Below are 54,536 nucleotides of genomic sequence, written 5' to 3'. Positions count from 1 at the left end.
CCTGACGCGCGAGGAGTGTTGCGATTGGGGCGCCAAGTCAGAAATTCGTCATTTCGGAAGGTGTTGAACGTCGCATCATGTGATGACACAGGGACATGTTCTTTGTAGCGTCGCGCCGAATAGATGCTGGGCGGGAGCATGGAACCGAAGAATCAGACGTATTCGATCGTTGTTGAAATGGAAAATGCCAAGTCCATGAACGAGGACGAAATTGGCATTTCGTTGACTGCCTTGGCGCGGGAAATAGAACGCACGACGACGAACGGCCATTATCCCAAGCCGCAGCTTATTGTCGTTCACAGCGGACAGAGCACCGACACGCCGCTTCTCCAGCACCGTATCCTCGAACTAGTTCCGCAACTTGCCACGGCCGCGACTATGCTTTTCAGCGCCTGTCCCGGCGGCCGGTATTATGAGGTCAAGAATGCCGGTGCTGCGTTGGCAAATGGCGACGTCGTCATCTTCTGCGATTCCGACACGGTGGTCGAAGATGGTTGGCTGTCCGCGCTTGTCAAGCCGATGGAAGACCCGAAGACGATTGCCGTAAATGGCTACACCTATCTCGGCCATGACGATTTCGCCTCTCGGACCTTTGCCCTCCTATGGTTCTTCCCGCTGCGCGACGGTGATCAGCGTTTCGCTTCCAGGCGAGCGATGAACGCCAACAATTGTGCCTTTCGCAGAAGCTGGTTGGCTAGCCACCCCTATCCCGCCAGCAATGGCTTCAAGGTTTCCTGCACGCTGCTGACCAGCCAGTTGCGGGAAAGTGGACATGATTTCGTCAGGGTCAATGCACGGGCGAGCCACTATCCCCCGCGTGGCTGGCGGTTTTTCTTCTGGCGCGCTCTGGTCACCGGCCGCGATGCGGACCGGAAATATGTGGCGCTGGAATCGCCGTCACGTCCCGGTCGCGTGCTGAAAGCGACGAGGCGCTGGTTTTCGATGTCCCGGCGCGTAAGCGGGCGCATCCTTGCGCATGCGTCGCAACTCGGAATGCCGGCCTGGCAAATTCCGTTCGCCCTGGTCGTCGGATTGGCCTTTTGCACGCTGGTTTTTTTCGGCCAGGCGGCCATGGCGCTTGGCCTGGTCCGGGACGAGCCGGAACTCGTGCCTGTTCATGTGGGTCATAGCTGACATGGCCAGGACTGTGGACATGGCGCCGCTCATCACGGTCATCACGCCGACCCACAACCGGCGCGAAACGGTGCTCCGCGCCGTCGAAAGCGTGCTTGCCCAGAGCATGCCGCGTTTCGAGCATATCGTCGTCGACGATGGTTCGACCGATGGAACCGCGGCCGCGCTGGCCCGCATCAGCGATCCACGGCTGGTCTATGTCGGCGCGAAATGGCGCGGCGCCAACGCCGCCAGGAATGCCGGCATCGAGCGTGCGCGGGCTCCGGTGGTGACATTTCTCGATTCCGACGACGTCTACCTGCCGCACCGGCTCGAGCGGACCCTGGCCTGGTTCGACGACAATGCCGCGCTTCAGGTGCTGCTCAGCTCCTTTGTCTCCCGGAAGGGCAGCCGCAGCACCAACTGCGTCAATCCCGAGACCTTCGTCAGCCCAATGCTGTTGGAGCGGACGCTCGTCGCCCAGACGATCTTCATCGCCGGCTCCGCGATATCGGCCCGCCGCGAGGCCTTGCTGGAGATTGGCGGCTATGACAGCGACATCAACCGGATGCAGGACCGCGAATTGCTCCTGCGCCTGGCGCGACGGTTCGGCGCGCAACTGTCGGGAGATATGGACTGGACGAAATACAATTCGCAGAATTCGATTTCGGGCCGCCGGGCGGGCTACGTCGAGGCCTATGCGAACCTGATGGGCAAACACCCGCATATCGCCCACTCCTACCCGCACATCCCGCCTTACATGATCGCACGGCAGATCATCGCCGACATTCTCAGGGGCCGGATACCGGAGGCGTTCGAGGGTTACATGGCCAATCGCTCTTCGAAGGCGCTCGGCTACTCCTTGCCGGAACTGGTCAGCGGATATGTCCAGGGCCGGCGCTGGCGGCGCGATCTCTCCAACAAGTTCCGCGACGAACGCGGCGCCCGGCCTGCCTGAACCACGGCCAGGCCTAGAGCAATTCCAGGAAAAGCGTGTAACGGTTTTCCCGGGAGAAGCGCGTAGCTCTTCCCCTTGGGAATTGCGTGGAAACAAAGAGTTAGAGCGGTTCGGCGTTTCTATTAAACGCTGAACCGCTCTATCGATCCAGTTCCGGGAAATAGGGATCCGACAGGAACCGCCGGTCCCGCTCACCCAGAAGACAGTCGACCGGCGCTTCCATGTTGACGGGCGTGATTTTGGGCGTGTCCTGGATGCCGCTGACCTCGAGGATCAGCTTGCGCCGGATCGCCGTCGAGAATTCGGCGGCCGCGTGGATCGGCAGCACGAAGGAACCGGGTCCACCGGTCACGCACTGGGCATAATACTGGTCGAGATGGCTGAATGTCGGCGATGGCTTAATCAGGATCGGCAGGCCGTTGATGACGATGCCCTTGGCAATGGCCGCATCGCGCGTCGCGGTGACCGGTGGCCCGATATTGTTCGGGCCGTCGCCGGATATGTCGATGACGCTGCGTTCGCCCACGAAACTGGTGCCGTCGAAAAGCCCGGTCCCGAAGGCAAGCGCAGTTGAAATCGAGGTGCCGCGGAAGCTCCGGAAAGGGCGGGCCGCGAGCTTGTCGGCAAAATCGTTGGCACTCTTGGCGCTGTCGATGATCTGCCAGCCGATGACCGCGTCGTCGCGCACCGTGCCGGCCCACTCGAAATAGGCGAGCGCGATGCGCCCGGTATGTCCGGAACGGACGGCCTGGATGAAATCGGCGTGCCGCAGCGCCTCGACATAGCCGGCGCGTTGCAGGGCGAACTCGGTCTCGTCCATTGACAGCGAGATATCGACCGCCAGCACCAGTTCGACGTCGACGGCCAGCCTGTCCGGCGCCGAAGGAACCGGAGCGGCCTCGGCGCAAGTCAGGCAGGCAAGCAGGCTCATTGTCTCAAGCATGGCCAGCACGAGCGATGTTTCGATCGCGACCGTCGCTCGCGATCACGGCGAAATAAAGCTTACGGCTGCGCGCCCGGTCGGTCCGAGTGCCGGCCGTGTTATTTCTTGCGCCGGGCAGCGACCGGCGGCGGTTCGATGGCCCCTGCCCTGACGCGGGCGGGTCTCAGCGCCGGCGCCCCGGTATCCTTTACGATCGTCAGCGAGCGCGGAAAGAACTGATTGTTGTGCAGGCCGCGCCCGATATTGATGATCGCCGCACCCTTCAGATGTTTGTCCATGAGCGACAGCACGCGCCTGAGGGACGGGCCGTCGAACGCATCCATCGCTTCATCGATGATCACCCATTTCGGCTTTCGCAGCGCAAGCCTGGCAAAGGCGAGCGATCGCTGTTCGTCATCGCCCAACTCACGCTCCCAGCGGGCCGACCGGTCGAGCGAGGACGACAGCCGCTCGAGGCCGACTTCGGCAAGCACCGCCGAAAGTTCGGCATCGCTTGCGGGAGCGACACCATAGGGATGGTCGAGCACTTCGCGCAGCGTGCCGGCCGGGAAATACGGGACACGAGGCACGAAGATGGGGGCTTCTCCCCCCGGCATGCCGATCTTCCCGCTTCCCCATGGCCACAGTCCGGCAATGGCGCGGAAGAACAGCGTCTTTCCCGCGCCCGGCTCGCCGGTGATCATTACGCGCTCGCCGACGTGGATTTCGACGTGCTGGTCGGAGAGCGTTGTGCAGCCCTCCGGCGAGGCCACCTGGAGTTTCTCGAAGGTCAGGCTGCCATTGGCGTTTTCATCGAAGGCGATACGCTTCTCCTTGTCGTGCAGCACATCGGTTTCATCGAGTGCGATGCGGAAGTCGGCGACCCGCATCAGCGTGGCACGCCAGTCGGCGATGCTGCCGATGTTGTTGATGAACCAGCGCAACGACGAATGCACCTGATTGAAGGCGCCGACCGCCATCATCAGCCCGCCAAAGCTGATATCGCCCGAGAAATAGACCGGCGAGGCAACCAGGATCGGCGCCACGACGGTGATCCAGCCATAGGTGTCGGTTACCCAGGACAGGTTGATCTGGGCGGTGTAGATGCGCCGCATGGCACCCAGCACCGTGCCAAGGTCGAGTTCGAGCCGTCGCCTGGCGTCATTCTCACCCCGGTACAGCGCGATGGCATCGACGTTCTCGTTGACGCGCACCATCGAGGAGCGCAGCTCCGCCTCGCGCGTATAGCGGTCGCTGTTGAGGCGGATGAGCGGCCGACCGACCAGCCAGCTCAGCCAGGAGGCGGTGCCGGCATAGATGAACGCCGCCCAGACCATGTAGCCCGGTATCGCCAGCGCCCAGCCGCCGACATGGAACACGAAGCCCGAAGACAGCTCCCACAGCACGCCGACGAAAGACACGAGCAGGATGAATGACTGCAGCAGGCCGACACCAAGATCGGTCGACAGGTCCGACAGATGCGCGGCATCCTGCTGCATGCGCTGGTCGGGATTGACGCCGATGGCGCCGGCATTGGCCAGCCGGAAAGCACGCGCTGGCCGCATCCACTGGTCGATCAGGTCCAGCGTCAGCGCTTCGCGCAACTTCAGCCGGATCATCTGGTTGAGCCAGGTCTGGCCGATATTGAGCACCAGCAGTCCGCCGGCGATCATGGCAAAGACCATGAGCTGGTGCAGGAAGGCCGCCATGTCGCGGCGCGCGAGCGCGTCGTAGAAGGGCTGGTTCCAGCGGTTGAGCAAGACCTGGCCGATCGACGTCGCGATGATGACGGCCATGATGCCGAGCGACGTCCACAGCAACCACTTGCGAACCGGCGAGCCGATCAGCGCGCGCCGGATCGTCGCCACCTGATCGCGCAGGCTGCTGGCCACGGCCGGCTGAACGGCGGCCTGATTGTCCAATTGATCAGCCATGGCCGAGGTCCTTGCGTTCAGGAGCGAAGCTGAAACCGGGTGAAGAGAGCCGACGGCGGCAGCTCCTCAGCCACTTTGCCAGCCCAGCACCACAGATAGGTCGGAAAGACGCCGGGCGATGCAAGTTTCCATGGCGATCACGAAGGTGTCACTTGCCGAGCCGGCAATCCCTCGGTCCGACGGCCGAGCCGCGTCGCGCCATGTGGCGACAGCACCGGCACGAAGACGCGACGGGACGCACGCTGGACCACCGGCACGCCCTGATAAAGCCGCTTCTGCGCCTCCACGACGATGACACCGGAAAAGATCGGCCACAGCCGTCGGCCGGCGCGCTCCAGCACATTGTGGAAGCGCATCATGAAGCGCCGCCGCGATGGCGGGAAGAACAGGGCATCTGACCAGGCGGCCGGCGTGAAATTCGCCTCGCGCAGCAATTCGGTGAGTTGCCCGCGTGAGAAAGGCCGGCCGTTGCCGAACGGCGTGTGTTCGAAGCGCGCCCAGACACCGCGCCGGTTGGGCACGACGATGACAACGCGCCCGGCCGGCGACAACACCCGCCAGATTTCGTTCAGCGTCTCGCGCGGATTCTCGACATGCTCGAGCGAATGGACAAGCAGCATGCGGTCGATGCAGGAATCGACCAGCGGCAGTTCCTCGTCGAAGACCAGCGCCGTCGCCGCCGGCCCGGTCGCCGGCCAGACCACGGCGCCCTGGGTCGCCGGCATGAAGGCGAAGACGCGTTCGGCGTCGGTGCCGAAGCGCTCCAGCCAGGGCAAGGTATAGCCAAGGCCGACCAGCCGCTCATTGGGCACCGTGGCCCATATCGACGACAGCGCCATGGTGATCGAGCGCTCGGCGAACCGGCCGAGCGTTGTCGAATAAAAGGAGCGGAGGTCGACGATGTCGGAATGCATGTCAGGGATGTAGCGGTGATATCGGCCGGATTCAACAAAGGCGGGCCGGTGTGCTCGTCATCTCAAATGACATTCTTCATCCCGTGGTGACATCCGCGCGGCGGCGCCCTATGTCTGCGGCGACAAGCTGGAGAGACGCAATGCCGGTCGAGATCGAACAATTCATGTGCCGCACCGACAATTTCGGCGTGCTGGTGCATGATCCAAAAAGCGGGCAGACCGCGATCATCGACGCGCCCGAGGAAGCGCCGATCCTGGCCGCCGTCAAGCGCACCGGCTGGACGCCGACCGTCGTCCTGACCACGCACCATCATATGGATCACGTCGAGGCCAACCTGGCGCTGAAGGAACGCTTCAAGCTGCGGATCGTCGGCCCGGAAGCGGAAAAGGCCAGGATTCCCGGCATCGACGAAACGGTCGAGGAAGGCTCCGTCCTTCATCTCGGCGATGAGCGCATCGAGGTGATCGCCACGCCCGGGCATACCGCCGGCCATATCTCCTATTATCTGCCGGCATCGAAAGTGGCGTTCACCGCCGACACGCTGTTTGCGCTGGGTTGCGGGCGGCTGTTCGAATGCAAGCCGCCGGTGATGTATGAATCCCTGAAGAAACTCGCGGCCCTTCCCGCCGAGACCACCATCTATTGCGGCCACGAATACACGCTCGCCAACGCCCGTTTCGCGCTGACCGTCGACCCCACCAATTCGGCCTTGAAGGAGCGCGCCGCCCGGATCGAGGCGCTGCGGGTCGACAACAAGCCGACGCTGCCGACGACGATTGGCGAGGAACTGTCGACCAACCCCTTCCTGCGCTGGCACGATCCGGCAATCCGCAAGCATCTGGGCATGGAAAAGGCCGGGGATGCCGAGGTGTTCGCCGAGATCCGCAAGCGCAAGGACAATTTCTGAACCCCATGCTAGCCTTCGCCCGATGAACAGCTCGGCGGAAATCATCGCGACACTGGGACTGCAACCGCATCCGGAAGGCGGCTGGTATACGCAGACCTTTCGCGATGAAGCCGGCGGTGCGCGCGGACATTCGACCGCCATCTATTTCCTGCTGGAACAGCACCAGGTTTCGGCCTGGCATCGGGTCAGGGATGCCGCCGAGGTCTGGCATTTCCACGCCGGCGCGCCGCTGGCGCTGTCGATTTGGGAGGAAGGCGGCGCCATCATCGAGCAGGTTCTCGGCATCGAACTCGCGGCGGGCGAACGGCCGCAGATCGTCGTGCCGGCGGGCTGGTGGCAATCGGCGCGCACCTTGGGCGAATGGACGCTGGTCGGCTGCACCGTCGCGCCGGGTTTCGATTTCGCCGCCTTCGAACTGGCCGAGCCGGGTTGGCAGCCCTAACCCAGCAGGAAACCCAGGGTAATCGCAAGCTGGGCGGCGTAATAAAGCACCCAGACGGCAAGACGCATCCAGGCGCGGTGCGGCGAGATTGCGGCTATCAGGAATTTCTCCGCGGCAAGCACCCCGTCGGATGCCATGAACAGGATGGCGCCGCCGATAAGCCAGACATTGCCTGTCGTTAGCACCGACATGCCCATCGACAGGATCGCCACGACGTAGAAGGCGATCGGTATACGCAAGCCGGGACCAACGCGGCGCCAGAGCGCGGCCAGCATGACAATCGCAAACACGGCCATCGCCAGCGCGATTGCCCCACGCCAGGGCTCGGAGCCGAGTACCGACATCCCCGCGCCGCTGCGCAGGAACAGCGCGATATAGACGATATGGGCGAGGAGAAAGCTGCCCAGCCCGCCCAGAAACGCCTTTTCACCGTCCCGCGACAGGAAGGCGTCACCGATGGCGCTGAGCGCAAGCGCGGCGATCAGCAGCAGCGGACCGCCTTGCATTGCCGAGAGCACGGCGAGCATCGTCACCGAGAGCGTCTTTGCCGCCGAGCGGGCAAGCGTTGGCGGCATGCCCGAAGTGAAGGCGTAGATCACCGCCGCCACCAGCGAAAAGATCAGCGTCGCGTTGGCATTGGCATCGATGCCACCCGGGAACGGCATCATCACGCCTTGACCCCACTCTCGGCGACGTCCGGCTTGCGCTGGAACAGCGACTTTGCCGCGAGGACCGCGCCCCCGGTGATGAGCAGGCAGGCGGCGAGGATGCGCGGCGACGGTTCGGCGACGCCGGCCGCGATCAGCACCAGCGTCGACAGAAGCGGCGCCGCGTAGCTTGCCGCGCCCAGCACCTGGATGTTGCCGCGCTTGACGCCGATGTCCCAGGCATAGAAGGCGGCCCCTACCGGCATCAGGCCGAGCCCGAGCACGGCCAGCCACTGGCCGGCGCCTTCAGGCAGCACCGTTTGTTCCAGGGCCAGATGGCAGGCGAGCGACAGCACGGCGGTCGCCGCGCAGAACCAGGTGACGATGCTTGTCGGCACCGAAGGAAAGCGCCGCGACAACAGCGAATAGGACGACCACAGCACGGCGCAGACCGCGGCCATGGCATAGCCGAAGACATAGCGGGCATCGAAAGCGATGCCGCCACCCTTGGTGACGATCAGCACGGTGCCGGCAAGGCCGAGCAACGCCCCGACGACATGGTTCCAGGCCAGTTTTTCGCCCGGCATCAGGGCCGACCCAAGCACGATCAGCAGCGGCCAGAGATAGGCGATCAGGCTTGCCTCCACCGCCGGCGCGTTGCGCAACGCGGTGAAATAGAAGAAATGGTAGCCGAACAGGCCGGCAATGCCGATCAGCCACACTTGCGGTGGGATCCTCTGGCTCTTGCCGGCAGCCGGCATGACCAGCCGCGCGATCAGCCCGACCCCGGTGCCGATCGAGAAGGTGATCGCCGACAACAGGAAAGGCGGTACCTTTCCGGACGCGTCGGTAAGCAATGCCAGCAGCGCCCACATGGCGACCGCCGAAAAGCCGATCAGTGTTGCGCGCCCCATCTTGTCTCCAGTGGCGCGCCCATTTTGTCCCTGTGGCGTGCCTTATTGTACCGCTTCGAACCGTCCGGCGCTGATGGTCAAGGTGCCGATCTGCGTTCCGACCGTGGCGTGGATCGGCGCATATACGCCGGTTTGGCCGAGCGGTGCAAACGTCACCATCATGCGGCTTTTGTTCTTGAGATAGTTGAGCGCCTTGCGGCCCTTGCGATAGCCCGCCACCGGCTCGAAACCCATCTGGCAGGTGACGGTGTCGCCCTTGTAGCCCGGCACCGAGATCGTGCCCTTCGAGACGTAGGTCAGCGTCAGGTCGGCGCGCATCTCGCCATCATAGAACTTGACCTTGCGGCCGCAGACCTGGTCGAGACTGTCGGCATGGATGACGGTGGCGGCCATCGGATCGAGTACCGATGCCAGATCGCCGGCACCGAGCGGCACCCAGGACTTGGGGTCGCGCTTGCCCGGCGCGGGGATGACCTGCGTCGACGTCACGTTGCCATTGGCAAAGCGAATGTCGATCGAGGATGCCTTCTTGCCGGACGTGTAATCGGCTCGGAACGCCTGCGGCACCATCCTCTGCCCCGAGATCGTCCCCTTGGACGAGATCGTGCCACGCGTATCGTCGAACAGCTTGGCCAGACCCGCCGCGGAGACGGTGCCGTTGATCGCATAAACGCCATTCTGATAGCTGCTGGAGAACGTCGATCTGGCGATCGAGAGGCCCAGGAACGACACCGTGTATTCGCCCTTGAAGGATTGCGGCGAGGCCGCCGACGCGGCGGACGGCAAGGCTATGGCGAGCGCGGCGACAAGCGCGTGAGACGAACGAGGCATGGCGGGATCGGATCCTTGATTTTTGGCCGGAGGCGGGCGACTCCGGTCTGGCGTGTCCCTGTCAGACTGCTTATAGGATGAAATCCGGCCTTAATATGAAACGCCGGGCGCTTCCGTGGGGAAGCCGGAGCTTGACGCCCCGGTGAAATGCAACTATGGAACGCCAACTTTTTCCATAAGGCCGCCTGACCAGAACCGCGCGCCACCAGGCGTGGGCACAAAGGTTTGGCAGTCCCGAGAGAACTGAAGGTTAGAACCATGTCCCGCACCTGCGAACTCACTGCCAAGGCAGTCATGACCGGCAACAATGTGAGCCACGCCAACAACAAGACCAAGCGTCGCTTCCTGCCGAACCTCGTCAATGTGACGCTGATTTCGGAAGCGCTGAACCAGAACGTGCGTCTGCGCATCTCGGCCAACGCGCTGCGTTCGGTCGAACATCGTGGCGGTCTCGACGCTTTCCTGGCCAAGGCCGACGTCAAGGAACTGTCGCAGCGCGCGCGCCTCTTGAAGAAGCAGATCGCCAAGAAGCTGGCCGAACAGGTCGCCGCGTAACATCGGATAAAGGCGGGGGACGACCGCCCTGGCCAACCCTGTTGTTGGCCTGTGGCCAACCTCTTGTTGGCCACAGCATCGGATCGAAATCGCAAAGCGGTTCACAGATTCGATGCTCTAAATAAGGCGAGCGTGATCCGGTTTCGGCAAAACGCTCCGCTGGTTCCATTACCCAGGATAAAAAAATGTCTTCCTTTTCGCGATACCTGCCTTTCGTGGCCGCCATGGCGCTTGTCGTCGTGGCGTCTAACATCCTCGTGCAGTTCCCCATGCAGGGCCAGATCGGCGGCCTGTCGCTGGCCGACCTGCTCACTTGGGGCGCTTTCACCTATCCCTTCTCCTTCCTCGTCACCGACCTCGCCAACCGCCGCTACGGGCCCGCCGTGGCGCGCCGGATCGTCTTTGTCGGCTTCATGACGGCGGTGGTCTGCTCCATCCTCATTCCGCCCTTCCTGTTCCGTCATGGCTTCATCGAATTCGAAACATCGGCCGACCGGCTGGTGCGCATCGCGGTCGCTTCCGGCGCCGCCTTCCTGACCGCGCAGCTGCTCGACGTCACCGTGTTCAACCGTTTGCGTCGGCAGAGCTGGTGGCGGGCGCCGATCATCGGCACGCTGGTCGGATCGGTGTTCGATACCGTCGTGTTCTTCAGTGTCGCCTTCTCGGCCGCCTTTGCCTTCGCCGGCCCGAGCGACAGTTTTGCGCTGGAGAGCGCCCCATTGATGGGCATCTTCCATCTCGACGCCATGCGTTGGGTGTCCTGGGCGCTCGGCGACCTCTCGGTGAAGTTGATCATCGCCGTTGTCGCGCTGATCCCCTATCGGCTGCTGGCCGCCCGCTGGAGCCAGCCGGCCGTTGCCGCGGCCTAGGCCATGATCCCAAAAAGTGGATTCCGGTTTTTGGGAAAGATCATGGTCAGACAAAGCACATGATTCCCTGGATCCAGCTGGACTCCGCAAAAACGCCTGATGGGCAACAGGAACTGCGGCTGAAACGGCGCGGTGCCGAATTCTCGATCATGCTCGGCACCAACGAGTTGATGAACAGTCGCCTCAGCGGCTCCGAGGAGGCGCTGGCGAAACTGTCTTGCCAGAGGATTGCGGGCCATCTCCAGCCGAGGATCCTGATCGGCGGGCTTGGCATGGGTTTTACGCTGCGCGCCGCTCTCGCCGAACTGGGCGGCAATGCGGAAATCGTCGTCGCGGAACTGGTGCCGGCCGTCGTCGCCTGGGCACGCGGCGCGATGGCCGAGATTTTCGCCGGCTCGCTCGATGATTCCCGCGTTACTATCCGCGAGGCCGATGTCGGGAGTTTGATCCGGTCCGAGCACGCAGCCTGGGACGCGATCCTGCTCGACGTCGACAATGGCCCCGAGGGGATCGTCCACAAGAGCAATGACGCGCTCTACAGCGTGGCTGGCCTTTCCGCCGCGCGCAGCGCCCTGAAGCCGGGCGGCGTTCTGGCGGTATGGTCGCAGGGGCCGGATGCCGGCTTCGCGCGGCGGCTGAAACAGGCAGGCTTCGCCGTCGAGGAAGTCAACACGCGCGCCAACGGCAAGCGCGGCGCGCGCCATGTCATCTGGATCGCCACGAAATCGTAGAGCCGTGAAAGGGTTTTCCGTCCGGAATTGCGTAAAGCAAAGAGTTGGGTTGCGATTGCCACTCAATCCTGGTGCAGGATAAATTCCAGGTAGAGATTGCGCTGCAGGATCGAGTGGTTGTCGTCGGAGACCAGCGACACCATCAGCGCGCCGTCATCGCGGGTCCAGACGTCGAGCCCTTCCATATTGTCGATCTGGTAGCCCATGTCGGCTTGCAGCAGCACCGGCCCGTCGGCGACGGCGCCCTTCTCGACGCTCTCCCCATAAATGCGCCGCAGCCGCATCTTGAGCCCGCCCGCCATGGTGAAACTGCGCTCCAGCAGCAAAAGGTCGCCATCCGGCAGGAAGGCGCCGTCGGTGATGTCGAAATCGTCGTTGCGCTTGACGGTGAAGACGCCCTTGCGCGGGCCACCGATGATGGCGGCGTAGATGTTGCCTGATTTGTCGAGGCTCTTTTCCGAGACCACGACCAAGCCGCCCTGATGCTGGCCGTTGGCATTGGCATGGGTGACGGTCTCGAAGCCGCGATTCTGCCGCAGCTCCCGTGCCGGCACCAGGAAATCCAGCTGCCGGAACGGCGCCTTCATATCCTGAGGATCGATCCTGAACTGGGAGACGCGGTGGTTGCGCTCGAAACCCACGGTGGCGATGCCGTCCTTGACCGCGAGGCCCTCGGCGTCGACTTCCCATTTTTCGTCGATGGGCTGGACGCTCTGGTCGACCATCTGCTGCATGCGGAAATTCTGGATGCCGACGGGCCGCCTGTCGGCGTTGCGCGCCACCGTGCCGAAGAACCAGTAACCGGTGTCGGCCACACCGATGAATTCGCTGCCGGCTTTCAGAAACCGGAAGGCCGACAGCGCCCCGAAATCACGCGATGGCGAGGTCATTTCCAGCCCGCCGACGAATTCGAGTGGGCCAAACCGCTTGTCGGCATGGCCGATATGGAATTCGGTGATCGGGCGGGCCGAAACTGCGACAGGTTCAACAGGAGCCGAGCCGGCTGGCGCGGAAGCCATGCCGGCGAGCAGGGCGATGGCGGCGAAAAGCGTCCGCCGAAACCCGCCGCCCGAAAAGATCATCCGGCGCGCCGCATGCCGCCGCGCCGGGTATCCTTCGCGCTTTCCTCGGCAAACAGCGAAGCCAGCTGCTCGGTCATCGCGCCGGCCAGTTCCTCGGCATCGACGATGGTCACGGCGCGCCGGTAGTAGCGCGTGACGTCATGGCCGATGCCAATGGCCAGCAGCTCGACCGGCGAACGCGTCTCGATCAGTTCGATGACGGCGCGCAGATGGCGTTCGAGATAATTGCCCGGATTGACCGACAGCGTGGAATCGTCGACCGGCGCGCCGTCCGAGATCATCATCAGGATCTTGCGCTGCTCGGGCCGGGCGATCAGCCGGTTGTGCGCCCACAAGAGCGCCTCGCCGTCGATGTTTTCCTTGAGCAGGCCTTCGCGCATCATCAGGCCGAGATTGCGCCGGGCACGCCGCCATGGATGGTCTGCGGACTTGTAGATGATGTGGCGCAGGTCGTTGAGCCGGCCGGGATTCGGCGGCTTGCCGTCCTTCAACCACTTCTCCCGCGCCTGCCCGCCCTTCCACGCCCGCGTGGTGAAGCCGAGGATCTCGACCGAGACGCCGCAGCGTTCCAGCGTGCGCGCCAGAATGTCGGCGCAGGTGGCGGCGACCGTGATCGGCCGGCCGCGCATCGAGCCGGAATTGTCGAGCACCAGCGTCACCACCGTGTCGCGGAATTTGGTATCGCGTTCCTGCTTGAACGACAGCGGCTGCATCGGATCGATGACCACGCGCACCAGCCGCGCCGGGTCGAGATAACCCTCTTCCAGATCGAAATCCCAAGACCGGTTCTGCTGCGCCATCAGGCGGCGCTGCAGCCGGTTGGCCAGCCGACCGACGACGCCCGACAGATTGGCGAGTTGCTTGTCGAGGAAGGCGCGCAGCCGGTCGAGTTCTTCCTCTTCGCAGAGTTCCTCGGCGCCCACCGTCTCATCGAAAGCCGTGGTGTAGACCTTGTAGTCGATTTCCTTCGGCAGATTGGTGAAGGGATTGTCGTTACGGCGCGCCTCGCCCGGCGTCTCGGCATCGGCATCGTCGTCATCGGACAGATCGTCGGCGGTGGCGTCGGAGGCTTCCGTCTCCGCCGATTGCTCGTCGTCGGCTGACGCTTCCGCATCCTCGGACTGCGACTGCTCGGAGCCGGAATCGTCTTCGCCGCCCTCCTCGCTCTGTTCCTCGCCTTGCGGCTGGTTGTCGTCATTGTCCTCGGAGTCTTCGGTCTCCTGGTCGTCGCCGAGTTCCTCGGCCATCTCCATGGAGGCGAGCATCTCGCGCACGACGCGGGCGAAGGCCTGCTGGTCCTCGAGCTTTTCCGACAGGCCGTCGAGGTCGGCCTTGGCCTTCTCCTCGACCCAGGGCCGCCAGAGTTCGACCAGACGCTCGCCGCTCTTCGGCACCGGCCGGCCGGTCAGCTTTTCGCGCACCATCAGCGCCAGCGCTTCCTCGATGGGCGCGTCGGCCTTGTCCTTGACGTCGACGAGATTGGCCTTGGCGTATTTGTCCTCCAGCATCGAGCCGATATTGTCGGCGACGCCCTGCATGGCGCGGCTGCCGATCGCCTCGACGCGGGCCTGTTCGACCGCATCGTAGATGGCGCGGGCAGCCTTGCCTTCGGGCGCCAGCTTGCTGTGGATGCGCACGTCGTGGCAGGCGCGCTTCAGCGCCATGGAATCGCCGAGCCCGCGGGTAATGGCGATGTCGGTTTTCGATGCCTTCTTGGGCAGTTCTGGTAGCCGCGCGCGGCTGCCGGCCAGCGCCGGCCTGTCCTTGGCGAAGCCGACTTCCATTTCCTTGTCGCCGGCAATGGCGCGCATGCAGACGGTGACGGCACGCTTGAAGCTGTCGGCTTCAGACCCCGTCTTCGACTTGTTGCGCGTGTTGTCGCCCGGACCCGCCATCGAGGCTCTGCTTAGCCCAGCACCACATTGGCAGCACTCTCCGGCAGATCCTGGCCGAAGGCGCGCTGGTAGAACTCGGCAACCACCGAACGCTCCAGTTCGTCGCACTTGTTGAGGAAGGTCAGCCGGAACGCCATGCCGACATCACCGAAGATCTCGGCATTTTCGGCCCAGGTGATGACGGTACGCGGGCTCATCACTGTCGACAGATCGCCATTGATGAAGGCCGAGCGCGTCATGTCGGCGACACGCACCATCTTGTTGACGATGTCCTTGCCCTTGGCGTCGCGATAGTGCTTGGCCTTGGCCAGCACGATGTTCACTTCATTGTCGTGCGGCAGATAGTTCAGCGTGGTGACGATCGACCAGCGGTCCATCTGCGCCTGGTTGATCTGCTGGGTACCGTGATAGAGGCCGGTCGTGTCGCCCAGCCCGACCGTGTTGGCGGTCGAGAACAGGCGGAACGCCGGATGCGGGCGAATGACCCGGCTCTGGTCGAGCAGCGTCAGGCGGCCAGACGATTCCAGCACGCGCTGGATGACGAACATCACGTCCGGACGGCCGGCGTCATACTCATCGAAGCACAGCGCGACATTGTGCTGATATGCCCAGGGCAGGATGCCGTCGCGGAATTCGGTGATCTGCAAGCCGTCCTTGACCACGATCGCGTCCTTGCCGACGAGGTCGATGCGGCTGACATGGCTGTCGAGGTTGACGCGCACGCAGGGCCAGTTGAGGCGGGCGGCGACCTGTTCGATATGGGTCGACTTGCCGGTGCCGTGATAGCCCGACACCATGACGCGGCGGTTGTAGGCGAAGCCGGCGAGGATCGCCAGGGTCGTCGCCTTGTCGAACAGATAGTCGGGATCGATGTCGGGCACATGCTCCGATGTCACCGAATAGGCCGGCACCACCATCTTGGACTCGAAACCGAATTTCTCCTTCACCGACACCGTCGTGTCGGGCAGGTTGGCGATGTCGCGATCGACCTTGTTCATATCTCTCAACGTCTCCACGGGCGAAACGTCGCGTTTCGCCGGCAACCCATTTTGTTCGGGGGCGGTCTTAAAGCCTTTTCCAACCTTATGAAAGTTGGAAAACGACACAAACCGTAGGGTCGCTCAGCACAGGCCTGCCTGTTTGAGCACGCGATAGGCCTGAAGCACATCGCGGAACCGGTCTTCCGAACCTCTGTCGCCGCCATTCGCATCCGGATGGTGACGTTTCACCAGTTCCTTATAGCGCGCCTTGATATCCTTGCCAGTCGCCTTTGTATCAAGGCCAAGCGTTTCCAGCGCCTTGGCCTCAAGCGGCTTGGCCTTGCGCTCGCGCGCCTCGCGCGGATCCTTCGGCCCCTTGAACAGGTCGAACGGGTCGCGCATGCGGTTGTAATAGCCGGCGCGGCCGGAGCGCATCTGCGCCATATCGGGCGAGGAACGTGTCGAGGCGCCGTTGACGCCCATCTTCCAGGTCGGCCGGTGGCCGGTCATGGCTTCCTTCTGGAAGCGCGCGACCTCGGTGTCCGGCACGCCGGAGAAGTAGTTGAAGCCCTTGTTGTACTCGCGCACATGGTCGAAGCAGAAGCGGAAATACTCGCCCTCCTTCATGCGCCCGACCGGCGCGCGATGGGTGCCAGCCTCCTTGCAGCCATCCCACTGGCAGATCGGCGCGTGCGCCTCCACCTCCACATCCTTCTTCGGGCGGATGCGAATCTTCTCGAAATATTTGGGATACGGCTTCATCTCACCCATTTATGGGGCGTTCGCAGATGCGAAACAAGAATTGACATTTTCGCGATCATCGCCCTAACCGCTGAATCGCGGCATAAAGCGGGCGACTGGCGGATTTTGTTGCGCGGCGGCGTCCCCTGGTGAAACCGATTTCCGGTTTTCACGCTGGCGCGCCCGCCATATGTGGTGAAGGGAGACGGCGATGTCCATACAGGCGACCATGGAAGACAAGTTGAACAAGGCGTTTGCGCCGCAGCGGCTGGTCATCATCAACGAAAGTCATCTCCACGCCGGCCATCACCATCATGGTTCGGACCATCACGGCAGCTATGACGGCACCGGCGAGACGCATTTTCGCGTCTGCATCGTGTCGCCGAATTTCGCCGGCATGAGCCGCATCGACCGTCATCGCGCCGTCAACGAACTGCTTGCCGAGGAGTTGAAGGCCGGCGTGCATGCGCTGGCGATCGAGCCGGCGGCGCCGGGCGAACAGACGCGCTGGTAAGAACCGGTCAGATCACCGCTTCGATCAGGAACGGGCCCGGCCGCGACAGAGCGCTTTCAACAAGGGCGTCAAACCGCTCGCAAGTGTCGGCGCGGGCGGCTTCCACGCCCATTCCCTTGGCCAGCGAAACCCAGTCGAGTGCCGGATTGTCGAGGTCGAGCATGCGCCTCGCATTCTCGCCGATCGCGTTCACACCGACATTACGCATCTCGCCATGCAGGATCGCGTAGGTGCGGTTGGAAAAGACGATCGTCACCACGTCGAGATTTTCCCGCGCCTGCGTCCACAAGCCCTGCACCGTATACATGCCGCTGCCGTCGGCCTCGAGATTGACCACCTTGCGGCCGGGACAGGCGATTGCCGCACCCGTCGCCAGCGGAATGCCGCCGCCGATCGATCCACCCGTGCCCATCATGTAATCGTGCGGCGCGGCAAAGGCCGACAGTGCGAAGAAGCGTCGCGCCGAAGTGACGGCCTCGTCGCAGACGATCGCGTCGGCCGGCAGCCTTCTCGCGACCGACAGTGCGATGGCGTCTTCCGTCAGCCGGCCGTTCGGCGTTGTCTCGTCGGGAAAGGCGCTGGCAGCCACCGTCGGTTGCGACGGTTTGACGCCAAGTTCACCGCGAAGCGCGTCCAGCGCCGCATGCAGGTCCTGGCCATGGGCGGCAAGCGTCAGCACCTGGCAGTCGTCACGGACAAGCCGTCCCGGCTTTCCCGGATAGGCGAAGAAGGCGACCGGCTCCTTGCCGCCGACCAGCACCAGAACATCGATATCCCTAAGCACTGCCGTCGCCGCGTCGACCGGATAGGGAATGCGCGTCGGCGCGACATGCCCTCGCCCGCGCTGCATCCGCGCGATCAGGACCTCGCTGAACAGCCTGACATCGCAGGCCGTCGAAATCTGGCCGGCGATCTCGAGCGCATCGGCCCGTGCCGCCCGCCCGCGAACGATCATGCCGACGCGGCCAGGCGTGGAGCGGATCGCGGCGGCCACCGCGCGCACGGCATCCAAGTCGATGGCGGGTGCCGGTGAAAGGACGACCTTGCCGGGCGAGGCTGGGCTGGCATCACCCCAGGCCGCGTCCGCCGGCAGGATCAGCGTGGTGACGCCGGGCGGCGTCAGCGAGGCGCGAAAGGCTGCCTCGGTGGCCGGCCGCACGTCGGCCGGGCCTTCGATCCTGCGCACGAAGCTCGACATCGGCGTCGCCAAGCCTTCAATATCGCTGGTCAGCGGCGCGTCGAGCGGCAAATGATAGGAGGCATGGTCCCCGACGATGTTGATCATCGGGCTCCTGGCGCGCCTTGCATTGTGCATGTTGGCGAGCCCATTGGCGAGGCCCGGCCCGGTATGCAGCAACGTAGCGGCGGGACGGTCTGTCATGCGCGCATAGCCGTCGGCCGCACCCGTCACCACGCCCTCGAACAGGCCGAGCACGCATCGCATCTCAGGCTTGCGGTCGAGCGCGGCGACGAAATGCATTTCGGACGTGCCGGGATTGGCGAAGCAGACCGTCACATCGTTGGCCAGCAGCACGTCGCACAGGACATCGGCACCGTTCATGCAATTTGTCTCCCACTCACGAAGAGCAATTGCACCCACGGATGTCCACACGACAATATCCCGCAACCGCTTTTGGCATGATCCAGTTACAGAATGGGCGAGCGTAAGCCGGTCAGCCGACCGTCGATTTCAGGAACGCCAGCGCCGCGGTGGTCAGCGCATCGCCATCCCTGCCGAAATCGCGGTTGATCGACATATGCGTATAGGCGCTGCCGTCGAACAGCGTCACCTCGGTGCCTGTGGCTCGCAGGCGCTCGGCAAAGGCCGTGGACTGCTCGCCGCGACCGTCGGCGCGCGAATAGGCGATGAAGGTCGGCGGATGCTTGCGGTCGTCCACATGGGTCGCCGGCGACAGCGCCGCCCATTCCGAAGGATCGGAAAAGACCCGCGCATAGGCCCGCACCATGCCGCCATTCCTGGCGAGCGCGGCGAGATCATAGGCCCGGGTATCGTCGAGGAGCAGGCCGGCGACGCCCGGCAATCCGCCGCGCATGCCGGTCAGGGCAATCAAATGGCAGCCGGCCGAATGGCCCATGCCGACGATGCGGTTGGGGTCGCCGCCATGTTGGGCGATGTTGGCCCTGACATAGGCATAAGCCTTCTCGACGTCGCCGGCCTGTGTGGCGACATCGGCCTGCGGCAGCATGCGGTAGTCGATGGAGACGAAGCAGAAGCCGTTGGCGAGCAGGAAGGCCGGCTTGGCGCCCACCTGGCTGCGTTTGCCGAACTCCCAGGCGCCGCCATGGACGAAAAAGACGACAGGCAGGTTTCTCGTGCCATCGGGCGCGTAGATGTCGAGCTTGGCGGGACCATAGTCGAGAGTTTCGGGGGATGGCTTATCCCGCGCCTCCGCCGTGCCGGCAGGCAACAGAGCGGCCATCGAAGCCAGGAGCAAAGTTCGCCGATCGATCGTCATTGGCGAAGAATGCATTCCGGCGGACGAGAGTTCCCGTGAAGGATCGGGAAGGTGACCGCTTTAACCGCCGCCGGCCGGCCGGATCCTGACCCTGGCAATCCGGTTCTTGTCGCGTTTCATGACGACGAAGCGCTTGCCATGGAACGTAAAAGCCTGCTTCTCCTCGGGGATCGATTGGGCTTCGTGGATGACGAGGCCGGCGATCGTGGTCGCCTCCTCGTCGGGCAGGTTCCAGTCGAGCGCCCGGTTGAGATCGCGGATCGGCACCGTGCCGTCGACGACGACGGAGCCGTCGGCCTCCTGCTTGACGCCCTGAATGTCGACATCGTGCTCGTCGGCGATTTCGCCGACGATCTCCTCGATAATGTCCTCCAGCGTCACCAGCCCCTCGACCTCACCATATTCGTCGACGACGATGGCAAAATGCGCCTTGCGGCGCAGGAAGGCGTTGAGCTGTTCCTGCAAGGTGGTGGTGTCGGGCACGAACCAGGGTTTTGACGCGATCTTCATCACGTCGATTTGCGAAAAATCGTTGCCGACTTCGTTCAGCGCGCGCAGCAGGTCCTTGGCGTGCAATACGCCGACAATGTTGTCGAGCGAACCCTTCCATAAGGGCATGCGGGTGTGCGGGCTCTGCAGGATCTCGCGCACCACCGCTTCCGGCGCATTGTCGGCATTGACCGAGCGCATATTGGTGCGGTGGACCATGACGTCGGAAACTTCGAGCTCTTCGAGGTCGAACAGGCCGCCGATGCGGGCGCGGTCCTCGCGCACCACCAGGCCGTCGCGGCGGAAATCGTCGACCGCGCCACGCAATTCGTCCTGGCTGGAGCGCTGCGGTTCGATGCGCGACAGTTCATAGCCGAACATGGCGAGGAGGCGGGTGCGCACGGCAACGACCAGCACGACGAGTATGGCAAGAACGGCGACGACGACCCAGCCGGTGTCCATCTCAGCCGGCTTTCCCGTTGGCTGGATGGTTTTCCCTGAGGAACGACAGCACTTCCGAGGCCGGCACGTCCTTGGCGATGAAGGCCTGGCCAATGCCGCGCGTCAGGATGAAGGTCAGCGCCCCGCGCGACACCTTCTTGTCCTGGGTGATGAAGGCGAGCAGCGCCTCCGCGTCGGGCAAATCGCCCGGAATGTCGGCCATCCGCCATGGCAGCCCGACGGCACGCAAATGCGCCTCGACGCGGGCCGCGTCGTCGGGGCTGGCTAGGTTGAGCCGTGACGAGAACCGGTGCGCCAGCGCCATGCCGATGGCGACCCCCTCGCCGTGGACGAGACGGGTTCCGTCATACTGCGTGGCGGCTTCGAGCGCGTGGCCGAATGTGTGGCCAAGATTGAGCAAGGCGCGGTCACCGGTCTCGAACTCGTCGCGGGCAACGACATCGGCCTTGGCGCGGCAGGCCTCGGCAATGGCCTGCGCCCTTTCCGGTCCGCCGGCGAACACCTTTTCCCAGTTCGCTTCCAGCCAGGCGAAGAATTCCGGCCGGTCGATCAGCCCGTATTTGGCAAGCTCGGCATAGCCGGCGCGGAATTCGCGAATCGGCAGCGTGTTGAGCACTTCGGTGTCGGCCAGCACCAGCCTGGGCTGCAGGAAGACGCCGACAAGGTTCTTGCCGCGCGGGCTGTTGATGCCGGTCTTGCCGCCAACCGAGGAATCGACCTGCGCCAGCAGCGAGGTCGGAACCTGCACGAAATTCATGCCGCGCCGCACGATGCCGGCGGCAAAACCTGTGAGATCGCCGATGACGCCGCCGCCAAGCGCGATGACGACGTCGCCGCGCTCCAGCCTGGCTGCCAGAACGCCATCGACGACCTCTTCGAGATGGGCAAAGCTCTTGGTCTTCTCGCCGGGCGGCATGGTGATGACGGTGGGCTGGATACCACCCTTCTCGAGCCCTGCCTTCAGCGTATCGAGATGCGCGGCGGCGACATTCTCGTCGGTGACGACGGCGGCGCGCGTGCCGGGCAGCCGTCGTGAAATCTCGGCGCCGGCGCCCGACAACAGGCCCGAGCCGATCAATATGTCGTAGGCCCGGTCGCCCAGCCCGACCTCGACGATGACGGGTTGTTCAGCGCTCACGATTCGACCTCGCCTGCCGCCGCAATCTCGTCAATGCCGAAATGCCGGCACAGCGCTGACACCACTTCGGCCGCGATGATCTCCTTGCGGTCGTCACGGGTCGGCACGGTGACGTCAGCGGTCGCATAGACCGGATAACGTTCGCTCATCAGCCGCTCCAGAACGGCACGGGGATCGGCGCTTTTGAGCAGCGGCCTGTTCTGCTTCTTCGAAACGCGGTCCATCAGAAGGTCGAGTTCCGCTTTCAGCCAGACCGAGACGCCATGGGCGGCAACGGCTTCGCGCGTCTGCGCGTTCATGAAGGCGCCGCCGCCGGTCGACAGCACCTGCGGCCCGTTTTCAAGCACGCGCAGGATGACGCGCTGTTCCAGGGCCCTGAACTCGGTCTCGCCATAGCGCTCGAATAGTTCGGGGACGGTCATCCGCGACACGCTCTCGATCTCCTGGTCGCTGTCGATGAAGGGCAGCGAAAGCATGGTCGCCACCTTGCGGCCGATCGCCGTCTTGCCGGCGCCCATCAGGCCGACGAAGACAATGGACCGGCCGCCCAGCCGGCCAAGCAGCGCGGCCTGGGTCTCGCCTGGAGGATTTGCCTGTAGAGCGTTCATCAGCTGTTTCTTGGGCCCTCTTTGCCGGCGTATCGACATGAAAAGCCGGTTTGCGTCAAGCTTGCAGAGTGCCTTGGGCTGATATGGACAGAGCGACGCTTGCATCAGAAGTTGCTAACAGCGGTCCGCTTCTTCCTTGAATTGGCCGGATTGGCGTCCCATAAGGGCACAGGGTTTGGAAACGCAGAATAAGAAGACGGGCGAGAATTGATGCCGACACTGTTTCGCTTTGTCGTGATAGCAGCGATTCTGGCCGGCATTGCCTATGGTACGATGTTCGCCCTGGTGATGTTCGTGGAGCCGAAAAAAGCCGAGATGAGCGTGCGCATCCCCCAGGAAAAGCTGAACCCCAAGAAAAACTGATCTCGAAACCAAAAACTGACCTCGGAACCTGATCCTTGAAGGCAATGAACAGCGCCGCCCGCATCGAGGCCTTCCTGGAAATGATGAGCGCCGAGCGGGGCGCGGCTGAGAACACGCTGTCGTCGTATCGCCGCGACCTGGAGGATGCTTCGCAAGAAATCGGTGGCGGGCTCGCCGGTGCGGCTGCCGCCGATATCCGCGCCTATCTCGACGACATCGCAGCGCGCGGCTTCGCGCCGACCTCGCAGGCGCGCAAACTGTCGGCGATCCGCCAGTTTTTCAAGTTCCTCTATGCAGAGGGCCTGCGCGGCGACGATCCGACCGGCACGCTGGACAGTCCCAAAAAGGGCCGCCCGCTGCCCAAGACGATGAGCGAGGCCGAAACCGGCCGGCTGATCGACCGCGCCGCGCACGAGGCCGGCGATGCCGGGCTCGGTTATGCCGACAGGCTGGCGGCCTTGCGCCTGCACGCGCTGGTCGAGGTGCTCTACGCGACAGGCCTGCGCGTTTCCGAGCTGGTCGGCCTGCCGGTGACCGTGGCCCAGCGCGACGACCGTTTCTTCATGGTGCGCGGCAAGGGCGACAAGGAACGCATGGTGCCGCTATCGGCCAAGGCGCGGGCGGCTATGCGGAGCTGGCTTGACGCTCGCGCCAAGCTGCCTGCCTTCGCCGACAGCCCGTTCCTGTTTCCGGCGGCATCCGACAGCGGCTATCTTTCGCGCCAGGTCTTTGCCCGTGACCTGAAAGGGCTGGCGGCGCGCGCCGGCATTGCCTCGGCCAAGATCTCGCCCCACGTGCTGCGCCACGCTTTCGCCAGTCACCTCCTGCAGAACGGCGCCGATCTCAGGGCCGTGCAGCAACTGCTTGGCCATGCCGACATATCGACGACACAGATTTACACCCATGTGCTGGAAGAGCGGCTGGTGCGGCTGGTCAACGATCATCATCCGCTTGCCGATTAGGCCTCATATCGCTATGTGAGGACGACATTTCACCGCCCGGAGCCTTGGTTTCAACGGTTCCGCGGTCCTTGCCTTCCGACGTATCGGTCCGCTCAAGCATGTACAATTACCTCGATTTCGAAAAGCCGGTGCAGGATCTCGAGCTCAAGATCCTCGAGCTCAAGAAGCTTGCCGAGAACGGCGAGGCGGTCGATGTCGCCGATGAGATCACCAGGCTCGAGAAGCGCTCGCGCGACGCGCTGCGCGAACTCTACAAGGCGCTGACGCCGTGGCAGAAGGTGCAGGTGGCGCGCCACTCCGACCGGCCGCATTGCGTCGACTACATCAAGGGCCTGTTCAGCGATTTCACGCCACTCGCCGGCGACCGCAATTTCGGCGAGGACCAGGCGATCGTCGGCGGCTTCGCCCGTTTCCGCGGCGAACCGGTGGCGATCCTCGGCCAGGAAAAGGGTTCCGACACGACAAGCCGGCTGAAGCACAATTTCGGCTCTGTGCGGCCCGAAGGTTACCGCAAGGCGGTGCGGCTGATGGAGCTTGCCGACCGTTTCAAGATCCCGCTTCTGACCCTGGTCGACACGGCGGGCGCCTATCCCGGCGTCGGCGCCGAGGAGCGCGGCCAGGCCGAAGCCATTGCCCGCTCGACCTCCGCCTGCCTGGCGCTCAAAGTGCCGTCGATCTCGGTGGTCATCGGCGAAGGCGGCTCGGGCGGCGCCATCGCGATCGCCACCGCCAACCGCGTCTATATGCTCGAACATGCGATCTATTCGGTGATTTCGCCCGAGGGTGCCGCCTCGATCCTGTGGCGCGACACGACCCGCTCCAAGGATGCGGCGACCAATATGAAGATCACCGCCCAGGACCTGCTTGAGCTGAAGATCATCGACGCCATCATCCCCGAGCCGATGGGCGGCGCCCAGCGCGCGCCCGAAACGGTGATCGCCGCGACCGGCGACCTCATCGCCAAGACGATGAAGGAATTCGCCGGCGCCAACACCGATTTCCGCGAACAGCGGCGCGAGAAATACCTGGCGATGGGCCGTAGCCTCTGAATTCATGACGGCGGCGAAGCTTCGGAACCCGTCTGCCCGCGTTAATGTGGCGGCAATAAGCAATTTCGCCACAAAAATGCCGCCCCATTCGGGTCAATGAAAGTGCCGCGAGGGGTTGTCCGAGGCTTGCGGTAAGGAATTTTCAAGGTTAACGGGCGTACGGTCCGTGGGTGTTCAGCATGCGGGTCCGGCTGTTTTCAAGCCATGGGCTCGAAGGAAAGACATAGCCGTATCCATGTTTGCCAAGCTCGCCCGCACCGGAGTCCTCATTGCCTCGATAGTCGTTGCCGGCTGCAATGATTCGTCGATGAAGGATTTCGCCCCTGAGGCCAACAAGCCGCTGCCCGACAAGATCCTTGTCGACATGAGAGCCAAGGGCATGGTCCGCACCTCCTCGGTGATGGCGCGCATCTTCAAGGAAGAAGGCAAGCTCGAAATCTGGAAGGCCAAGACCAACGGCCGCTACGACATGGTGGCGAGCTACGATATCTGCAAATGGTCGGGTAAGCTCGGGCCGAAATACACGGAGGGCGACCGCCAGGCGCCGGAAGGTTTTTACACGGTGCGGCCATCGCAGATGAACCCGCGCTCGAACTACCATTTGTCCTTCAACATCGGCTTTCCCAACGCCTATGACCGCGCCAATGGCCGTACCGGCCAGAACCTGATGGTCCATGGCGCCTGCTCGTCGTCGGGCTGCTATTCGATGACCGATGCGCAGATCGAGCAGATCTATGCCTTCGGCCGCGACGCCTTCCAGGGCGGGCAGACCGAGTTCCAGATCCAGGCTTTTCCGTTCCGCATGACCGCGGCCAACATGGCGCGCTACCGCAACGACCCGAATTACGAATTCTGGAAGATGCTCAAGGTCGGTTACGACAATTTCGAGGTCACCAAGGTGCCGCCGAAGGTCGACGTCTGCGAAAAGCGCTATGTCTTCAACCAGGTCGCCGCCGATGGGCAGACCTTCGATCCGACCGGCCCCTGCCCGGCGACCACGCAACCGGATTCGCTGAAGAGCGCCTACAACGCCTATCAGAGCACCTATGACGCGGCCTTCAACAGCGCGCTCAAGGCCAGCGTGCCGCCCCCCAAGCCGACGATTGCCGGCATCAAGGAAGCCAGCATCGTCTCCGACTGGTCCAAGCGCCGGGCCCGTGGCGAGCGCGTGCCGATCGATCCGCCGTCGCTCAACACCGACGGTTCGGTGACCGAGACGGCGCGCATGGGCCGCATCGATTCGCCCGCCGGACGCAAGATGGCGGCACTCGACGCCGAAAAGGCCGCCAAGGAGAAAGCTGAGCGAGAACGGCTGGCGGCGATAGAAGCGGCAAAGGCGGCGAAGGAAGCAGCCAAGGCGCAGGCGATAGCAGAAAAGGAAGCAGCCAAGGCGCAAGCGGTGGCTGCAAAGGAAGCCGCCAAGGCCGCCAAGGAAGCTCCCGTCGCCACCGCGACCATCGCTGCTCCGACGGAAGCCCAGCCGGCCGAAACGCAGGCCGCCAGCGCCGATGAGAGCCGGGTGACGAAGCTGAAGAACAAGCTGCTCGGCATGTTCGGCGGCTGATCGCCGTGGCCAGCGACACCGTCTATGATCTGAAGGGGCTGAACTGCCCTCTGCCCGTGCTGAAGGCGAAGAAGCGGCTGGCAGGCATGCGGCCGGGCAGCCGGCTCTGGCTGGAAACCACCGACCCGCTGGCCGTCATCGACATCCCCGCCTTCTGCTCGGACGCCGGCCACCAGCTGATTGAAACGGCGGCGATTTCCGGTGGCCATCGCTTTCTGGTCGAGCGCGGCGGGCAATAATCGAAAAAATTACAGCCCGGCGATCGCCAGCGGGTTGTTTTCCAGCGCCGCGCGGTCGGGCGTGTCGACCGACGGCCGGTTGGTGAAGGCGGCGAACAGCCGGCGCACATAGTCTTCCGGCATGTCGAGCGTGATCAGCACCAGCCGCGTGCCGCGCTGGCTGTCCGGCCAGGACGGCAGCCGCGCAGGCGGATGCAGGATCTTCTGCACGCCATGCACGACCAGCGGCCGCGACGGATCCTCCTTGAGTTCGATGACGCCCTTCATGCGCAGCAGGTGCTCGCCATGCGTCGAGCGCAGCAAATCAAGGAACGTCTCTATGGCCGAAAACGGCACCGGTCCTTCATGGACCAGCGAATAGGAGCGTACGCGTTGGTCATGCCTATGACCATGATCGTGGCTGTGCCCATGATCATGGTCTGCATGGTCATGATCGCGATGGTGATGGTCATGATCATGCGCGGCTTCCTCGCCGAGCCAGCGCCGCACGTCGGCTGATTTGGTCGCCGGATTGTAGAGCCCGCAATCGAACAGCGCCGCTACCCCGGTTCTCGTCTCCCCGACATCGAGCAGTTGAGCCGAGGGATTGATCTGCCGCAGGCGCGTCCGCAGCGTTTCGAGATCGCGGGGATCATCGACCAGATCGGCCTTGGAGAGAACGATGCGGTCGGCGACAGCCACCTGCTTGACGGCCTCGACATGGGCATCGAGCGTGGCATTGCCGTTGACCGAATCGACCAGGGTGATGACGCCGTCGAGCCGAAAAGCCTGGACCAGCGCCGGATGCGCCATGATGGACTGCAACACCGGCGCCGGGTCGGCCAGCCCCGTCGTCTCGACGATGACGCGGGCAAGCCGGGCGATACGGCCGGTCTGCAGCCGGTCGACCAGGTCGGCCAGCGTGTCGACCAGCTCGCCACGCACCGTGCAGCACAGGCAGCCATCGGAAAGCTGGATGATGCCGTCCGAGGCCTGCTCGACCAGCAGATGGTCGATCGCCACCTCGCCATACTCGTTGATGATGACCGCGGTATCGGCCAGCGCCGGATCCTTGAGCAGCCGGTTGAGCAATGTCGTTTTGCCGGCGCCGAGGAAGCCGGTCAGCACCGAGACAGGAATCGGAAAACCGCTCATTGGTTAATTCGCGACCTTGACCGGCTGGTCGCCTTGCGCGGCGGCACCCACGACTTTCGGACCCGTGCCGGCGGGTACCGGCTTGTCGGGCCGCCAGGTCGGGATCGGCACGTCGGCATATTCCTGCGTGCCCTCGTCGAGGATCGCTTTCGGCGCCGGACCGGTGGCGCCGCCAAGGCCGACGGCAACCAGTGTCGGCACGTGATCGAGCTTCTCCCGATAGGGCGATTTAGGCTCGTTCTTGGCGGCGGCGGGCGGCGCCTCGGACTGCTCCGCCTTCGTCTTCTTCTTGCAAACCTCGTCATGCATGTCGTTGGGCGAGATCAGGTCACCGTAAGGAGCAAGCGTAGTGACAGTGGTGGACCCGGCGGCAGGCGCGTCAAAGCCCTGATCGAGCAATTTGGCCGCGGTTTCGGCACGGCTGACCGCCGACTTCTCGCCGAGCACGACCGCCACCAGCGTGCGCCCGTTGCGTGTCGCCGAACCGATCATGTTGAAGCCGGACGGGCAGACGAAGCCGGTCTTCATGCCGTCGGCGCCGGGATAGCGGCCGATCAGGAGATTGTAGTTCGGAATGGCTTTCTTGCCGACAGCAAGCCCCTCGATCGAGAACCATGGCGCATATTGCGGAAACTCGCGGCGGATCGCCATCACCAGTATCGAAAGGTCGCGCGCCGTCGTGTACTGGTCGGGCGAGTAAAGGCCGTTCGGGTTGACGAAATGGGTGCCGTTCATGCCGAGCCGGGCCGCCTCGGCGTTCATCCTTTCGGCAAAGGCTGCCTGCGAGCCGCCGACATTCTCGCCGACCGCCATGGCTATGTCATTGGCCGATTTGACCAACATCATCTTCAGCGCATTGTCGAGCCGCATCACGGAGCCGGGCTTGAAACCCATTTTGCTCGGCGGTTCGCCGGCCGAGTGTTTTGTCACCTTGATCGGCGAATCGAGCTGGACTTCCCCGGCCGCGATCGCCCGGAAGGTCACATAGGCGGTCATCAGCTTGCTGAGCGAGGCCGGGTACCAGCGCTTGAACGCATCCTGATGCTGCAGGATCTGGCCGCTCTTGAGGTCGAAGACCACCACCGGATTGGCCAGCCCCGGCCCCGCCAGGACCGACAGCATGATTGCGCCAGCCGAGAATAATTTGAGGAAATGCCTGTGCCGCATGGTCGAATCCGAAATCGCCTCTTGCCGTGATTGCCCCTGGCTCCGTAAGATTTCGTTACGTGACCGCCAGCATAAGGATCCGACCCTCAAAAACCGGACCGCATTATTGCGGTGCTATTTACCCTATGTGACGCCAACATGGCAAAGCGCTCGACAATCACAATTCCAAAACATCGGGCTGAAGCCGGCTGCACCAACAACGAAATGGAACCATCATGCCAATCCTGAACCGCGCCGCCGAAATGCAGGACGAAGTCGCCGGCTGGCGACGGCATCTGCATCAGACGCCAGAACTGAACTTCGATGTCTTCAAGACGGCGGCCTTCGTCACCGAAAAGCTGAAAGAGTTCGGCTGCGACGATGTGGTGACGGGCCTCGGCAAGACAGGCGTCGTCGGCATCATCCGCGGCCGTCAGGGCGAAGGTCCCACGATCGGGCTGCGCGCCGACATGGACGCATTGCCGCTCAAGGAGATCACCGGCAAGCCCTACGCGTCGACCATTCCAGGCAAGATGCATGCCTGCGGTCATGACGGCCACACCGCGATGCTCCTCGGGGCGGCGAAATATCTCGCCGAGACGCGCAATTTCGCCGGCTCCGTGGCGGTGATCTTCCAGCCGGCGGAAGAAGGCGGCGGCGGCGGCAACGAGATGGTCAAGGACGGCATGATGGAGCGCTTCGACATCGCGAAAGTGTTCGGTATGCACAACATGCCGGGCCTGCCGGTCGGCCAGTTCGCCATCCGCCCGGGCCCGATCATGGCGGCGACGGCCGAATTCACCATTACCGTGAAAGGCAAGGGCGGCCATGCGGCGATGCCGCACGGCACGATCGACCCGATCGTCATCACCAGCCAGCTCGTCGGCGCCCTGCAGACGATCGCCTCGCGCAGCACCGATCCGGTCGAGGCCGTGGTGGTGTCGGTGACCAAGTTCCACGCCGGCGACGCCTACAACATCATCCCGGAATCGGCCGAGATCGCCGGCACCGTGCGCACGCTGAAGAAGGAAGTGGCCAAGAAGTCGGAAGAACGGATCCGCGCGATCTGCGCGGGGCTGGCCACCGCCTATGGCGCGACGATCGAAGTCGACTATGACGCGAACTATCCGGTGACCTTCAACCACGCAAATGAAACGATCTTCGCCAGCGATGTGGCCGCCGACGTGGCGGGCGACGCCCAGGTGCATCGCGAGATCCAGCCGGTAATGGGCGGCGAGGATTTCTCCTACATGCTGGAAGCCCGGCCCGGAGCCTTCATCTTCATCGGCAATGGCGAGACCGCCGGGCTCCACAACCCGGCCTATGACTTCAACGACGAAGCCATCCCGCACGGCATGAGCTATTGGGTGAAACTGGCGGAGACGGCGCTGGCCGCCTGACGCCTCTGATCAGGACAGCCGGCCGAATTGCCTTCGGCCGGCCTCTTGGCGAAACGATCCGAAGCGGCTATGTGTCGGGCCGCGTGGTCCCGTAGCTCAGTAGGATAGAGCGGCAGATTCCTAATCTGTAGGTCACAGGTTCGATTCCTGTCGGGATCACCAATGCTTTCGAGGACTTACTGGAAAATCCCGTACTTTTTCAGGCTGGTTGGGGAATAATTAGTACGGCGAATTCCGCAGGCTCTTGTGGCTTGGGCGGGCCTCCTCGATAATTCGTGTGCTCGCACCGCTTTAGCCGGCGGCCCTTCACGAACAGCGGAGGGCCGACACCAAGACACGTCTGTGACCTATTGCCCGCTCCGAGCGGCAGGCGTTCCTCTCGGGGGAGACTGGCCACTTCACAGCCAGGTAGCGTTCTACGACAACGGCGATCGTGTTTGGCGCCACAGCCACCATCGCCGGGACACCGTCATCGTGACAAGTTTCGTCCATCGTTACCACCACAACCGCCCCGTGGTCATTCAGCAGAACAACGGCGACAATAACCGCCTGCCGACCCCGGCTGCGTGCGGCCGGGTGTGGCGGGCGACTGTCGATAGCAATGTGCATGCCAGCGGATCGAACTGTCGTTCCGCTGGATCAAGCAGCACCTGAATATCGGAAATTCCTCTGCAACAACGACAATGCCATCTACCCTGCGGCTCTTCGCAGCGATGATCGCCTATGCGCTGCTACGCGTCGCAGCCAGTGCATGCTGCATCGCATGAATATCCTGCGCTCCCTAACTTGGTCCCATTGTCTGTTCGAGCGCCGGACGATCCAGGCCATCACCAAGCCGCCACTGGTCAGTTCAATCCGGCGAACGGACCGAAGATCCCAAATGGGACGGGCTTCCAATATGTATAAATCTCCTTGCGCAAGAGGCGTGTGCGGCAACCGGCGGGTACCTCAAGCGCGCCGACCGCGCGTGAATATGGAACGAAAACGATAGCGACTTTGCGCTGGCGCGCCGCCCAGCCCAATCCGATACGCCTGCGCCGCTAGTGTCGCCTCGGTGAAGAAGCGAAGAATCGGCGGTCCCGACGTCAGCCCCAATATCGGCTATGATTTTTCCTCTGAAGGAAGAGAGACCCGTTCACGTATGGACTGCTCTGTCTTGCCGACCGCGGACTTGACGATGTCACCGATCTGGTCGGCCACCGTGCCTGCACCGCCAGCTTCCTGCTTGACCGTGTCAAAAGCGTCTGCGGCAACCTGCCTGGCCTGGTCGAGACCTTGGTCGAGCATCGCCTTCGAGGTGTCGCGGAGCTTGTCGCGATAGCCACCCAGTTGCTCATCCTCCATAGCGGTATGAGGCAACATGGCACCTATCGCCGCGCCGATGGCAAGGCCGACCGCCGCAACGGCCAAGGGCTGATCGTTCAACAGGTCTTGTGCCGAGCGGCTGGCTTTCGCAGCCATGTCGCCAGCGGTCGATCCTGCACTGGCAGCATTGCTCGTCAGTCCTTCGGCGGCGCCGCTTGCTGCGCCTGAAATGGCTGCGCCAACGCTGCTTGCGGCCGACGAGAGCGATTCAGCGGTTCCGGAGAGCGTGCTGCCCAAGCCGCCGCCCTCGGCCTCGTCACGCCCGCTGGACGGGGTTGGCGCCGTATAGCCAGTCCGGCCACGGCTGCCGTTCGACGCGCCGCTGCCCAGCATCAGCCAAGCCAGACCCGCGCCCACCATGGTTACCGGCAACGGATTGTCCCTGACCTGTGTTCTCAGGTTGTTGAGCATGGCCGAACTCTCTCCTCCGGAGAAGATGCCGGCGAATTCGTCAAGCAATTGTCCCGGTGTCATTTTGCCTCGAATGGATTCGGCGGTTTCCACCACCCTGGCGCGCGCGGCCTCAGCCTCGCGTTCGAGTTCGGCTGCGGATTTCTCGGTCATCTCACTTGTTCCTTGATCACAGTCGCGTCGCGCCTGAGCTGTTCCTGGGTCCGGTCGGGAGTAAGTTCGGAAGGCGCCATGCTTGCCATGCCGGTACGCAACAGAATGACGCCAAGAATTGCCACCACCACGCCGACCAACAGGGAGGACCACCCCGCGCCCAGCCCTGCCCGCGTCAATGCGATGACCAGTGCCTGGAGCAGCACGATCAGAGCCGCGAGCAGGCAGATGGCCCCTCCAAGCACCTCGGCGGCGCCAGTTCCCGTCTTGGTAAGCTTTTCAGAGAGCTCCGCCCGCAGAAGCCTGGCTTCGGTTTGTACCAGCGTGGTGACGTTTTGCGCCAGATCGGTCACCAGGGTGGCGAGGCTGGGATTGTCTTGAGGGTTCATCTGTCTTGCTCCCCATACCGCGTGTCCAGATCGTCAACGCCGCCGCCGAGCCCTTGGACCCCGTCGGGCGACCAGCCAGCAGTTTCGCCGGTCTGGGAGTCGGCACCACCTGAGGCACTTCGAGATGCTTTGGGGCTACCCGGCGGGGAAGCTTTGATGAACCGACCCAGCGCCAATCCGGCCAATACGGACCCGGCAAGCAGGACACCTGGGTTTTGCCGGCCGAAGGACTGCACATCCTCAAGCACTTGGCCGAACGGCTTTTGTTTCAACGAGGAAGAAAGCCGCTCCAGGCCGCCGGCGGCATCCAAGGCGAATTTCGATGCGGTCCTTTCATCGTTGTTGGCTAGGTGATCGCTGGCCGCACGTAGGGCGCCGCCCAACGCCGCCAAGCTCGATCCGATGTCGCGCTGCGTTTCCTCCGCCTTGTCGGAGACGACCTGCGTGGCTTCTGCAGCATACTCGCCGGCCTTGCGGGTCAGTTCGTCGCGAGCATCGTGAAGCAACTCGCTCGCGCGCTCTTTTTCCTGGCTAAGCCGATCGGAAACATCACTTGTATCCCTGTCGAAATCGGTGGGTTTACGGCCCTGGCCGTCATTGCTTTGCATGGGTCACCTAGTGAAAACCGAGGAAGGAGAGGACCGCGAGCACGACAACGACGAGGCCGATGAGATAGATGACACTGTTCATGGGCACGTTCCTCCTTGGCAGCCCAACTTCATGGACCCTGCGATGTTCCGTCGACGCAGAGCTTTTTGCGATCCAGGAACAATGCAGGAAGATTGGTCCGGAGCGCCGCCAGTCCGTCATCGAGATGAACTGCTTCGGCCCGAAAGGTCTCCTCTGAGCACGCATGCCTTCCAAGTCGATTCTACTGAGCCACCGACGAAGTACGCTTGAGAGAAATCGTTTGATCAGAGTAGGGTCCATCGTTCCCATCCGAACGCAGGACCGAAATGACCCGCAACCCTATCGAGACGCTGTCCAGCCGCGCGCGGCGCTGGGCGATCGCACTGACCGAGCAGAAAAGCGTCACCGGCACCGACGGCGAAGCTGCGTTCGGGCCCTGGTTGGCGGCGGAACTGCGAGAGGAGACGGCATTTCAGAACGCCGAGGTCTGGACCATCGAGGTCGCACCTCAGGACGGCCGTCACTGCGTGGCGATGCTTCTGCGCGGCACCGGTCGCTCGACCGTCCTCTTGACCGGTCACTACGACACTGTCGGGACAAGCGACTACGGACAGTTGGAACCCTTGGCCACGCGGCCCGACGCCCTGACAAAGGAATTGCGCGATTCTCTCGCCGCCGCCAAGGCGCCATCCGCCATTCTGGCGCACCAAGATTTCGCGGGCGGCGACTTCCTTGCCGGACGCGGCCTTCTCGACATGAAGGCTGGCCTTGCAGCGGGGCTGGCCGTATGCGCCGAATTTGCCGAAAGCGCAAAGCCGGCTGGAAATCTGCTTTTTATCGCCGTGCCGGACGAGGAGAACAATTCCGCCGGCGCCCGCAAGGCGGCACAGGCGCTGCCTGGACTCTGTAAAGAGCGCGACCTCGATTTGCTCGCGGTGATCAATCTCGACGCGATCGCGGATGATGGCGACGGCGGCAAGGGTCGCGTCATCGCTCTGGGAACCGTCGGCAAGCTGCTTCCAGCCGCCTGCGTGGTCGGTGTTCCCACACATAGCGGCTTTCCCTTGAATGGTCTCAATGCCGGCGCGATCGCCGCGGCAATCGCCGCGCGGATCGAATGGGCGCCCGAGCTCACCGACATGTGCGGCACCGGAACCGGCACCCCGCCCAGCCTGCTCGGGATACGGGACGGAAAGACCGGATATGATGTCACGACACCGCGGACCGCCCATGCCACGTTCAATGTGCTGAGTTATCGCCGCGCGCCCAGTGAGGTGCTCGACCGGTTCGACAGCCTATGCGCCGAAGCGGCCTCGCGTCTTTTACAGGAGCTCCGGCGCCGCGTCTCTGGTCAGCACGAAACAGGTCTGCTTGAGGTGGTGCAATCTATCCCCGTCCATCGGTATGAGACTCTGCTGGCGCGTCTCGAAGAACCGGAGCGGCTGCGGCTCGAAGCTGTTTCCGCGTCGATCGCCGCCGGCGACCAGCCCCTGCCCGAGAAGTGCCGGCTGATAACCGAGCAAGCTTGGGAACTCAGCCGTTTGGCCGGGCCAGCCATCGTGACCGGCTTCGGATCGATACCCTATCTGCCGACGAACCTTTCCGCGCAGCCGGCAGCCGCCCGGCTGCGAGCCGCTGCCATCGAAGTGGCCGACGAGGCAGCGGCACGCCACGGGTGTATGGTCACCTGCGCGGACTATTTCGCCGGGATTTCAGACATGAGCTTCTTTGGCGAAGCGGCCGAACCCTCCCTTGATATCGTCGCCCGCAACACGCCAGCCTGGAAAGACAGCGTGCGCTGGCCTCTCACGCGAGCCCTGGCCAACATGCCGACGATCAATATCGGTCCGTGGGGACGCGATTATCACACGCCGCTCGAGCGATTGCATGTCGGCTATGCGTTCGACGTCCTGCCGCAGCTCATTCGCGATGTCTGCGCCAGGCTCCTTCGGCCCGACGCGTCCTGACGAGCACGAAGCGCACAAAGCGGAAGCGGCCGCATTCGCCGCCCCTTCCGCCCGCGGCCATGACTATTCGGCTGCCTTCCTGTCGAACATCTGCTCGCTCTGCGCGCCAGAGCTTGGCCGCGGCGGCGAAAGCATTGGCTCCTCGCCCATCGGCGCACCGGGCACCAGGGAGAACTCGCCCTTGCCGTCCATCGACGGGCCTTCGCTCCAGCGTCCCTGCGCTGGTGCGACACCTTCGACGAAGCAGTTGATGAAGGCATAGGATACGTCCTGATGCTCTTTCTCCTGCGGGAAGGAATTAGGCACCGGCAGAGACGCGGTCAGGCCGCCCATGTCCTCGATCGCCGCCAGCCACTGCTGCTGATGCATGGTGTCGCGCGCAATGAGGAATGACAGCATATCCTTCATTCCGGCATCGTTGGTCATGTTGTAGAGGCGGGTCGCGAGCACGCGGCCGCTACCTTCCGCGGTAACGTTGGCGACCAGCAGCCGATTGCCTCGTGTCAGCGGAGCTCAATTGGGCGACGGCGACAGCCGCTCCGGCCGTTCGAGGTGGTCCTGCCGGCCGGCAGCCCGGGATCAGGCAACCTTGGAAAACAGGGCTACGTCACATCGGGCCAAGCCATAACGCCACCGGTGATCGGTCGCGGCAACCCGGCTCTGGTAAAACAGGGAAAGCTGGCTGCCTTCGATCATCACCGTTGAATGACCATTCTCGCCTGGCTGGCCTGGTTCGAGCACCGGGCCGATCGACACGTAAGGTCCGGCAACCTCGTCAGCGATGGCGAAAAATACCCGCTGCCGGTTCCCACGAAGGCCGTTTGGCAAGAAGCAAGTGGCGTTCAGAAGCACGCGGCCATCTGGCAACTCGACCAGTTGCGCACCTTCAATGCCCCATTCATAGTCGGGGTCCTCTCTCGTATTGTGATGAGGAACATCAGTGTGATCGAGGATCTTGCCGATCCGCTTCCACGGACCGAACCACGAGTCCGATTGGCTGCGTGCGAGATAGATGTCGGGCTGCGGCACCCTGTTGAATTTCGGCATGGCCGAGTAAACGAGATAGCGCTTGCCACCAATGACCGCCGGATGCGGATCGTAGATGCCATCCTCCTCGGTATCGGGGATCGCAAGAATGGCCGGGCTGAGAACCACCCAATGGAAGCCGTCATTGGAAACCGCGTGCTCGCAGCGGCCGCCGGACTTCATGAACTCGGTCTGGATGAACATGTGGAAGACGCCACTTTCGTGAATGACGCCAGGAGCCGCGACCCCCGTCCCGTTGATGGGAAGCTCGATTGCTTCATGCTCGGCCCAAGGCCCATAAAGGTCGGGCGCCGTCGCATGCAGGATCCTCCACGTTTCGGTCGTCACCGTGCCGCTTGAGCCGAAGACATGCCACAGCCTGCCATCGAAGACGGGACATGGGTCCTTGAGGTCATCCACGCTTTGCGGATGAAACAGCGGAAACACGTTGGTATCGAAGTCGATCTTCATCTTAGCCCCGGAATTTGCCCTTGCCCCGAACCCCGCCCGATGCCGCGGGCGAATCAAATTGGTGTCCGGCACATTTTATAGCCAGCAAGTTCAACACAAATACGGCAAAGGCGGTTCTCCACCAGCAAACCTGTTCGGGGGCAGTTTCGGTAACCCCGCCATTTGACACAGCCAGTCTGCCTCCGCACAGCCACCGCTTTGCATTCGTCCAGCCAAGCGGCGACCGAGGCTCTCCGTTTCACCTTGGAACAACTCACCTGCCCGAAAGTTAGGAGCTGAAACCGAAGTCTAGTTCTCCCTCATCCACGATTAACAAATGTTAGTCGCAACACAAACGACCGTCTATAAAAGGAATATCTCAATGGAAGCAGCCTTGGGCAGGGTAACCGTCAGTAAACAAGCTGGCAGGCAAAATCTACTGGTTTGCTTCTCTCACTTAAGGTGGAATTTCGTTCATCAGCGCCCGCAGCATCTCCTCACCCTCGCATCCATGCAGCAGAGGGTTGTCTACTTTGAAGAACCTCTCTTCGAAGAACTTTCGCAGCCGCTATTGCGGACGAGCGAGGTCTCGCCAAACATTCTGATTGCGACACCAGTGCTCCCGGTCGGCACGTCGGCCGCGAAGGCAGATGCCGCGCAGCGGAGATTTGTTCAGCAGACAATCGCTTCCATGCCGCACAGCCGGCTGATCGCTTGGTATTACACGCCGATGGCTCTTCGTTTCACGGAGTACCTCGAGCCAGACATATGCGTCTATGATTGTATGGACGAACTCTCGGCGTTCAAGAATGCGCCGCCCGAACTGGGGCAGATGGAAAAGGCGCTTCTGAACCGTGCCGATCTCGTTTTCACCGGCGGCCTAAGCCTGTTCGAGACCAAGCGCCACCTGCATCACGCGATCTATCCCTTTCCAAGCAGCATCGATGTGAACCACTTTCACAAGGCCAGGAAGCCGGGAAAAGATCCAGTCGATCAAGCCGACATTCCTCACCCCAGGGTGGGTTATTTCGGTGTCATTGACGAGCGGCTGGACGTCAGTCTTGTGGCTCAGGCGGCGGACGCCATGCCCGACGTCCATTTCGTCATGCTCGGCCCGGTGGTCAAGATCGACCCTGCTAGCCTGCCGCAGGCAGATAATCTTCACTGGCTGGGCGGGAAAGCCTACTGCGACCTGCCCGACTATCTGCGCCATTGGGATGCCGGCTGGATGCCGTTCGCGCTCAACGAAGCGACCCGGTTCATCAGCCCGACCAAGACGCCGGAATTCCTGGCGGCGGGGCTGCCAGTAGTCTCGACGGCAATCGTCGATGTGGTGCGCAGCTACGGCGCTGCTGGACTTGTGGAAATCGCCGATAGCGATGATCTGGAAACCAAACTCCGCTCGGCCCTTTCGCGACCGCGTCAGATGCTCCTGCAGCAAGTCGACGCCTACCTTGCGGACACCTCCTGGGAACGAACATGGAATGCCATGGCAGGTCACATCGAGCGCGCCCATGAACGCAAGAAAGTCATCCCTCTTCGCAGGAGCGCATAGCATGTTCGATTGGCTGGTCGTCGGAGCAGGTTTTGCCGGCAGCGTGCTTGCCGAACGAATAGCCTCGCAGCGTCACGAGAGCGTCCTGCTTGTCGATCGCCGCGGCCATGTAGGCGGCAACGCGTACGATTGCTACAACGAAGCCGGCATCCTGATCCACCGCTACGGTCCGCATATCTTCCACACCAACAGCCAAGCCATCGTGGACTACCTGTCGCAGTTCACCGAATGGCGCTCATACGAGCACAGGGTGTTGGCGGCGGTGGACGGGAAGCTCGTTCCCATCCCGATCAATCTCGACACGATCAACCGCCTTTATGAGCTGGACCTGACCTCGGCACAGTTGGAGGAATTCTTTGCGTCGCGACGCGAGACGGTAGAAGACGTTCGCACGGCCGAGGACGTCGTTGTCAGCACGGTTGGCCGCGAGCTCTATGAGAAATTTTTCCGTGGCTACACAAGGAAGCAATGGGGCGTCGATCCCGGTCAACTGAGCAAATCGGTGACCGCACGGGTGCCGACCAGGACCAACCATGATGACCGCTATTTCAGCGACAGCTTCCAGAAAATGCCGGCCGGCGGATACACAAGGATGTTCGAACGCATGCTCGATCATCCGAACATCAAGATCATGCTGCAGACCGATTTTCGCGAAATTCGTGAGAAGATTCCGTTCAGGCGCATGATCTATACTGGCCCAATCGACGAATATTTCGAGTGGCAGCTCGGGCATCTTCCCTATCGCTCGCTGCGTTTCGAGCACGTTACACTGGACTGCGAGCAGTTTCAGCCGGTCGCCGTCGTCAACTATCCACAGACGCAAGATTACACTCGCATCACGGAATACAAACATCTGACCGGCCAGCAGAACTCGCGGACCAGCCTGACGTACGAATATCCCACGAATATCGGGGATCCGTATTACCCGGTGCCGCGCGCCGAAAACGAAGCACTGTACAAGCGCTATGAAGCGCTCGCCGCAACTTGTCCCGACGTATGGTTTGTCGGCCGCCTGGCAACATACCGCTACTACAACATGGATCAGGTGGTCGGACAGGCTCTGGCCACTTTCGCCCGCATCCAAAAAAGTGTCCCCGAATGGACGAGCAAGAGGGAGGCGCCGTTGACGGATCTCTCAGTAAGCTCGTCTGCACACGGGAGCTAGAGATTGGGCGCAATTGCCGTGCGATCACGTGTTCGAAGGCATGATCGGCTCTATTTCAGAGAGAAGCGATCCACGCCGTTTGAGCCATCGCTAGTGGGGTTCGACGGCGGGAGACTTGACGAATTCGACACCGGCGACGGGCTCGACGATGATGCAGCTGAACGCGTGGTTAGAACGCTTCGCTCGCAGGGACAACAGCCCACATGGAAAGTTGGGCCACCGGTGGGCTGGTCGGCGCCGTCCATGCAGTTGAGCATTATGAAATCGCGCACTACGGCACGTTGATTGCCTGGGCCGAACAGCTTGGCAAAAGCGGTATCGTCAAACTCCTCAACGAGACACTAAAGAGGAGGTGGCGACGGATGAAGCGCTTTCCAGTTTAGGCGAAGGCGGTGTGAATGAGCGCGCCTTGGAGCAAGCCGCCTAGGTGAAATCGCCCGGCGCTAGGTCACCGGGCGATTTTCGGCCCGTCGGCCGGTCGGACAACGACGTCGTCGCCGCTTCCATGGTTCGGTCGTGCAGGTGGGTGCATTCGTCGCTGAACGAATTTGCGCAGATCGATTACTGTATTCCAGTTTCGCAGTAGGATCAGACCCTATTATTCCCACCTCTGGCGCGACCGTCGCAGCCAGAGAGACAGAATTCGCCTTAGGGCCGATTGATTGCGCGGCCGTCGTCGCGATCAACTTCGGGTGCGTATTCGCCTGCATCGGCATCGAAACCGGTCCAGCCGTCGGCCTCGTACATTCTGCGGCGTTCAGCCACATCGACCGATCGGGATTGACCCAAAATCTCCTCGGCATTCGGCACGAGTTCGTCCTCCACCTTGGCCGTCACCAAGGTGCCCCCGCGGCGTACACCTTCCGCATACACGTGTGCATCCCGCTCGGACACGCCCGACTCCGTCAGAGCGCCGATAATGCCGCCGGCTGCTCCGCCAGCCACGGCACCGGCAACCGCCCCGGCGGCGGTGGCGGCGAGCCATCCGGCCGCGACCACCGGGCCGACGCCCGGAATGGCCATGATGCCCAGTCCCGTGAGAAGGCCACCGGCACCGCCGATCACCGCACCGATTCCCGCACCGCTCCCCGCATCCTCGGCGGCCTCGGAACGGTTTGCGTCATACCAGTCGTCCGAGTTGTTGGCGACGATGCTGATATTGGAATGCGGAACTCCCGTCGCTTCAAGCTCGCCGACCGCATCGGCCGCGTCTTCATAATTGTCGAACAGTCCGGTTACAGTCTTCATGTGATTTCTCCTGATCCATGCTCACTTGCTTGCGGCAACGACGTTGCCCTGGTAGTCGAGCCCAACGTTGAGGTTTTCGCCTCCTTTGGCCGCCTGGCCGCGCCAGATGCCCTGATCGTCCTTGGTAAGCTTTGACACGTTTGAATAGCCCGCATCCTCGATTCGGCTCTTGGCCTGGGCTTCGGTGAAGCTGTTCGCGCCGGGAACGAGAGCGGCGGCGTTGGCAGTGTTGTCGGTCTTCGCCGCCGGCGTTGTCGCTCCTGTGACGGCATCTTGCCCGGCGGCGATCTTTTCGATCGTCTGCTGGTGCATCTTCAGCGTCCCCACAGTTTCCTGGGCGAAAGTCTTGAGCGCGGCGTTGTCACCGCCGCTGGCATAATCTTCAAACAGCTTGACGGCTTCGTCATGTGCCTTGCGCTGCGCGTCGACATAGGCCGGATCGATCGGCGCCTGGGCGTTCTTGAGCTTGTCCAGATCGCCCTGGTGCTTGGCATCGAGCGCCGGCGGTACTTTCAGTTTCTGCTGGCCCGCGACCGCCTCCAGCTTGGCATTGGCTGCGCCGTGATCCCGGATCATCATCTGGGCAAAATCCTTGATGCGCTGGTCTTGGGCCTTGTCCAGGGCAATCTGGCTCGAGTCGACTTCGAACTTGCCACCGACGGCGGCCTTGTCGACAAAATCCTGCGCGCTGTCGGCAGCAAATGCAGGCATTGCAAAAGCGACGGAAGCAACTGCGAGGGATGCGAGAAGATATCGTGTTTTCATCAGCTTTGTCCTTGTCAGTGAGCAAATTTGCGTTGCGTCCTAACAAGACAGGATGCGCTTTGTTCCCCATCCAGACGACACGCCGGCGGACCAGCAGCGCCACAATCCGTGAAGAGCCGTCGAGCGTGGGCGAAAAAAAGCAACCATGGAAACGAGTGGCTTCGGGACGCAGCCATTCCAACGCCGGATACGCTGGAACAAATCGACGATCGCGGCGTTGGAAGCCGGTCTGCGCGCCTCGGCCTACTCGGGCAGGATTTGTAGACCACGGGGCAGGTATTGGAGGGGCATGTGCGTACGGGCCACTTTAGAAAGCCGATCATCATTCAACCTGGCCGCATCGACCGCGACAGGGTCGTGGTCTCTGTGTCCGATGCCGCCGAAGTGCTGCTGCGGGACTGGCCAAAGCCGAAATCCGAAATGCGTCTTGCCGCGATCAAGGCGTGCCTTGCCGTGATGCGTGGCGAAAAGCCTGCCAAGGTCGCAAGACAGGCGTTCATCGTTGCGGCTAGGGACGCCAGGATTCTGCTCGAGCACATCTAGCCTTGCAAACCACCGCCGCGGATCTGGCAGAGTATGGTTCGAAGGAGAGAGGTCATGGCCAAGATTTCAGACCCCACACCTGCCTCTGCCAGAGGTGAGATTCAGGCGGGAACGACGCAGGACAAAACGCCGGGCTTCGATCCCTCCGTTGCTCCGTTGGAAACCGACGCCGAGGCGGCTGACACTAGAAATCCGACCACTGAAGCAGACCCGCCACGTTCCCGCCTGCCAAAATTCGAGAACGAGGCCAGCTTCGCCAACGCGATGCTGCCGGTCGAAAGCGAACCGGAATTACGGCCTCAAAGCAACTGGCCGCTGTTGATCATCGCGGCCGTCGTTTTGATTGCGGCAGCGGTGTTTCTGCTCGCCAGCATGCTGCGCTGAAAAAGTTCACGACCATCCGAAGCGACGACCTAGTCGCGAAAATCGGGCGCGCTCTTCATGCTGGCAAGTTCAGTCATCGGGCACAGCAGGCGCGGCCGCGCAGGGTCGGAGATGTCGAGCTTGTCCCAAGGGATCCGGTATAGACCATCGCGGCGGCGCAACCGGAAAAGATCAAGCACCGCCACACCTATAGCCGAGGCCGAAAGACGTTCGAAAGCGGCGTAGATGCCGACGTGGAATTCGGTAACGACGAAATCGTCGCCATCCGGTTCGGCGCGGATTTCCTCGATATAGCCGATACTCTTGCCCCGCTGCGAAAACACGCGTCGCCCGGCCAGATGTTCGAGGTTTACCATGGTCATCGTCAAGCTCCCGGAATGCGTCCGATGACACGGTCGCGCAGCCAGTCCTGCCAGGCAAAGATCGACGTCTGACGCACATCCACATCGAACTCTATGTCGATGCCGATATCCTTCACCTTGTGCCAGGCGATCCGATGCGGCTCGCCATGGCGCTTGCCACCCAGCCTTGCCGCGAGTTGCGCCATTCGTCGGCCAGGCCATGTACCGAGGCGACGCGCCAATGTGATGGAGCCGAGTTCAATCGCAACGATCCTTGGTGGCTTGCCTGGCCGCAGCTCCGCCACCAGCCCGTCGACCTTGCCGATCTTGACCTGTTCGCGATCGACCACCTGCTTGTCCAGCAGATCACGCAGCAATTTCATCATGTGCCCCCGAGTATCTGCAGCGGGATCGTCACCACGGCCAGCACAAAGCCGAGGGCGATGATGAAGATGACCGCGGCGTTGGAAAGAATGCCGTTACGATGCTCGCCGACGTAGCGTTTGTCGTTCAGCAGAAACAGGAATGGCACCACGGTCAGCGGCAGGCTGGCCGCCGTCAGAGCCATGGAAAAGATGGTGAGCCTCAGCGGATCGAGACCAAGCATGATGGGGATAGCGGCAAGAAACAACGATACCGTGTACACCGCGCTGAAGCCTGGATTGTCGCGCGGCTTGCGATCCTCGCCCCATGTCCAACCGAAACCTTGAGCCACGAGGTAAGCCTGTTGCAGCCCGACTTCGAGCGCAGCGCCGAAACAGGCAACGGCGAGAGAGGCTACGAACAGGACGAAACCCCAAAAGCCGAATACCGGGATCAGCATCAATGGCATTTGATGATAATCGTCCACGTGGTTGATGCCCTGCGTCGCCAGCACGAGAGCGGCCACGATCAGCACGCCGATCGAAATGGTGCCGCCGAAAGTCATCCCCAGTCCCGCTATGGCCCGATTGGCGCCGAGATAGCTTTTGTCCCACTGGTCCTCGATGGCCCCCGAAGAATAGAACATGAACAGGTACGGCGATATCGAGGCGCCGAGAATACTGACCGCCATGAACCAGTAATTGGCGGCATCGTGGGCCGGCAGCGAAGGCACGGCACTAGCTGCGACCGCTGTCCAGTCGGGCTTCAGCATCACGGCCGCGACGACGAAACACAATGTTACCAGACCGAGGATCGACACACCTTTCTCGATGAAACCGAACGTACCTTCCCAGAGCAGCAGCCATGCCAAAATGGCCACCGGCAGCGCCCACCACCGGAAGCCTATGCCGGTGGCAAATTCGAGTGCGATGGCAACGCCGCCGATCTCGGCGGAGAGCACCATGAGGCTGAGCAGCAAAGTGGCAAGCAACGGCCACACAAAGACGTTGAAGCCGAATCTCTCGCGGATGCCGTCGCAGATCGTGTGATGGCTCACAGCCGCGAACCGGCCGGCCATCTCCACCAGAAAGATGATGCAGATGGTGCCGAGGACCACGGCCCAGATCAACTGGAAACCGAAGGTCGCACCCGCCTGCGCGGCCGTCGCCATTGACCCGACTTCGAGGAAGCCGCCAACGCTGGTGACGACGCCGAGCGATATTTCCACGAGCTTCTTCATGGCTTCGGCGCGAAATATTCTGCATAGGCGGTGGCCAGCGAGCGCGAGGCCAGCCGAAGGTCCTGCTTTGCATTTTGGACCTCCGTTCGATCGCCCGCCTGCAATCCCGCTTCGGCGCGAGCCACTGCGACCGACAGACCCTTAACCGCTGTCGCCAAGGCAGCTTGCTCGGCAGGTTCGGTCGCTCCGGCCGATCGGATTTGCGCCTCGGCATCGGCCAGCGTCTTGCCGACGGATTGCAGCGTGCCGGCTGTGTATGCGGACGGCGCCGCCCCGCTTCTCCACGCATCGAGCACCATCGACACGGTCTGTGCGGCAGAGGCCGCCGTTTGTGATTGCTGTTCGATCCGTTCGGAAGACGAGCAGCCCGCCGAAACGCCCAGAAGCACCATGGCGCACAGATAATCCAGCCTGAGATCACGGCCACTGAAGGTCAAAGCCGGATGCACCACAAGAATAATCTCCCTGCAGCCGAAACAAACCTGGTCGGCATGAATTGATCTAGCGTGCCCCGAGTGCCCGTCAATCGAGGCCGACCGCACGGGTGCCGATCGCAAGAAGAACCGTGACAGGGAACCGCTGGCCACGACGGAAACCAACTCATGGGGAACAAAGGTTGGCTTGTAGGATTGAGCAGGAGGAGCGGTGGGCCGACGTCAGCCCGTCCTGATCTGGATAGCGGTCGTGGCGGTCGTAATCATCGCGGCTTGGTTGTGGTTTGGCAGTCATAGACCGGGCAACGACCGCGGGAGCCAACCGGCGCCTCACGCGATAGACCAGAACGGCTAATCCTGCGCGGCCGAGCCTGAAGGGTTCTCGATTCTGTATTCGTGAACCAGGCCAAGAACCTGACTTCTCACTGCCTCACGCGCTTCGGGCTGAATGAAAGGCATCAGCCGGTCAACGGTTTCAACGACCGCCCGTGGCAGATCCGAAACCGCGTCGGTGAGTTCACTGCCATGCTCATACATATTGTCGGTCAGCTTCTTGTCCAGATCGGAAAGGATGCCCATCACCACACTCCATGTCTGCTCTCCCGCTCTGATAATGGTCGGTCCGGCGGAGATGTTCCGCGACGCAGGTGCCGTGGCGGTTGGGCATCGTTCAAGACGAGTGCTTCACCGCAAGGTCGTCTGGCCCGGGTCGTTTCGTCTGGCTTTCGCCGGAATCAGCCTGCCGGCATTGGCACGTAACCCCCTGACGAATTCTTCCAGATAAGGGAGCAATTCGAAAAGCAGGATCACGGCCATGACGCATAGGATATAGCTCACCGGGAGCTGCTGCGATTTCCAGGCGATGTCGAAGCGCGCGGTTTCCTGTCCTGCCCCGAACAGCGCGAGGAACTGTCCCCAGTGGAGGGACACGACGCTGACCAGCCCCATCAGCGGGATCATCTCCAGGAAGCTGTGCACATGCTGCTCGATCGGCGTCACCGTGCGCGCCGTAGTGGCGTAGCGCACGTCCCACATCGCCGTCGCTTCGTGAATGAAGAAGGTGACGATCATGATGGCTATCACCAGGGCGTTCACGTCGAGGAACATGGCAGCGAGTAGCGGTATGCCGACCTCGGCGAACATTAGGAGATGGATCAACGATTCCTTGGCGCCCGTGGTCGATTCGATATGCGAAGCGCGATGGCAGAGCCAGTCGGCAAAACCGGCGACCAACCAAACCGGGAGAAGAAAATACATCAGGATCAGAACGGTGGGATCCGACAGCACAACAACACCCTCTCGTCTGCGTTCTTGTGAAGATAACGACCCTGCTGAGCCAAGCTGCTGCAATTGCGCCGGCTACTATCCAGAGCTCAATCCGCTGGTGCCCCTCTGGCATCGCGCCAAGAAGGCTCACGTTCCGGCCGCGAAGTCGGGTCAGGATTATTGGCTGAGACCACCAGACAGGACACGTCGCTTTGCAGTTCGCCTCATGCGCGGCTCCAAGGTTCTCGCCGTCGTCACGAAGCTGGACCAGCAACGCCGCCAATCCTAACCGCCAGACGGTTTGGGCGATGCCGGCTGCGTCGGCTGGGTGCCTTGCTGGTCCCCGCCAGTACTTGTCTGTGGTGTCGGATTGGTATCCGTCTTGGGATTCTTGTCCACCGGCTGGCTGTTCATCGTATCCGTCTTGGATTTGACGGGGTCGGCATTGTTGTTGCACGCCGCCAAGGCAAGCAACGCCGACGCCGCACACAGTGACCACAAGGCTCTCATGCTGACGTTTCCTCAATGAGTTCGGGTAAAGCAGCCGACAAGTGACCTATACGGTCGAACCGTACGGAAAGCCCCTGTTTGACCGCACTTCGGGCCAGCAGATGATCCAGTTCCGTATCTTCGATAGGGCTGCGGACCACCTGGCGGATGGCCCTGCACGCCAGCTCGGTCGACACGAAATCATACCTCCTGCTTCTGGCGAGAACATATTGTTCCACCAGCATCTTCACGCGCCTGAGCGCGATTTCATCGGCATAGTGCATTTGGCGGTTCCTCCTGCGCGCCGAACTGCCGAACGGGGCGGTTGTTCCAGCTGATTCGAAACATGACCGTGGCGACACGGAAAGCCCGCGGCTCCCGGCCGGGGAGCGCGCGGGCTGATCAGGCTGAGGGGAACCCGATCGCGCGGCGTCAAACAAGGGGAGCGACGACGCCGCACGGCCCCGAACCTGCATCGAGGCCAGTTGTTCCACTTCGCCATCTTCGCGTTGTTCACGCCCGAAAGCACATCGGAGATTACCTGCGACGGACAGCCAGCAAACCGACCTTACCGCACGGAACAATTAGGCACCCCGCTGGTTCGGCCGGAACGAACTTCGGAGAACACGATGACCAATGCAAAGCTGGCCGTGGTGACAGGCGCATCGAGCGGCATCGGCAAGGAACTTGCCAGACTATGCGCCAAGGACGGCTACAACCTGGTCATTGCCGCCGACGAACCTGCGGTCCAACAGGCGGCCGAGGCTCTGGCTTCGCATAATGTAATGGTTGAAGCCATCGAGGCCGATCTGGCATCCGTCGAGGGCGTCGATCAACTCATCACGCGGATCGGCGATCGCGACATCGACCTTCTGTTCCTGAACGCCGGACGCGGACTTGGCGACGGCTTCATCGACCAGGATTGGCAGAAAGTTCGCCGCGTCATCGACACCAACATTACCGGCACGGTCTACCTCGCGCATGAACTCGGCGCCAGGATGGCACGCCGCGGCCGTGGCCGGATTCTGTTCACCGGATCGATTGCCGGCTTCATGCCCGGCACCTTCCAGGCGGTCTACAACGGCACCAAGGCGTTCATCGATTCCTTCTCGATCGCGCTGCGTCATGAGATGCGGGACACCGGCGTCACGGTCACGGTGCTGATGCCCGGCGCTACGCAGACACGGTTCTTCGAACGCGCCGAGATGATGGATACCAAGGTCGGCACCGACGAGAAGGACAATCCGGCCGACGTGGCCAGAACCGGCTACGACGCCATGATGGCTGGCGAGGAACAAGTGATCAGCGGCTGGAAGAACAAGCTGCAGGTCGCGGCCGCGCACGTCACTCCGGCGGGCACTCTGGCTGAACAGCACCGCAAAATGGCAGAGCCGGGTTCGGCATCCAGGGACTGATCTTCCGCTGCCGAGACAGATCGCCAGCCAGTTGAGGGATCGCGGACCAGTGACCGCCACTTCGTCCGAAAGAACCGGCACTACCGATATTTCAGAACGTCCAACTCAGGAGCAACATGATGAAAGCCCTCACATGGCACGGCAAAGGCGACATACGCTGCGATCAGGTGCAGGATCCGACCATCGAGGATGACCGTGACGTCATCATCAAGGTTACCTGCTGTGCCATATGCGGCTCCGATCTGCATCTGATGGACGGGTACATGCCGACCATGGAATCGGGTGATGTGCTTGGACACGAGACCATGGGAGAGGTCGTGGAGGTCGGCCGCGGCCATTCGAAGTTCAAGAAGGGCGATCGCATCGTGGTGCCTTTCAACATTTCGTGCGGCGAGTGCTGGTTTTGCCAGAGGGGGCTGTTCTCGCTTTGCGACCGGTCAAATCCCAATGCCAAGCAAGCGGCCGAGGTGATGGGACAATCGCCGGCCGGCCTGTTCGGCTATTCGCATCTGGTCGGCGGCTATTGGGGCGGCCAGGCTGAATATCTGCGCGTCCCATTCGCCGATGTCGGCCCGATCAAGGTGCCGGAAGGCATGGACGACGAGCAGGTGCTGTTTCTTTCCGACATCTTTCCGACCGGCTACATGGCGGCCGAGAACGCCGGCATCGAGCCGGGTGACACGGTCGCGATCTGGGGCTGCGGTCCGGTCGGTCAATTCGCCATCCAGAGCGCCTGGATGCTCGGCGCCGGGCGCGTCATCGCGATCGACAAGGTTCCGGAACGACTTGCCATGGCTCGCGAACACGGCAAGGCCGAGACACTCGACTTCAGCAATTCCAACATCTATGACGCGCTGATGGCGATGACCGATGGCCGCGGCCCGGATCGCTGCATCGATTGCGTCGGCACCGAGGCCGATGCCGGCGCCAGCGCCGACTCCATGCTCGACAAGGTCAAGGCGGCTGCGTTCCTCGGCACCGACAGACCGCATGTGCTGCGCGAAGCAATCTACTGTTGCCGCAAGGGTGGCACCATTTCGATCCCCGGCGTCTATATCGGCCTCGTCGATCATATCCCCTTTGGCGCCGCGATGAACAAAGGCCTGACATTCCGCATGGGCCAGACCCATACGCAACGGTATCTCGAACCGCTTTTGGCCAAGGTCCAGACCGGCGAGATCGATCCATCCTTCGTGATCACGCACAGGGCCGACCTTGAAGCCGGACCCGATCTCTACAAGGCGTTTCGCGACAAGCAGGACGGCTGCATCAAGGTGGTCATGCGGCCGCATGGCTGAGCCATTCATCGGGACGAGAACCGCTTCGTCTTCGCTGGTGCCCTCACCTTGACGGGCTCGGTGCCGTCGCGGTCGCGGAACTTTCAATCGTGCCGATGATTGAGATCGTTTCGTGCAAGAAAAGGAACCATCATGGCCAAGGAAGATTCCATCTCGAAACCCGCCGTCCGGTCACCGAACACAGAGGGCTTGCCGCACCCGAGGAGGGATGCCAGCGACACGGATGCCGTCGCAAAGCCGCCGACGCCAAAGACCGCAGGCGCGTCGCGCCCGTCGAGCGTTCCATTGGACAATCCGGTCGCCAACCGAAATTCCGGTCGGCCGCGCCAGGCGGGCACCACACCCCGGCCTACCGGCAAGCCGCTGGATTGATCGCGACGGGTTGTCCCTATGTCATGATCTCTTGGTGGCGCGAGGCGATGATGCCAGGCCCGCGACCGCAGCGAGTATGGCAGCTTCGCTTGCGGGTTTTGCCACGAATTTGCAGTTTCGAAACGGGGCGGGAACATCGCGCTCCCCAAATCCCGTTACAAACGCGAACGGTGTGCCGCGAGCCATCAATATCTCAGCGACCGGCAAGCTCGTTTCGCCGTTGAGTTGAATGTCCAGCAACGCCATGTCGACCTTGTCCGCCTCGACAAGCCGAAGCGCGGCGGCAACCGACGAAACAGGGCCGACCACAGGATAGCCCGCCGCACGCAAGTCAGACGCGACGTCCTCCGCGATCAGCCATTCGTCCTCGACCACCAGAACGCGCGGTCTTTCGCTCACGGTGTGTCCCCATGGTTTGCCGAAAAAGCGATCTGGACCTCAAGACCGTCCTTGTGGAAGGAGGTCTCGACATGGCCGCCGAGCCTGTAGCCGATTTCTCCTTTCAAAAGGTTCAGGCCAAAGCCGTTGTGCAACGGCTCCTTGACGGGAGGGCCGTCCTTTTCGCGCCAGCCAAGCGTGAAACTGTCGCCATCCATCGCCCATCTGACGCCGATCTTGCCTCGGGGCTTGGACAAGGCGCCATACTTGGCCGCATTGGTGGCCAGTTCATGGATGGCCATGCTGAGAGAAAGCCCCTGTTGCGGGCCAAGTTTTACGTCGTCGCCATCGAGTTCGATACGTTCGATGCCGAACGGTTCGAGTTCCTGATGGAGTAATTCCTTGACCGAAGCCTCCTTCCACCTCTCGCGGGTCAGCAGTCCGTAGGCCCGGGACATGGCGTGCAGCCGGCCGATCAGCGCGTCCGCGAACGCTTCCTTCGTATCGGAACTGTCTCGCGTGCGATTGGCGATGCTGGCGATCACCGCCAGCATGTTCTTGACGCGATGGTTGAGTTCCGAGATGAGCACCTGCTGATGCTCTTCCGCCCGCGCCAGGGTAGTAACGTCGACCAGCGTCACCACGACGCCCTGTATCCGATTGCCTTTGTCACGATAAGGGTTGATGCGGACCATGTGAAACAGGCCCCGCGCATCGCGCGCAAGATGATGGTTCAGAGTCTCGCCTGTCTCGAACACCTTGTCGATGTGCTGCTTCAACTCGGGATAATCGAGCTGGCTCGAAAGATCCGTCAACGGCCGGCCGACGTCGGAGGGGCGCAGGCTGAAGAAGGACGAGGCCGCCGGCGTGAAGGTTCGCACCACAAGGCTGCGGTCGAGGAAAATGGTCGCGATCTCGGTGCTTTCGAACAGGTTGCGTAGATCGCTGTTGGCATGATCGAGCTCGTCGATCTTGCTGGTCAACTCCGCGTTGATCGTGTTGAGCTCTTCGTTGAGCGACTGCATCTCTTCCTTGGACGCTTCAAGCTCCTCATTGGTGGATTGCGCCTCCTCATTGACGGAGACGAGCTCCTCGTTCGACGATTTCACCTCTTCGAGGGCCGTCTCGTATTCCTCTATGGTGGATTGAAGACGCTCTCTTGTATCGCGCAGTTCCCGCTCGAGATCGGCGGTGGTATCGCTGTCACGGCTGCCATCGTCCTCATCGGATCGGGCCTGGGTCGGGCCCGACGGCTCGAAGAGGACAAGGTAAAGCGGCTCACCATTGCCCCTTTCGGCCAAGGGTTCGATCGTCAGCCTGATCGGTTGCACGCGTTCGTCTTCTTCCTCGACGGCGAGATTGTCTCGCACCACGGTGCGGCGTGTCGTCGTCGCCTCCCTCAATGCGGCGCGCAGGTCCAGGCGAAGCCCACGGCGCGCCATCGTCAGCAATTGCCGGCTGGGGATGCCTTGCGGCGCTTCGAGGTATCTGCCGGTCCTGGCCGAATAGTAGACGACGTCGCCCTCGGCGTTGACGAGGACATGCGGCGGCGCGAACCGCTCCAGCACCTGCGCCTCAACCGCCTGGCGCAGCGGATAGCCGGCTGCTCCCTTCTTCAAGCCGGCGGCTTCGGCGGGAAAGACGCCGGAATGCGTATCGCCGATCAGGGCCGGCAGCCTGATATGCGGCGAGGCATGCTCCCGTGCCTGGAAGAGGCGATGTTTCTTGTCGACGGTGGCAAACAGGTTTTCGTGCTGCCCGACGCTTTCGGACGTGCCGAGGAAAAGATAGCCACCCGGCTTCAGCGAATAGTGGAAGACAGGAAGAACGCGGCTTTGAATGGCAGGACCGAAATAGATCAGGAGGTTGCGGCACGAAACCAGATCCATGCGCGAGAAAGGGGGATCGCGGATGACGCTGTGCGGCGAGAAGATGCACAGTTCCCGGATCTCGTTGCTGATGACGTAACTTTCGCCATCGCCGTTGAAAAACCGCTGTTTGCGTTCCGGGGAAAGACCCTGCATCAGGGCCTCGGGATAACGTGCGGCGCGCGCCACCGCCAGGGCCGGCTCATCTATGTCAGTGGCGAATATCTGGACGCGCGGTACGGCCGAAAGCGTTTCCATGTGTTCACGCAACAGGATGCCGATCGAGAACACCTCCTCGCCGGTGGCGCAGCCGGGAACCCAGACCCTCACCGTATCAGTCGCGGTCTTGCCCTCGAACAGCCGCGGGACGATCTTTTTTTCCAGCAATTCGAACGCATCGGGATCGCGAAAGAAGTTGGTGACATTGATCAGCAGATCGCGAAACAGGTTCATCACCTCGCGAGGGTCCTTCTTCAGCCAATCGATATAGGCGTTGATGGACTGGAGCTGGGCGATCTGCATGCGCCGCTTGATCCGGCGCAGGAATGTCTTGGTTTTATAGCCTGAAAAGTCGTGGCCGGAGTGGCTGCGCAAAATGCCGTATATCTGTTCGCGGACCTTATCCATGTCGGCCGTATGGTCGTCCTCTTCGTTCATCAGCCCGTCCAACGAGTCGAAACCGCGGGCGTAAGCCTCGAGCTTCGCCCCAATCTCCTCGGCAGGCACGGCAACATCGACGAGCCCACTGGCAATTGCGCTCTGCGGCATGTCGGGATTGCGCGGACCGTAGCCGTCGGGCGTTTGCGCAACGGTGAGCCCGCCCCGCTCCTTGATGGCCTTGGCGCCCAAGGTTCCATCGGAATCACCTCCCGACAGCACCACGCCGACCGCGTATTCGCCCTGGTCTTCGGCCAGTGCGCTGAAGAAGATGTCGATGGGTTTGCGCTCTTGGGTTAGCCCGTGAGGCCGCCGCAGGTGCAGCATGCCATCCTCGATGACCAGAGTGACGTTTTCCGGCATCACATAGACGTGGTCGGGTTCAACAGCCACGCCGTCCTCGACCACCACGACAGGCATCTCGGTGTAGCGGTCGATGACCTCGTGCAGCAGGCTGTTGCGCTTGGGACTGAGATGCGTGATGATCACGAACGCCATGCCGGGCCGACCGGTGATGCCCTTGAAAAGCCCTTCCATTGCGGGAATACCACCCGCGGACGCACCGATGCCGACGATGGGGAACTTGGTTGATCGGGCTGTCACGGCATGTCCCCCTTTCGCCCGACCGACATGAAGTCTCTCAATGTCGGATCGGACAGGACACGACCATATAGCGCGCGAGGCCGATGGAACAAGACAGCATGGATGACGTTGACCCCAATATCCGTGGTGGTTCAATGACAAAGCGATCTGCTGGCTTGAAAATCCTGGCACCGACCGTGCCGGGAGCGCCTCGATTAATCGAAGGTCTCGATGGGCCCGTCCCGGATCGCATGCTGGTGCTTGCGAAACGATTGCAGGCGGCGTTGGATGACAGAAAATTGGAAGGGCCTCCTCTCCATCCTAAACTCCATTCGAAGAAAGGATGACGACGTGCGCGATCTGCGAGGGCTGCGTATTCTGATTGTCGAAGACGAATGGACGACGGCGGGAGATCTCGCCCGATTTTTCAGCAACATGGGCGCCATCATCCTTGGCCCCGCTGCAACCGTCGAGCAGGCTTCCGAACACACCGACCAGGCCGAGGCCGCGATCCTTGACGTCAATCTCAACGGCCGGCGCGTGTTCCCGATAGCGGATAAGTTGATGCGCCGCGGCATTCCCTTCGTGTTCTTCAGCGGCGACAACGACATCGCCATTCCCGAACATCTCCGCTACGTCAGCAACTTGCGGAAAGCTTCGGGCAGCAAGGCCGTGTTCAATGCCCTTTTTCCGCCCAAGGCATCTGAACAAGCGGGCATCTCCGTGCTCCCTCCGCCAGATGACGTCTTCACCCTCTTGCCCAAACTGCGCCTCGCGGCGCGTCTTCTGCTGGGAGACGTCAACGCATCGGACCGGCTGGTCGAGAGGACACTCGAGCAAGCGATTCGCAACATCGACCAGAGGCAGCTTGGCCAGTCCACCGAAAACTGGCTCAACGACATCATGCGAGAGGTGGCGAAAGCCCGCGGCGCAGACCTCATGCATTGATTTTGCTCCCGGCCCGAGGTTCGACCAATCGCTTAAGGGCCGCCGCGCCCGCCCACTGCTCCGTAGACCTGTCCCGTGGCGTAGCTGTCTTCCTGCGACGCCAGCAGCACGTAGATCGAGGCCAGTTCGCCGGGTTGTCCTGGCCTGCCCATCGGCGTATCGGACCCGAACTGCGGCAGCTTGTCGGGAAATTGTCCGCCGCTCGGCTGCAAGGGCGTCCAGATCGGGCCTGGAGCCACCGCATTGACGCGAATGCCCTTCTTGGCCACCTGCTTGGCAAGGCTCTTGGTGAAGTTCATTCCGCAAGCCTTGGTCATGGCGTAGTCGACGAGCGACTCGTCCGGATCATAGGCATTGACCGAACTGGTGATAATGATCGAAGACCCCGGGTCCATGTGCCTGAGGGCGGCCTTGGTGATCCAGAACATGGCATAGACATTGGTCTTGAAAGTCCAGTCGAACGCTTCGGTGGTAATGTCGGCAAGGTCCTTCTGAGGATGCTGGCGCGCTGCATTGCTGACCAATATGTCGAGGCCGCCGAGTTGCGTGGCGGCGTCATCGACCAGCTTCTTGCAGAACGCCTCGTCGCGAATATCGCCCGGCAGGGGCACCGCTTTTTGCCCGGCCGCCTCGATCAATTGGACAACTTCCCTGGCATCGGGCTCTTCAGCCGGCAGATAGCCGAATGCAACGTCGGCTCCCTCGCGGGCAAACGCTATGGCCGCCGCACGCCCCATGCCGGAATCGCCGCCCGTGATGAGAGCCTTGCGACCGGCGAGGCGGCCTGACCCCTTGTAGCTCTTCTCGCCATGATCGGGCCGCGGATCCATCTTGCCGGCAAGCCCCGGCCATT

Annotated in this window: 58 protein-coding genes, 1 tRNA gene and 3 pseudogenes (1 of these 62 running past the window's edge); 26 read left to right on the top strand and 36 right to left on the bottom strand. The window is 62.4% G+C overall.

Annotation, left to right across the window (positions count from 1 at the left end; translation table 11 throughout):
* The first annotated feature begins 138 nt into the window (after positions 1 to 138).
* Positions 139 to 1,134: a glycosyltransferase family 2 protein gene (locus LB564_RS20445; protein ID WP_224540442.1), complete on the top strand. Its 996-nt coding sequence runs from the start codon at positions 139 to 141 to the stop codon at positions 1,132 to 1,134.
* A gap of 19 nt (positions 1,135 to 1,153) precedes the next feature.
* Positions 1,154 to 2,071, top strand: coding sequence for a glycosyltransferase family 2 protein (locus LB564_RS20440; RefSeq protein ID WP_411910187.1), 918 nt, complete (start codon positions 1,154 to 1,156; stop codon positions 2,069 to 2,071).
* 139 nt (positions 2,072 to 2,210) lie between these two features.
* Here the strand turns inward: LB564_RS20440 and LB564_RS20435 are convergent, their stop codons facing one another.
* The 3 genes from LB564_RS20435 to LB564_RS20425 all read right to left on the bottom strand — a co-directional run bounded on the left by LB564_RS20435 (position 2,211) and on the right by LB564_RS20425 (position 5,841).
* Positions 2,211 to 3,014, bottom strand: a complete 804-nt coding sequence (locus tag LB564_RS20435) for a DUF1194 domain-containing protein (protein ID WP_224540438.1) — start codon at positions 3,012 to 3,014, stop codon at positions 2,211 to 2,213.
* Positions 3,015 to 3,112: 98 nt separating this feature from the next.
* Positions 3,113 to 4,927 carry an ABC transporter ATP-binding protein/permease gene (locus tag LB564_RS20430; RefSeq protein WP_224540436.1) on the bottom strand — a complete coding sequence of 605 codons (1,815 nt, stop codon included), beginning with the start codon at positions 4,925 to 4,927 and terminating at the stop codon, positions 3,113 to 3,115.
* A gap of 137 nt (positions 4,928 to 5,064) precedes the next feature.
* The gene (locus LB564_RS20425) at positions 5,065 to 5,841 is read right to left on the bottom strand and encodes a class I SAM-dependent methyltransferase (RefSeq protein WP_224540433.1); all 777 of its coding nucleotides are present in this window, start codon (positions 5,839 to 5,841) and stop codon (positions 5,065 to 5,067) included.
* A 140-nt stretch (positions 5,842 to 5,981) separates the two neighbouring features.
* Between LB564_RS20425 and gloB the strand changes: the two genes are divergently transcribed.
* Both gloB and LB564_RS20415 read left to right on the top strand, forming a co-directional pair.
* Positions 5,982 to 6,749 (top strand): hydroxyacylglutathione hydrolase, encoded by a 768-nt coding sequence (gloB, locus tag LB564_RS20420; RefSeq protein WP_224540431.1) that lies wholly within the window; start codon positions 5,982 to 5,984, stop codon positions 6,747 to 6,749.
* A 22-nt stretch (positions 6,750 to 6,771) separates the two neighbouring features.
* Positions 6,772 to 7,191 (top strand): cupin domain-containing protein, encoded by a 420-nt coding sequence (locus LB564_RS20415; protein ID WP_140708395.1) that lies wholly within the window; start codon positions 6,772 to 6,774, stop codon positions 7,189 to 7,191.
* On the opposite strand, the gene LB564_RS20410 is transcribed toward LB564_RS20415, so the two are convergent.
* Genes LB564_RS20410 through LB564_RS20400 form a run of 3 tightly spaced genes read right to left on the bottom strand, consistent with a single transcriptional unit; the run spans position 7,188 to position 9,583 of the window.
* Positions 7,188 to 7,862 (bottom strand): lysoplasmalogenase family protein, encoded by a 675-nt coding sequence (locus LB564_RS20410; RefSeq protein WP_140708394.1) that lies wholly within the window; start codon positions 7,860 to 7,862, stop codon positions 7,188 to 7,190. The two genes, LB564_RS20415 and LB564_RS20410, sit on opposite strands and share 4 nt — an antisense overlap.
* Entirely contained in the window at positions 7,859 to 8,752 is an 894-nt protein-coding gene (locus LB564_RS20405; protein WP_224540430.1) for a DMT family transporter, read from the bottom strand. Before LB564_RS20405 ends, LB564_RS20410 begins: the two co-directional genes overlap by 4 nt.
* 42 nt (positions 8,753 to 8,794) lie before the next feature.
* Complete coding sequence (locus tag LB564_RS20400) at positions 8,795 to 9,583, bottom strand: DUF3108 domain-containing protein (protein ID WP_224540428.1); 789 nt, start codon at positions 9,581 to 9,583, stop codon at positions 8,795 to 8,797.
* Positions 9,584 to 9,841: 258 nt separating this feature from the next.
* Here LB564_RS20400 and rpmB point away from each other — a divergent pair, with 258 nt between their 5' ends.
* From rpmB to LB564_RS20385, 3 genes are all read left to right on the top strand, one after another.
* Positions 9,842 to 10,138, top strand: a complete 297-nt coding sequence (rpmB, locus tag LB564_RS20395; protein ID WP_140708388.1) for a 50S ribosomal protein L28 — start codon at positions 9,842 to 9,844, stop codon at positions 10,136 to 10,138.
* A gap of 185 nt (positions 10,139 to 10,323) precedes the next feature.
* Positions 10,324 to 11,007, top strand: a complete 684-nt coding sequence (locus tag LB564_RS20390) for a queuosine precursor transporter (protein ID WP_224540426.1) — start codon at positions 10,324 to 10,326, stop codon at positions 11,005 to 11,007.
* A gap of 59 nt (positions 11,008 to 11,066) precedes the next feature.
* The gene (locus LB564_RS20385; RefSeq protein WP_224540424.1) at positions 11,067 to 11,738 is read left to right on the top strand and encodes a spermidine synthase; all 672 of its coding nucleotides are present in this window, start codon (positions 11,067 to 11,069) and stop codon (positions 11,736 to 11,738) included.
* Positions 11,739 to 11,800: 62 nt separating this feature from the next.
* Here the strand turns inward: LB564_RS20385 and LB564_RS20380 are convergent, their stop codons facing one another.
* The 4 genes from LB564_RS20380 to LB564_RS20365 form a co-directional block, all read right to left on the bottom strand.
* Positions 11,801 to 12,820 (bottom strand): esterase-like activity of phytase family protein, encoded by a 1,020-nt coding sequence (locus tag LB564_RS20380; protein ID WP_224540421.1) that lies wholly within the window; start codon positions 12,818 to 12,820, stop codon positions 11,801 to 11,803.
* Positions 12,817 to 14,715 (bottom strand): cobaltochelatase subunit CobT, encoded by a 1,899-nt coding sequence (cobT, locus tag LB564_RS20375; RefSeq protein ID WP_224540419.1) that lies wholly within the window; start codon positions 14,713 to 14,715, stop codon positions 12,817 to 12,819. The genes LB564_RS20380 and cobT overlap by 4 nt, the downstream gene beginning before the upstream one ends.
* An 11-nt stretch (positions 14,716 to 14,726) precedes the next feature.
* Positions 14,727 to 15,713 carry a cobaltochelatase subunit CobS gene (gene cobS, locus LB564_RS20370; protein ID WP_140708376.1) on the bottom strand — a complete coding sequence of 329 codons (987 nt, stop codon included), beginning with the start codon at positions 15,711 to 15,713 and terminating at the stop codon, positions 14,727 to 14,729.
* A gap of 123 nt (positions 15,714 to 15,836) precedes the next feature.
* The gene (locus tag LB564_RS20365) at positions 15,837 to 16,466 is read right to left on the bottom strand and encodes a J domain-containing protein (protein ID WP_140708374.1); all 630 of its coding nucleotides are present in this window, start codon (positions 16,464 to 16,466) and stop codon (positions 15,837 to 15,839) included.
* A gap of 181 nt (positions 16,467 to 16,647) precedes the next feature.
* Here LB564_RS20365 and LB564_RS20360 point away from each other — a divergent pair, with 181 nt between their 5' ends.
* On the top strand, positions 16,648 to 16,950 hold the full coding sequence (locus LB564_RS20360) for a BolA family protein (RefSeq protein WP_224540417.1): 303 nt from the start codon (positions 16,648 to 16,650) through the stop codon (positions 16,948 to 16,950).
* A gap of 7 nt (positions 16,951 to 16,957) precedes the next feature.
* Here LB564_RS20360 and LB564_RS20355 read toward each other — a convergent pair whose 3' ends face one another.
* The 5 genes from LB564_RS20355 to LB564_RS20335 form a co-directional block, all read right to left on the bottom strand.
* Positions 16,958 to 18,511 (bottom strand): acetolactate synthase large subunit, encoded by a 1,554-nt coding sequence (locus tag LB564_RS20355; RefSeq protein WP_224540415.1) that lies wholly within the window; start codon positions 18,509 to 18,511, stop codon positions 16,958 to 16,960.
* A 112-nt stretch (positions 18,512 to 18,623) separates the two neighbouring features.
* The gene (locus LB564_RS20350; RefSeq protein ID WP_224559447.1) at positions 18,624 to 19,427 is read right to left on the bottom strand and encodes an alpha/beta hydrolase; all 804 of its coding nucleotides are present in this window, start codon (positions 19,425 to 19,427) and stop codon (positions 18,624 to 18,626) included.
* A 60-nt stretch (positions 19,428 to 19,487) separates the two neighbouring features.
* Positions 19,488 to 20,378, bottom strand: a complete 891-nt coding sequence (locus tag LB564_RS20345; protein WP_140708368.1) for an HlyC/CorC family transporter — start codon at positions 20,376 to 20,378, stop codon at positions 19,488 to 19,490.
* A 1-nt stretch (position 20,379) separates the two neighbouring features.
* The gene (aroB, locus tag LB564_RS20340) at positions 20,380 to 21,516 is read right to left on the bottom strand and encodes a 3-dehydroquinate synthase (protein WP_224540411.1); all 1,137 of its coding nucleotides are present in this window, start codon (positions 21,514 to 21,516) and stop codon (positions 20,380 to 20,382) included.
* Positions 21,513 to 22,124 carry a shikimate kinase gene (locus LB564_RS20335; protein WP_224540410.1) on the bottom strand — a complete coding sequence of 204 codons (612 nt, stop codon included), beginning with the start codon at positions 22,122 to 22,124 and terminating at the stop codon, positions 21,513 to 21,515. Before LB564_RS20335 ends, aroB begins: the two co-directional genes overlap by 4 nt.
* Before the next feature lie 210 nt (positions 22,125 to 22,334).
* On the opposite strand from LB564_RS20335, the gene LB564_RS20330 reads away from it, so the two are divergent.
* The 5 genes from LB564_RS20330 (at position 22,335) to LB564_RS20310 (ending at position 26,301) form a co-directional block, all read left to right on the top strand.
* A complete protein-coding gene (locus tag LB564_RS20330) occupies positions 22,335 to 22,487 on the top strand; it encodes a histidine kinase (protein ID WP_140708362.1) in 153 nt (50 codons plus the stop codon).
* 44 nt (positions 22,488 to 22,531) lie between these two features.
* Positions 22,532 to 23,449 carry a site-specific tyrosine recombinase XerD gene (locus LB564_RS20325; RefSeq protein ID WP_140708360.1) on the top strand — a complete coding sequence of 306 codons (918 nt, stop codon included), beginning with the start codon at positions 22,532 to 22,534 and terminating at the stop codon, positions 23,447 to 23,449.
* 98 nt (positions 23,450 to 23,547) lie between these two features.
* Positions 23,548 to 24,498, top strand: coding sequence for an acetyl-CoA carboxylase carboxyltransferase subunit alpha (locus LB564_RS20320; protein ID WP_224540408.1), 951 nt, complete (start codon positions 23,548 to 23,550; stop codon positions 24,496 to 24,498).
* Positions 24,499 to 24,733: 235 nt separating this feature from the next.
* Positions 24,734 to 26,062: a murein L,D-transpeptidase family protein gene (locus LB564_RS20315; protein WP_224540405.1), complete on the top strand. Its 1,329-nt coding sequence runs from the start codon at positions 24,734 to 24,736 to the stop codon at positions 26,060 to 26,062.
* 5 nt (positions 26,063 to 26,067) lie between these two features.
* Positions 26,068 to 26,301: a sulfurtransferase TusA family protein gene (locus tag LB564_RS20310; protein ID WP_181173778.1), complete on the top strand. Its 234-nt coding sequence runs from the start codon at positions 26,068 to 26,070 to the stop codon at positions 26,299 to 26,301.
* Positions 26,302 to 26,310: 9 nt separating this feature from the next.
* Here the strand turns inward: LB564_RS20310 and LB564_RS20305 are convergent, their stop codons facing one another.
* Both LB564_RS20305 and LB564_RS20300 read right to left on the bottom strand, forming a co-directional pair.
* On the bottom strand, positions 26,311 to 27,435 hold the full coding sequence (locus LB564_RS20305; RefSeq protein ID WP_224540403.1) for a CobW family GTP-binding protein: 1,125 nt from the start codon (positions 27,433 to 27,435) through the stop codon (positions 26,311 to 26,313).
* Between the two features lie 3 nt (positions 27,436 to 27,438).
* The gene (locus LB564_RS20300; protein ID WP_224540401.1) at positions 27,439 to 28,602 is read right to left on the bottom strand and encodes a D-alanyl-D-alanine carboxypeptidase family protein; all 1,164 of its coding nucleotides are present in this window, start codon (positions 28,600 to 28,602) and stop codon (positions 27,439 to 27,441) included.
* A 215-nt stretch (positions 28,603 to 28,817) separates the two neighbouring features.
* On the opposite strand from LB564_RS20300, the gene LB564_RS20295 reads away from it, so the two are divergent.
* From LB564_RS20295 to LB564_RS31755, 3 genes and pseudogenes are all read left to right on the top strand, one after another.
* On the top strand, positions 28,818 to 29,981 hold the full coding sequence (locus LB564_RS20295) for a M20 aminoacylase family protein (RefSeq protein ID WP_140708348.1): 1,164 nt from the start codon (positions 28,818 to 28,820) through the stop codon (positions 29,979 to 29,981).
* Between the two features lie 85 nt (positions 29,982 to 30,066).
* Positions 30,067 to 30,143, top strand: a tRNA-Arg gene (locus LB564_RS20290).
* A gap of 452 nt (positions 30,144 to 30,595) precedes the next feature.
* A pseudogene (locus tag LB564_RS31755) lies at positions 30,596 to 30,858 on the top strand (transposase); the annotation flags it as partial.
* Positions 30,859 to 31,082: 224 nt separating this feature from the next.
* Here LB564_RS31755 and LB564_RS20285 read toward each other — a convergent pair.
* From LB564_RS20285 to LB564_RS20275, 3 genes are read right to left on the bottom strand one after another with little or no spacing between them, the layout of a single operon-like run.
* The gene (locus LB564_RS20285; protein WP_224540398.1) at positions 31,083 to 31,910 is read right to left on the bottom strand and encodes a hypothetical protein; all 828 of its coding nucleotides are present in this window, start codon (positions 31,908 to 31,910) and stop codon (positions 31,083 to 31,085) included.
* Complete coding sequence (locus LB564_RS20280) at positions 31,907 to 32,299, bottom strand: phage holin family protein (protein WP_224540396.1); 393 nt, start codon at positions 32,297 to 32,299, stop codon at positions 31,907 to 31,909. The genes LB564_RS20285 and LB564_RS20280 overlap by 4 nt, the downstream gene beginning before the upstream one ends.
* Entirely contained in the window at positions 32,296 to 32,907 is a 612-nt protein-coding gene (locus LB564_RS20275; protein ID WP_224540394.1) for a hypothetical protein, read from the bottom strand. Before LB564_RS20275 ends, LB564_RS20280 begins: the two co-directional genes overlap by 4 nt.
* A 348-nt stretch (positions 32,908 to 33,255) precedes the next feature.
* Between LB564_RS20275 and LB564_RS20270 the strand changes: the two genes are divergently transcribed.
* Positions 33,256 to 34,896 carry a M20/M25/M40 family metallo-hydrolase gene (locus tag LB564_RS20270; RefSeq protein ID WP_224540392.1) on the top strand — a complete coding sequence of 547 codons (1,641 nt, stop codon included), beginning with the start codon at positions 33,256 to 33,258 and terminating at the stop codon, positions 34,894 to 34,896.
* 63 nt (positions 34,897 to 34,959) lie between these two features.
* On the opposite strand, the pseudogene LB564_RS20265 reads toward LB564_RS20270, so the two are convergent.
* Together LB564_RS20265 and LB564_RS20260 are read right to left on the bottom strand one after the other, a co-directional pair.
* A pseudogene (locus LB564_RS20265) lies at positions 34,960 to 35,382 on the bottom strand (manganese catalase family protein); the annotation flags it as partial.
* A gap of 93 nt (positions 35,383 to 35,475) precedes the next feature.
* Positions 35,476 to 36,393 carry a hypothetical protein gene (locus LB564_RS20260; RefSeq protein WP_181173777.1) on the bottom strand — a complete coding sequence of 306 codons (918 nt, stop codon included), beginning with the start codon at positions 36,391 to 36,393 and terminating at the stop codon, positions 35,476 to 35,478.
* 361 nt (positions 36,394 to 36,754) lie between these two features.
* On the opposite strand from LB564_RS20260, the gene LB564_RS20255 reads away from it, so the two are divergent.
* The 3 genes and pseudogenes from LB564_RS20255 to LB564_RS20245 form a co-directional block, all read left to right on the top strand.
* Entirely contained in the window at positions 36,755 to 37,927 is a 1,173-nt protein-coding gene (locus LB564_RS20255; RefSeq protein ID WP_224540391.1) for a glycosyltransferase, read from the top strand.
* Between the two features lies 1 nt (position 37,928).
* Positions 37,929 to 39,092: a UDP-galactopyranose mutase gene (glf, locus tag LB564_RS20250; RefSeq protein ID WP_224540388.1), complete on the top strand. Its 1,164-nt coding sequence runs from the start codon at positions 37,929 to 37,931 to the stop codon at positions 39,090 to 39,092.
* Between the two features lie 224 nt (positions 39,093 to 39,316).
* Positions 39,317 to 39,519, top strand: a pseudogene (locus tag LB564_RS20245) (ferritin-like domain-containing protein); the annotation flags it as partial.
* Between the two features lie 221 nt (positions 39,520 to 39,740).
* Here the strand turns inward: LB564_RS20245 and LB564_RS20240 are convergent.
* Together LB564_RS20240 and LB564_RS20235 are read right to left on the bottom strand one after the other, a co-directional pair.
* Entirely contained in the window at positions 39,741 to 40,340 is a 600-nt protein-coding gene (locus LB564_RS20240; protein WP_224540387.1) for a general stress protein, read from the bottom strand.
* A 21-nt stretch (positions 40,341 to 40,361) separates the two neighbouring features.
* Positions 40,362 to 41,105 carry a DUF4142 domain-containing protein gene (locus LB564_RS20235; RefSeq protein ID WP_224540385.1) on the bottom strand — a complete coding sequence of 248 codons (744 nt, stop codon included), beginning with the start codon at positions 41,103 to 41,105 and terminating at the stop codon, positions 40,362 to 40,364.
* Positions 41,106 to 41,396: 291 nt separating this feature from the next.
* Between LB564_RS20235 and LB564_RS20230 the strand changes: the two genes are divergently transcribed.
* Both LB564_RS20230 and LB564_RS20225 read left to right on the top strand, forming a co-directional pair.
* Positions 41,397 to 41,648: a DUF982 domain-containing protein gene (locus LB564_RS20230; RefSeq protein ID WP_140708329.1), complete on the top strand. Its 252-nt coding sequence runs from the start codon at positions 41,397 to 41,399 to the stop codon at positions 41,646 to 41,648.
* A 54-nt stretch (positions 41,649 to 41,702) separates the two neighbouring features.
* A complete protein-coding gene (locus tag LB564_RS20225) occupies positions 41,703 to 42,032 on the top strand; it encodes a hypothetical protein (RefSeq protein WP_224540383.1) in 330 nt (109 codons plus the stop codon).
* A 29-nt stretch (positions 42,033 to 42,061) separates the two neighbouring features.
* On the opposite strand, the gene LB564_RS20220 is transcribed toward LB564_RS20225, so the two are convergent.
* The 8 genes from LB564_RS20220 to LB564_RS20185 form a co-directional block, all read right to left on the bottom strand.
* Positions 42,062 to 42,394 (bottom strand): hypothetical protein, encoded by a 333-nt coding sequence (locus tag LB564_RS20220; protein WP_224540382.1) that lies wholly within the window; start codon positions 42,392 to 42,394, stop codon positions 42,062 to 42,064.
* Between the two features lie 2 nt (positions 42,395 to 42,396).
* Positions 42,397 to 42,756 (bottom strand): hypothetical protein, encoded by a 360-nt coding sequence (locus tag LB564_RS20215; RefSeq protein ID WP_224540380.1) that lies wholly within the window; start codon positions 42,754 to 42,756, stop codon positions 42,397 to 42,399.
* Positions 42,756 to 43,976: an NRAMP family divalent metal transporter gene (locus tag LB564_RS20210; RefSeq protein WP_224540378.1), complete on the bottom strand. Its 1,221-nt coding sequence runs from the start codon at positions 43,974 to 43,976 to the stop codon at positions 42,756 to 42,758. Before LB564_RS20210 ends, LB564_RS20215 begins: the two co-directional genes overlap by 1 nt.
* A complete protein-coding gene (locus LB564_RS20205; protein WP_224540376.1) occupies positions 43,973 to 44,428 on the bottom strand; it encodes a hypothetical protein in 456 nt (151 codons plus the stop codon). Before LB564_RS20205 ends, LB564_RS20210 begins: the two co-directional genes overlap by 4 nt.
* A 333-nt stretch (positions 44,429 to 44,761) precedes the next feature.
* Positions 44,762 to 44,989, bottom strand: coding sequence for a hypothetical protein (locus tag LB564_RS20200; protein ID WP_181173776.1), 228 nt, complete (start codon positions 44,987 to 44,989; stop codon positions 44,762 to 44,764).
* Between the two features lie 105 nt (positions 44,990 to 45,094).
* Positions 45,095 to 45,697, bottom strand: coding sequence for a diguanylate cyclase (locus tag LB564_RS20195; RefSeq protein ID WP_224540580.1), 603 nt, complete (start codon positions 45,695 to 45,697; stop codon positions 45,095 to 45,097).
* A 264-nt stretch (positions 45,698 to 45,961) separates the two neighbouring features.
* The gene (locus LB564_RS20190; RefSeq protein ID WP_140708319.1) at positions 45,962 to 46,186 is read right to left on the bottom strand and encodes a hypothetical protein; all 225 of its coding nucleotides are present in this window, start codon (positions 46,184 to 46,186) and stop codon (positions 45,962 to 45,964) included.
* The gene (locus LB564_RS20185; RefSeq protein WP_224540375.1) at positions 46,183 to 46,449 is read right to left on the bottom strand and encodes a hypothetical protein; all 267 of its coding nucleotides are present in this window, start codon (positions 46,447 to 46,449) and stop codon (positions 46,183 to 46,185) included. The genes LB564_RS20190 and LB564_RS20185 overlap by 4 nt, the downstream gene beginning before the upstream one ends.
* A gap of 345 nt (positions 46,450 to 46,794) precedes the next feature.
* Here LB564_RS20185 and LB564_RS20180 point away from each other — a divergent pair, with 345 nt between their 5' ends.
* A complete protein-coding gene (locus LB564_RS20180) occupies positions 46,795 to 47,580 on the top strand; it encodes an SDR family NAD(P)-dependent oxidoreductase (protein ID WP_224540372.1) in 786 nt (261 codons plus the stop codon).
* A gap of 119 nt (positions 47,581 to 47,699) precedes the next feature.
* Positions 47,700 to 48,878, top strand: coding sequence for a zinc-dependent alcohol dehydrogenase (locus LB564_RS20175; RefSeq protein WP_140708534.1), 1,179 nt, complete (start codon positions 47,700 to 47,702; stop codon positions 48,876 to 48,878).
* An 83-nt stretch (positions 48,879 to 48,961) separates the two neighbouring features.
* Here the strand turns inward: LB564_RS20175 and LB564_RS20170 are convergent, their stop codons facing one another.
* The 3 genes from LB564_RS20170 to LB564_RS20160 form a co-directional block, all read right to left on the bottom strand.
* Positions 48,962 to 49,183, bottom strand: coding sequence for a hypothetical protein (locus LB564_RS20170; RefSeq protein WP_224540371.1), 222 nt, complete (start codon positions 49,181 to 49,183; stop codon positions 48,962 to 48,964).
* 88 nt (positions 49,184 to 49,271) lie between these two features.
* The gene (locus LB564_RS20165) at positions 49,272 to 49,649 is read right to left on the bottom strand and encodes a response regulator (protein WP_224540368.1); all 378 of its coding nucleotides are present in this window, start codon (positions 49,647 to 49,649) and stop codon (positions 49,272 to 49,274) included.
* Complete coding sequence (locus LB564_RS20160) at positions 49,646 to 52,756, bottom strand: CheR family methyltransferase (protein ID WP_224540366.1); 3,111 nt, start codon at positions 52,754 to 52,756, stop codon at positions 49,646 to 49,648. The genes LB564_RS20165 and LB564_RS20160 overlap by 4 nt, the downstream gene beginning before the upstream one ends.
* A 98-nt stretch (positions 52,757 to 52,854) precedes the next feature.
* Between LB564_RS20160 and LB564_RS20155 the strand changes: the two genes are divergently transcribed.
* Positions 52,855 to 53,082: a hypothetical protein gene (locus LB564_RS20155; RefSeq protein WP_224540364.1), complete on the top strand. Its 228-nt coding sequence runs from the start codon at positions 52,855 to 52,857 to the stop codon at positions 53,080 to 53,082.
* Between the two features lie 4 nt (positions 53,083 to 53,086).
* A complete protein-coding gene (locus LB564_RS20150; RefSeq protein WP_224540362.1) occupies positions 53,087 to 53,683 on the top strand; it encodes a response regulator in 597 nt (198 codons plus the stop codon).
* Positions 53,684 to 53,715: 32 nt separating this feature from the next.
* On the opposite strand, the gene LB564_RS20145 is transcribed toward LB564_RS20150, so the two are convergent.
* On the bottom strand, positions 53,716 to 54,536 hold the 3' portion of the coding sequence (locus LB564_RS20145) for an SDR family oxidoreductase (protein WP_210242281.1). It continues 208 nt past the right edge of the window; 821 of the gene's 1,029 nt are visible here — the last part of the coding sequence; its start codon lies beyond the right edge, outside the window — the gene reads right to left on this strand; its stop codon occupies positions 53,716 to 53,718.

The organism is Mesorhizobium sp. ES1-6 (assembly GCF_020164775.1).
Taxonomy (GTDB): Bacteria; Pseudomonadota; Alphaproteobacteria; order Rhizobiales; family Rhizobiaceae; genus Mesorhizobium.
This window is presented reverse-complemented; position numbering and strand designations above follow the sequence as displayed.

What these genes read in the sequence shown, in the direction of transcription:
- LB564_RS20445 (WP_224540442.1), top strand. Translation starts at nt 139, where the DNA reads ATGGAACCGAAGAATCAGACGTATTCGATCGTTGTTGAAATGGAAAAT.
- LB564_RS20440 (WP_411910187.1), top strand. Translation starts at nt 1,154, where the DNA reads ATGGCGCCGCTCATCACGGTCATCACGCCGACCCACAACCGGCGCGAA.
- LB564_RS20435 (WP_224540438.1), bottom strand. Translation starts at nt 3,014, where the DNA reads ATGCTTGAGACAATGAGCCTGCTTGCCTGCCTGACTTGCGCCGAGGCC.
- LB564_RS20430 (WP_224540436.1), bottom strand. Translation starts at nt 4,927, where the DNA reads ATGGCTGATCAATTGGACAATCAGGCCGCCGTTCAGCCGGCCGTGGCC.
- LB564_RS20425 (WP_224540433.1), bottom strand. Translation starts at nt 5,841, where the DNA reads ATGCATTCCGACATCGTCGACCTCCGCTCCTTTTATTCGACAACGCTC.
- gloB (WP_224540431.1), top strand. Translation starts at nt 5,982, where the DNA reads ATGCCGGTCGAGATCGAACAATTCATGTGCCGCACCGACAATTTCGGC.
- LB564_RS20415 (WP_140708395.1), top strand. Translation starts at nt 6,772, where the DNA reads ATGAACAGCTCGGCGGAAATCATCGCGACACTGGGACTGCAACCGCAT.
- LB564_RS20405 (WP_224540430.1), bottom strand. Translation starts at nt 8,752, where the DNA reads ATGGGGCGCGCAACACTGATCGGCTTTTCGGCGGTCGCCATGTGGGCG.
- LB564_RS20400 (WP_224540428.1), bottom strand. Translation starts at nt 9,583, where the DNA reads ATGCCTCGTTCGTCTCACGCGCTTGTCGCCGCGCTCGCCATAGCCTTG.
- rpmB (WP_140708388.1), top strand. Translation starts at nt 9,842, where the DNA reads ATGTCCCGCACCTGCGAACTCACTGCCAAGGCAGTCATGACCGGCAAC.
- LB564_RS20390 (WP_224540426.1), top strand. Translation starts at nt 10,324, where the DNA reads ATGTCTTCCTTTTCGCGATACCTGCCTTTCGTGGCCGCCATGGCGCTT.
- LB564_RS20385 (WP_224540424.1), top strand. Translation starts at nt 11,067, where the DNA reads ATGATTCCCTGGATCCAGCTGGACTCCGCAAAAACGCCTGATGGGCAA.
- LB564_RS20380 (WP_224540421.1), bottom strand. Translation starts at nt 12,820, where the DNA reads ATGATCTTTTCGGGCGGCGGGTTTCGGCGGACGCTTTTCGCCGCCATC.
- cobT (WP_224540419.1), bottom strand. Translation starts at nt 14,715, where the DNA reads ATGGCGGGTCCGGGCGACAACACGCGCAACAAGTCGAAGACGGGGTCT.
- cobS (WP_140708376.1), bottom strand. Translation starts at nt 15,713, where the DNA reads ATGAACAAGGTCGATCGCGACATCGCCAACCTGCCCGACACGACGGTG.
- LB564_RS20365 (WP_140708374.1), bottom strand. Translation starts at nt 16,466, where the DNA reads ATGGGTGAGATGAAGCCGTATCCCAAATATTTCGAGAAGATTCGCATC.
- LB564_RS20360 (WP_224540417.1), top strand. Translation starts at nt 16,648, where the DNA reads ATGTCCATACAGGCGACCATGGAAGACAAGTTGAACAAGGCGTTTGCG.
- LB564_RS20355 (WP_224540415.1), bottom strand. Translation starts at nt 18,511, where the DNA reads ATGAACGGTGCCGATGTCCTGTGCGACGTGCTGCTGGCCAACGATGTG.
- LB564_RS20350 (WP_224559447.1), bottom strand. Translation starts at nt 19,427, where the DNA reads ATGACGATCGATCGGCGAACTTTGCTCCTGGCTTCGATGGCCGCTCTG.
- LB564_RS20345 (WP_140708368.1), bottom strand. Translation starts at nt 20,378, where the DNA reads ATGGACACCGGCTGGGTCGTCGTCGCCGTTCTTGCCATACTCGTCGTG.
- LB564_RS20335 (WP_224540410.1), bottom strand. Translation starts at nt 22,124, where the DNA reads ATGAACGCTCTACAGGCAAATCCTCCAGGCGAGACCCAGGCCGCGCTG.
- LB564_RS20330 (WP_140708362.1), top strand. Translation starts at nt 22,335, where the DNA reads ATGCCGACACTGTTTCGCTTTGTCGTGATAGCAGCGATTCTGGCCGGC.
- LB564_RS20325 (WP_140708360.1), top strand. Translation starts at nt 22,532, where the DNA reads ATGAACAGCGCCGCCCGCATCGAGGCCTTCCTGGAAATGATGAGCGCC.
- LB564_RS20320 (WP_224540408.1), top strand. Translation starts at nt 23,548, where the DNA reads ATGTACAATTACCTCGATTTCGAAAAGCCGGTGCAGGATCTCGAGCTC.
- LB564_RS20315 (WP_224540405.1), top strand. Translation starts at nt 24,734, where the DNA reads ATGTTTGCCAAGCTCGCCCGCACCGGAGTCCTCATTGCCTCGATAGTC.
- LB564_RS20305 (WP_224540403.1), bottom strand. Translation starts at nt 27,435, where the DNA reads ATGAGCGGTTTTCCGATTCCTGTCTCGGTGCTGACCGGCTTCCTCGGC.
- LB564_RS20300 (WP_224540401.1), bottom strand. Translation starts at nt 28,602, where the DNA reads ATGCGGCACAGGCATTTCCTCAAATTATTCTCGGCTGGCGCAATCATG.
- LB564_RS20295 (WP_140708348.1), top strand. Translation starts at nt 28,818, where the DNA reads ATGCCAATCCTGAACCGCGCCGCCGAAATGCAGGACGAAGTCGCCGGC.
- LB564_RS20285 (WP_224540398.1), bottom strand. Translation starts at nt 31,910, where the DNA reads ATGACCGAGAAATCCGCAGCCGAACTCGAACGCGAGGCTGAGGCCGCG.
- LB564_RS20280 (WP_224540396.1), bottom strand. Translation starts at nt 32,299, where the DNA reads ATGAACCCTCAAGACAATCCCAGCCTCGCCACCCTGGTGACCGATCTG.
- LB564_RS20275 (WP_224540394.1), bottom strand. Translation starts at nt 32,907, where the DNA reads ATGCAAAGCAATGACGGCCAGGGCCGTAAACCCACCGATTTCGACAGG.
- LB564_RS20270 (WP_224540392.1), top strand. Translation starts at nt 33,256, where the DNA reads ATGACCCGCAACCCTATCGAGACGCTGTCCAGCCGCGCGCGGCGCTGG.
- LB564_RS20260 (WP_181173777.1), bottom strand. Translation starts at nt 36,393, where the DNA reads ATGAAGATCGACTTCGATACCAACGTGTTTCCGCTGTTTCATCCGCAA.
- LB564_RS20255 (WP_224540391.1), top strand. Translation starts at nt 36,755, where the DNA reads ATGGAAGCAGCCTTGGGCAGGGTAACCGTCAGTAAACAAGCTGGCAGG.
- glf (WP_224540388.1), top strand. Translation starts at nt 37,929, where the DNA reads ATGTTCGATTGGCTGGTCGTCGGAGCAGGTTTTGCCGGCAGCGTGCTT.
- LB564_RS20240 (WP_224540387.1), bottom strand. Translation starts at nt 40,340, where the DNA reads ATGAAGACTGTAACCGGACTGTTCGACAATTATGAAGACGCGGCCGAT.
- LB564_RS20235 (WP_224540385.1), bottom strand. Translation starts at nt 41,105, where the DNA reads ATGAAAACACGATATCTTCTCGCATCCCTCGCAGTTGCTTCCGTCGCT.
- LB564_RS20225 (WP_224540383.1), top strand. Translation starts at nt 41,703, where the DNA reads ATGGCCAAGATTTCAGACCCCACACCTGCCTCTGCCAGAGGTGAGATT.
- LB564_RS20220 (WP_224540382.1), bottom strand. Translation starts at nt 42,394, where the DNA reads ATGACCATGGTAAACCTCGAACATCTGGCCGGGCGACGCGTGTTTTCG.
- LB564_RS20215 (WP_224540380.1), bottom strand. Translation starts at nt 42,756, where the DNA reads ATGAAATTGCTGCGTGATCTGCTGGACAAGCAGGTGGTCGATCGCGAA.
- LB564_RS20210 (WP_224540378.1), bottom strand. Translation starts at nt 43,976, where the DNA reads ATGAAGAAGCTCGTGGAAATATCGCTCGGCGTCGTCACCAGCGTTGGC.
- LB564_RS20200 (WP_181173776.1), bottom strand. Translation starts at nt 44,989, where the DNA reads ATGGGCATCCTTTCCGATCTGGACAAGAAGCTGACCGACAATATGTAT.
- LB564_RS20190 (WP_140708319.1), bottom strand. Translation starts at nt 46,186, where the DNA reads ATGAGAGCCTTGTGGTCACTGTGTGCGGCGTCGGCGTTGCTTGCCTTG.
- LB564_RS20185 (WP_224540375.1), bottom strand. Translation starts at nt 46,449, where the DNA reads ATGCACTATGCCGATGAAATCGCGCTCAGGCGCGTGAAGATGCTGGTG.
- LB564_RS20180 (WP_224540372.1), top strand. Translation starts at nt 46,795, where the DNA reads ATGACCAATGCAAAGCTGGCCGTGGTGACAGGCGCATCGAGCGGCATC.
- LB564_RS20175 (WP_140708534.1), top strand. Translation starts at nt 47,700, where the DNA reads ATGAAAGCCCTCACATGGCACGGCAAAGGCGACATACGCTGCGATCAG.
- LB564_RS20155 (WP_224540364.1), top strand. Translation starts at nt 52,855, where the DNA reads ATGGATGACGTTGACCCCAATATCCGTGGTGGTTCAATGACAAAGCGA.